Source organism: Yersinia proxima, from assembly GCF_902170785.1.
Classification (GTDB): Bacteria; Pseudomonadota; Gammaproteobacteria; order Enterobacterales; family Enterobacteriaceae; genus Yersinia; species Yersinia proxima.
Genome location: NZ_CABHYG010000016.1, coordinates 346,029 through 403,699, shown reverse-complemented (window position 1 = coordinate 403,699; position 57,671 = coordinate 346,029). Strand labels below are relative to the sequence as shown.

Genomic DNA, 57,671 nt, shown 5'->3' with positions numbered 1-57,671 from the left:
CAATACCGTCTCGGGCCAACCTATCACTTGGATGGATGCCTTCCTTGGTAATATTCCTGGTTCGATTGGCGAAGTATCCACGCTGATGATCCTTATCGGTGGGGCCATTATCCTCTTTGGTCGCGTGGCGTCCTGGCGGATCGTTGCTGGGGTCATGATTGGCATGATGGCAACCGCCTATTTGTTTAACTGGGTCGGCTCTGCAACTAACCCATTATTTGCCATGCCCTGGTATTGGCATCTGGTGCTCGGTGGCTTTGCTTTTGGCATGATCTTTATGGCGACGGATCCGGTATCCGCTTCTTTTACCAATAAAGGTAAGTGGTGGTATGGCGGCTTGATTGGCGCGATGTGTGTATTAATCCGCGTCGCCAATCCCGCTTACCCGGAGGGAATGATGCTGGCGATTTTGTTCGCTAACCTGTTTGCGCCATTGTTCGACTATGTGGTTGTTCAGGCCAATATCAAGCGGAGGAAAGCCCGTGGCGAATGATAAACCAAGAAATAATGACAGCATCGGTAAAACACTGCTGGTGGTCATAGTGCTCTGTCTGGTGTGTTCTGTCATCGTCGCCGGTGCCGCGGTAGGTTTGAAAGCTAAGCAACAAGAACAGCGCTTGCTTGATAAGCAACGCAATATTCTGGCAGTGGCTGGATTACTACAACCGAGAATGCCGGCGGAAGAAGTACAGCGTGAGTTTGTGCAGCGGATTGAACCACGCCTGCTGGATTTGCAGAGCGGTGAGTTTATTCAACAAGATCCAACAACCTTTGATCGCACGCAGGCACTGCGTGATAACCAAATGAGTATTGCGCTGACACCTGCACAGGATATTGCAGGTATTCGCCGCCGGGCTAATGTGGTTGAAATTTATCTGGTGCGCAGTGAAAGCGGGCAGATCGACAAAATTGTGTTACCGATTTACGGTTCTGGTTTGTGGTCAATGATGTATGCCTTTGTTGCTATCGACACTGACGGCAAAACCGTACGTGGTATCACCTATTATGATCAAGGTGAAACCCCCGGGCTGGGTGGTGAAATTGAAAACCCGATTTGGCGTAACCAATGGATTGGCAAGCGGTTATTTGACGATCAAGGGCAACCGGCTATTCGTATTGTTAAGGGGCGAGCACCCGCTAACGATCCTCATGCAATAGATGGTTTGTCCGGTGCGACGCTGACATCCAATGGGGTACAAAATAGTTTTGATTTTTGGCTCGGTGAAAACGGCTTTGGCCCGTTCCTGAAAAAAGTGCGCGAAGGGGCGTTAAAAAATGGCTGATAGCAAAGAGATTAAACGGGTGTTATTGGGGCCGTTATTTGATAACAACCCGATTGCACTACAAATTCTGGGTGTGTGTTCCGCTCTGGCGGTCACCACCAAATTGGAAACGGCTTTAGTGATGACTTTGGCGGTAACCCTGGTTACAGCGTTCTCCAGCTTCTTCATTTCATTGATTCGCCATCATATTCCAAACAGTGTGCGCATTATTGTCCAGATGGTAATTATTGCTTCGTTGGTCATCGTGGTAGATCAAATTTTGCGCGCTTATGCCTATGAGATATCCAAGCAACTATCAGTATTTGTCGGTCTGATCATCACTAACTGTATTGTTATGGGGCGCGCTGAGGCTTATGCGATGAAATCTCCGCCTATCGAAAGTTTTATGGATGGCATCGGTAATGGTTTGGGTTATGGGGTGGTGTTAGTGCTGGTGGGGTTTGTCCGTGAGTTGATTGGTTCGGGTAAATTGTTTGGTGTAACGGTGCTGGAAACTGTTCAGAATGGCGGTTGGTATCAACCTAATGGATTGTTCCTTCTGGCACCTAGCGCATTCTTTATTATTGGTTTGCTGATTTGGGGGTTACGAACCCTGAAACCTGCGCAGATTGAGAAGGAGTAATTGACGATGGAACATTACATCAGTCTGTTTGTCCGCGCAGTGTTTGTTGAGAATATGGCATTAGCGTTCTTTCTGGGGATGTGTACTTTCCTCGCCGTCTCCAAGAAAGTCTCGACTGCCTTTGGCCTTGGTATTGCCGTGACCGTCGTCTTAGGCATATCTGTGCCTGCTAACAATTTGGTTTATAACCTGGTTCTGCGGGATGGTGCATTAGTTGAGGGCGTTGACCTCAGTTTTCTGAATTTTATTACCTTTATTGGTGTTATCGCCGCTATCGTGCAGGTGCTGGAAATGATCCTCGATCGGTATTTCCCCGCACTGTACAACGCACTGGGTATTTTCCTGCCATTGATTACAGTGAATTGCGCCATCTTCGGTGGTGTGTCATTTATGGCGCAGCGTGATTATAACTTCTCTGAATCCATCGTTTATGGGTTTGGTTCCGGTATCGGTTGGATGTTAGCCATTGTCGCGTTAGCGGGCATCCGGGAAAAAATGAAATATGCCAATGTGCCTGCGGGCTTACAGGGGTTAGGGATCACCTTTATCACTACCGGATTGATGGCCTTAGGGTTTATGTCTTTCTCCGGCGTGAACTTATAAAGGCAGGAATAATTCATGGAAATAATTCTAGGCGTAGTGATGTTCACCCTCATTGTCTTGGCATTGACGGTGATGATTTTATTTGCCAAGTCAAAGCTGGTGAATACAGGTGATATTACAATTGATATAAATGAAGATGCAGATAAGAGTTTCACTGCTCCTGCAGGGGATAAGCTGCTCAATATGCTTTCCAGCCATGGCATATTTGTCTCTTCCGCGTGTGGCGGTGGCGGCTCTTGTGGGCAGTGCCGCGTGACGATTAAAGAAGGCGGTGGGGATATTTTGCCCACGGAGCTTTCCCATATTTCAAAGCGGGAAGCCAAAGAAGGTTGTCGGCTGGCATGTCAGGTAAGTGTGAAACAAAATCTGAAAATTGAATTGCCGGAAGAGATCTTTGGGGTGAAAAAGTGGACGTGTGAGGTTATCTCTAATGATAACAAAGCCACATTTATCAAAGAACTAAAGCTGAAAATTCCTGATGGGGAAGTGGTGCCATTCCGTGCGGGGGGCTTTATCCAAATTGAGGCTGAACCCCATACGGTAAAATACGCTGATTTTGATGTGCCAGAGGAATATCGTGGTGACTGGGATAAATTCAATTTATTCCGATTTGAATCAGTGGTGACGGAGCCAACAGTGCGCGCTTACTCCATGGCAAACTACCCCGAAGAGCGTGGCATTATCATGCTAAACGTCCGTATTGCCACGCCACCACCGTCAGTACCAGATGCCCCGCCAGGAATTATGTCTTCCTATATATGGTCGCTGAAACCGGGCGACAAAGTGGTAATTTCCGGGCCGTTTGGCGAGTTTTTTGCCAAAGATACTGATGCAGAAATGATCTTTATTGGCGGCGGCGCGGGTATGGCGCCAATGCGTTCGCATATTTTTGATCAGCTTAAACGGCTGCATTCAAAGCGTAAAATCAGCTTCTGGTATGGTGCGCGTTCACGGCGCGAGATGTTTTATGAAGAAGATTTTGATCAGTTACAGGCTGAGAATGATAATTTCCGTTGGCATGTGGCTTTGTCTGACCCGCAGCCAGAGGATAATTGGACGGGTTATACCGGCTTCATTCATAACGTGTTATTAGAAAACTATCTTAAAAATCATCCTGCACCTGAAGATTGTGAGTTTTATATGTGTGGCCCACCGATGATGAATGCGGCAGTGATCAAGATGCTGAAAGATCTTGGTGTGGAAGATGAAAACATTATGCTCGATGACTTTGGTGGCTGATTTGCCACTACTCGGGTTTTTACAGCAATTGGGGATATTGTGCAAAAACATATAATGCATTGGCTGATGGCCACTGTGGGGGTTTTGCTACTAACAGGCTGTGGCCCTCAGCAAATCAACCTCGAAGGTAAAACTATGGGCACCTCATATTCAATCAAGTATGTGAGTGACTCATCAACTCCCAGTCCAGAAAAGTTACAACTAGAAATTGATCGCGAGTTGGAACAGGTCAATGACCAGATGTCGACTTATCGGCCAAATTCCGAATTGAGCCGTTTCAACAAAAGCCAGCAAGTAAATACGCCATTTGCTGTTTCAGCGGCCACTGCTAAAGTGGTGCGTGAGGCTATTCGTATTAACCGCCTGACTGATGGGGCGTTGGATGTAACTGTCGGGCCGTTGGTTAATCTATGGGGCTTTGGCCCAGAAGGACGACCAAATGTGGTGCCTACTGATGCTGAGATCACCAAACGCCGGGAATGGACTGGTATTGATAAACTTGCCGTAGAAAATGGTGCTTTAATCAAACGTATTCCTGAACTGTATGTTGATCTTTCTGCCATAGCTAAAGGTTATGGGGTAGATGTGATTGCTGAATATTTAGAATCGCAGAATATCGATAACTATATGGTAGATATTGGCGGTGAAGTGCGAACTCATGGTCATAATGGAGAGGATAAACCTTGGCGTATAGCGATTGAAAAACCCGTTGCGGGTTCTGAGCAAAGTGCGCAGGAGATTATCGAGCCAGGTAGTATGGCAATCGCTACCTCTGGTGATTATCGTAACTATTTTGAGCAGAATGGTGTGCGCTACTCACATACCATTGATCCTGAAACCGGGCGGCCAATTAACCATCGCTTAGTTTCCATTACTGTTTTAGACCCAAGCTGTATGACTGCTGACGGACTTTCGACTGGATTGGGTGTTCTTGGGCCGGAGCGAGGAATGGCATTGGCTAATTTATTGGGTATTCCAGTATTTATGATAGTAAAAACTGATGATGGTTTTGAGGAGCGTTCTTCAGAGTCGTTCAAACCTTATCTGCAAAAACGGCTGTGACAGGAGAGGGATATGTTAACTGTTTTTATCGCGTCCTTTGTCTTTTTCCTCTTGGTCATTGCCGGGATGTCGCTGGGTTATATCGTAAAACGTAAAACCTTACAGGGCAGTTGCGGAGGTATCGGGGCTTTGGGAATGGAAAAAGTGTGTGATTGCCCCGAGCCTTGTGATTCGCGCAAGAAACGGTTAGCCAAAGAGGCCGCTCGTCAGAAAGCTCTGGATCAGTATCGTATTTTATAACTGGGATCTGAATCGCCTTACTGTATGTAAAAACCCTCATTCAATGAATACTTGAACGAGGGTTTTTATTTCTTATGTATCCTAAGCCATTCGCGTTGTAGGAAGTCAATGCACATGCAGCTTAAAATTAATTATTTATTCTCGTGGACTATCTTTTGAAATTGGCTTGGAGAGTCGACCATGACACCATTGGCGCCTAACTCTTTCGCTTTCTTATAATCTTCAGGAGTATTAATTCCGAAGAAAATAATATGTACATTTTTATTTTTTCGGAAACAATCAACGGCTTCTTTATCCCAACTTAATACAGCATTAGAACGCCCTTCACCCAATGTATATTTTTCCACAACCTCAACATTGCGGTGTAATTCCAGACCATACCAACGCTCTTTATTATCTGTTGGTAATTCACACTTATGATCCATCGTTATATTGGCTAACTGTGTTCGAGTAAAATCACGGCTTTCAAAACGCTGAATTTTATGAACATCATCAGTTTTTCCATTAACCGCATCCAATGCTTTCAGATAACTATCATTGGTTGAGTAAACTCGGGTTCTGTCTAGTCTATTTTTTTCGCCTTTGGTGGTTGCGTTCAGCGTTTTTTGTAGTGCTTCGGCAAAGGCCACGGGGTTTGCATCTGGTGATTTAATGTCGAGGTAAAATGTTGTTGTTGGGAATGCTTTCAATACTTCATCCAGCGTAGGAACGCCAGTGTGTGAGGCTGATTTAGGTTGAATATTATGTTTTTCATTATACTTAACACTGGCATCAACGCTGGAGAGTTGCTTAGCGGTATAGCCAGAAACCTTCCCTGATTCATTGGTTAATTCCTCGAGGAGAACGGGGCGATATAATACCGGAATATTATCCTTTGATAACTGTAGTGTTATCCAAATTGCATCAGCGCCATTAGCCAATGCTTTTTTAATGGCGGGGATTGTATTTTCAGGCGCATCTGCCGTTCCACCACGATGAGCAATAATTTGTGGTGTCTGGAAGGATGTCGATGAAGTCGCTGAATTCGCGTTTGTTACAAAAGTTGCAGAGAGTAATATAGTAGCCATTATATAATTTCGCATAATATTTAATTTCCATCCATTAACTAGTGACGGTTTTTTACAGGTTGACGTTAATCATACAATCAATATTTTTAGACTTTATAGAATTTAATGATTTTTTATTAAAAATAAATGACAAAAAAGATAAAAATATCAACAACAGAATTCAATTCTGTTTTTGATAAATTTAGTTGCCATATTGATTAGGATAATTATGAGTATAAGCAATGTTGAATTAGCGTCTTATGTTATTGAAAGACGTATCTGGAGTTTATCTTTCTTTAAAGCAAAAATGGCCCATTCACCTGAACCAGAAAATTCTGTAGTAATCTTAAAAAACATTAGTGAAGCATGCGAAGGTTGTATTAATGTTACCTGTAATTTTATTGGGTGGTCGCGCCCTAAGTATCAGGTCTTAAGAAGGAATGCAGTGTGTCGAAATTGCGAGTTGGTGTGATTTTTGGCGGTAAATCGGCTGAACATGAAGTGTCATTACAGTCAGCAAAAAATATCGTAGATGCGATTGATAAAGAAAAATTTGATGTGACGCTGTTAGGTATTGATAAACAAGGGAAATGGCATGTTAACGATGCATCCAGTTACTTATTAAATGCAGAAAACCCAGCATTGATTTCTCTGAATCATTCAAACCGAAATGTGGCTTTGATTCCCGGTCAGGATCATCAGCAACTTATCACCGCGGATAATGCCTCTGCATTAGCTCAATTAGATGTCATTTTCCCTATTGTTCACGGAACATTAGGAGAGGATGGCTCCTTACAGGGCCTGCTGCGCATGGCCAATATTCCTTTTGTCGGCTCAGGTGTTGTGGGTTCCGCAGTTAGCATGGATAAAGACATCACCAAGCGGTTACTCCGTGATGCCGGGCTGAATATCGCGCCATTTATTACCCTGACACGGGCGAATAAAAATAACTACCGTTTTGAGCAAGTTACGGAAAAACTCGGTTTACCTTTATTTATAAAACCCGCAAATCAAGGTTCATCGGTTGGTGTGAGTAAAGTGCGTAATGCCACCGAATATCAGCAAGCGGTGGAGTTAGCTTTTGATTTTGACCATAAAGTGTTGGTGGAATCGGCTATTGTTGGGCGCGAAATCGAATGTGCGGTCATGGGCAATGATAATCCGCAAGCCAGTTTGTGTGGTGAAGTTGTCATCAGCGACGAGTTTTATTCCTATGATACAAAATATATTAATGAAACCGGTGCTCAGGTCATTATTCCTGCACCAATAGACAGTGCCATCAGTGACAATATTCGTGCAGTCGCTTTAGCGGCATTTCGTGCACTTGAATGCTGCGGTATGGCTCGGGTCGATGTCTTTTTAACCCATGATAACACCATCATTATCAATGAAATAAATACCTTACCTGGATTTACCAATATCAGTATGTATCCTAAATTGTGGCGCGCCACCGGCGTTGGCTCGACGGAATTGATAACAACTCTGATCGAATTAGCTTTAGAGCGCCATCAGCAAGATAAATCACTGAAAAGTTCTATTGTTAAGTAACATGCCCCATCGTGATTTCAATTTAAAAGAGCTGCCATGCGCAGCTTTTTTAATCACTATTTAATTGATAATCTGAGGTGTTGCCCGCGCTACTGTCTATACCTATCACCTCAATAAAGGAAGCTGAAGATGGCCCCATTAGCAATCTGTTACGACGATATTATTCAGGCACATCAGCGAATTACGGGTTTTTCACTTAAAACACCAGTACTGACTTCCTCCACAGCCAATGAGCAGACCGGTGCGCAGCTATTTTTTAAATGCGAAAATTTCCAGCATATGGGGGCATTTAAATTCCGTGGAGCTTATAACGCGTTAGTAAAATTATCGCCGCAACAGCAAGCAAAAGGTGTTATTGCTTTCTCGTCAGGAAATCATGCACAAGCTATTGCTTTGTCAGCTCGTAAATTAGGGATTCGCGCTGTTATCGTTATGCCTAAGGATTCTCCTGCGGTCAAAATTGCGGCGACTCGTGGCTATGGTGGCGAAGTGGTGCTGTATGACCGCTATCTTGAAGATCGCGAAGCCATTAGCAATAAATTGGCACAAGAGCAGGGGCTAACGTTAATCCCACCTTATGATCATCCGGATGTGATGGCCGGTCAGGGAACCGCGGCGAAAGAGTTATTTGAAGAAGTGGGTGAGTTGGATGTACTGCTGGTGCCACTGGGCGGTGGTGGGCTGTTGTCCGGTTGTGCCACGGTTGCCAAAGCGCTCTACCCGAATTGTCAGGTGATTGGCGTGGAGCCCGCTGCCGGGAATGATGGGCAGCAGAGTTTCCGTAGCGGTAAAATTGTTAAAATTGATACACCTGTAACGATTGCTGATGGCGCACAAACACCGGCGTTGGGCCACTACACTTTCCCTGTCATTCAGGAGCGGGTGGATAATATTCTGACTGCGACTGATGATCAGTTAATTTCAGCGATGAAATTTTTCACCAGCCGCATGAAAATCGTGGTTGAACCCACCGGCTGCTTAGGTGCGGCAGTTGCGTTCGGTGATCAGTTAGATCTCCGGGGCAAACGTGTCGGGGTAATTATTTCGGGTGGTAATGTTGATTTAGAGCGTCTGGCTCACTTTATAAGTCAGCCTTAATAAGACCCGAATAATTGCATAGCGGAATTTACGCGATCAGGATCTAGGATAATCTTGAATTCCCCCTATTTAACTGTATTCTTATACAGTGGTTTGGTTGGGGGAATAAACATGCGAAAAATTATTCATGTCGATATGGATTGCTTCTTCGCGGCAGTCGAAATGCGTGACGATCCCAGTTTGCGTGATATTCCTATTGCGATAGGCGGTAGTCGTGACCGGCGCGGTGTTATTAGCACCGCCAATTATCCTGCCCGCCGTTATGGGGTTCGCAGTGCAATGCCGACCGCCATGGCACTGAAACTTTGCCCACAATTGAAAGTGATCCCCGGTCGAATGGCAGCGTATAAAGAAGCCTCGCAGCATATTCGGGAGATTTTTGCGCGCTATACCTCATTAATTGAGCCACTTTCGCTGGATGAAGCCTATCTGGATGTCTCTGATTGTCTGGCATGCAGTGGTTCCGCCACATTAATAGCACAAGAAATCCGCCAGGCCATTGCGATGGAGCTTAATTTAACGGCTTCTGCTGGCATTGCCCCTATCAAGTTTTTAGCCAAGATCGCGTCTGATTTAAATAAACCCAATGGTCAGTATGTGATAACCCCGGATCAGGTATTACCCTTCTTGCATGACTTGCCGCTGAGTAAAATCCCTGGGGTGGGCAAAGTGACGGCAAAACGTTTACAAGAGCTGGGGCTGATAACCTGTAGTGATGTACAAAACTATTCACAGGCAGAATTATTAAAGCGTTTTGGCAAGTTTGGTCATGTGTTGTGGGAGCGAAGCCACGGTATTGATGAACGTGAAGTTTCTCCTGATCGCTTGCGTAAGTCGGTAGGCGTCGAACGAACACTGGCTGAGGATATTCATGATTGGGAGAGCTGTGAGTCATTAATTGATACGCTTTATCTTGAACTGGAAACCCGTTTACGCAAAGTCAGGCCAGATCTGCATATTGCCCGGCAAGGGGTGAAACTCAAATTTCATGATTTTCAGCAAACGACACAAGAACATGTTTGGCCACAGCTGAATAAAGCCGATTTATTGCAAGTGGCACGGACAGCATGGAATGAGCGGCGCGCGGGGCGAGGGGTTCGGCTGGTCGGGTTGCACGTCACGTTGCTTGACCCACAACTTGAGCGGCAATTATTGCTGAGTTGGGAATAGCGCTGAAAATAGTATGAAAAAGGCGAACCATTAGGCCCGCCATTATTGGACTAAAAGTTATTAAAAGCAGCTTATGCGCGCTCAGGAATCGCTTTTAGCAGCGCCGTCAGTAATTGCCAATATTGACCCACGCTTTCGATATGAACTTGTTCATCCGGTGAATGTGGCCCAGTCATGGTTGGTCCAATCGACACCATATCCATATCCGGATAAGGTTTCTTGAACAAACCACATTCCAGACCCGCATGAATCACCATGATATTAGGTGTTTTGTTAAACAGCTTTTGGTAGGTTTCCCGCACCAGCGCCATCACCGGTGAGCTTGGATCTGGCTGCCAGCCAGGGTAGCCGCCTTTTGGTGAAGTTTCAGCGCCAGCCAACTGACCAATAGCCGTCAGCATGCCGACGACGTAATCTTTACCGCTGTCGATCAGGGAACGAATCAGGCAAATGATTTCTGCTTCGTTTTCATTCATGGTCACTACACCCACATTCAGTGAGGTCTCAACCACGCCTTTCACCGCATCACTCATACGAATGACACCGTTTGGTGTGGCATTCAATAAAGCGATCAGGCGCTGCTGCGTCTCTTTGGTCAGCGCTTTTGCATCAGTAGATGTTGGCTCAAGTAGTACAGTCAGATTTTTTTCAACTGCGGCCAGCTCATTTTTCAAGGTGGCCAGATACTCTTGGCTCAGGCTTTTCAGCTGATCGACTTTGTCTGCGGCAATTGCCAGAGTCACAGAACCTTCACGTGGGATGGCATTACGCAGGGTGCCGCCATTCAAATCCAGTACCCGCAGGTCTAACTCTTTGGCATGATCGAACAGGAAACGAGCCAGCAGCTTATTGGCATTACCTAGTCCTAAATGGATATCAGCCCCTGAGTGACCGCCCTTCAAGCCCTTAATCGTCAGTTTTAGCGTCTGATAACCGGCGGGGATGGCTTCGCGCTTTAGGGCTAAAGTAGTAATAAAATCAATACCACCGGCGCAACCCATATAGATTTCGCCTTCTTGCTCGGAGTCGGTATTAATTAAGATATCGGCTTGTAACCAGTTAGGTTGCAGACCAAATGCGCCATCCATACCGGCTTCTTCGGTCATGGTCAGCAGCACTTCCAACGGGCCATGCTCGACGCTATTGTCAGACAGCACCGCCAGCGCGGAGGCCATACCAATGCCATTATCTGCACCTAATGTGGTGCCACGGGCTTTAACCCATTCACCGTCGATATAAGGCTGAATAGGATCTTTGGTAAAGTCATGTACCGTATCATTATTCTTCTGCGGAACCATATCCAGATGGGCTTGCAGGGCAACGGGCTTACGGTTCTCCATCCCTTTGGTAGCAGGCTTGCGCAGCAGGATATTACCGACCTTATCACGCTCGGCATGCAGACCTTTTTCTTTGGCCCAGGTCATAATATGTTGTGCCAGCGCTTCTTCATGGTAAGACGGATGAGGGATAGAGCAGATTTTTGCGAAAATATCCCACAACGGCTGAGGCGAAAGTTGAGACAGTTCAGACACTGTAAGTCTCCTGTAACAGCATTCTCATATCGGCAATCTCGTAGTCGAGATGTCAGAGATGCTATTGGGTTGATGACTAAAGATTTTAAGGGTGGTGACAAACCGCCATCAAGATGGCGAGATAGTTTGAGAATATCACTTTCATTGGTATTACGCGCGTATCGCCGCACAATAACTGAAACTGATCTGATTAATTAGCCGGATAATTGCTGGTTTTTATCCGGCTGGCTCTCTATAATCTCGCGCAACCTTTTTTCCCCTTCTGAACCATGGCAAGCCACTCCTCTACTGGCTGGGATTACACTTTATGAGCGAAAAATACGTTGTTACCTGGGATATGTTGCAAATTCACGCCCGCAAATTGGCAAGTCGTTTATTGCCTGCTGAACAATGGAAAGGCATCATCGCGGTTAGCCGTGGTGGCTTAGTACCGGCGGGTATTCTGGCGCGTGAGCTGGGTATTCGTTATGTAGACACCGTTTGCATCGCCAGCTATAACCATGATAACCAAGGTGAGCTTAAAGTCCTGAAACGTGCTGAAGGCGATGGTGAAGGCTTTATCGTGATTGATGACCTGGTTGATACTGGCGGCACAGCAAAGGCTATCCGCGAAATGTATCCGAAAGCACATTTTGTTACCATTTTTGCCAAACCTGCTGGTCGTCCATTGGTTGATGATTATGAGGTTGATATTGAACAAGGCACCTGGATTGAACAACCTTGGGATATGGCGGTAACCTTCGTTGCCCCATTAAGCGGTAAGTAATTTAGTTCGCTTTCAATGCCCGGTGCCGACCGGGCGTTTCATTTTCCCCGCAGTATGAGTACACTGACCCCATCTGACCAGCCCTAACGGGCTTGAATCACGGCTTATGGAGGCTATTGTTATCATGGCACAAGCCAACCTTTCTGAAATTCTGTTCAAACCAAAATTTAAGCATCCTGAAACCTCAACGTTAGTGCGGCACGCCCACTGCAATCAGGCAACGAATGTTCATTCGGCGCTGGATGGTGACACTACCAGCCATTGGTATCGCATGATCAACCGCCTAATCTGGACCTGGCGTGGTGTCGATCCGCTTGAAATCGAAGAGGTATTGTCACGCATTGCTTGCTCTAAAGCGGAACACAGCGATAACGAACTGCTCGATACCGTTGTAGGTTATCGCAATGGCAACTGGATTTATGAATGGGCCCATCAGGGGATGCAGTGGCAACAAAAAGCCATGGAAGAAGCTGACCCAATGAATGCCGGCCAGTATTGGTTGAATGCTGCTAACTTATACAGCATTGCTGGTTATCCGCATCTGAAAGGGGATGAGTTGGCCGAGCAAGTGGAGGTGCTGTCTAATCGCGCATATGAAGAAGCGGCTAAACATTTACCTTACACCTTGAAAGAACTCAGTTTTGATATTTCTGATGGCGGTACGCTTACCGGGTTCCTGCATATGCCGACTATCGGCAGTGCGCCATTTCCAACTGTACTGATGTGCGGTGGTCTGGATACTTTGCAGAGTGATTATCATCGCCTGTTCCGCGACTATCTGGCTCCCAAAGGGATCGCGATGCTGACCATCGATCTGCCATCCGTTGGGGCTTCATCAAAGTGGAAACTCACTCAGGACACCAGCTTCCTGCATCAACAAGTGTTGCAGGCATTGCCCAATATTCCGTGGGTTGATCACCAACGTGTCAGTGTTTTTGGTTTTCGTTTCGGTGCCAATGTGGCGGTACGCTTGGGATATCTGGAGCCGCAACGTGTGCGCGCTGTGGCATGCCTGGGGCCAATTGTGCATCATCTTTTATGTAATGCGGATAGCCAGCGCAAAATGCCTGATATGTATATGGATGTGATGGCCAGCCGCTTGGGCATGGCGGATGCTGCAGACGAAATACTTAGAGCAGAAATGAATCGCTACTCTTTGAAAACACAAGGTTTATTAGGCCGTCGCTGCCAAACCCCGATGTTAGCCGGTTTCTGGGAAAACGACCCTTTTAGCCCAAAAGAGGAAGCCAAACTTATTTGTTCCTCTTCTGCCGATGGCAAATTATTACCCATATCATCAACACCCCTGTATGACAATTTCCATCGCGCATTATTGCAAACCAGTCAGTGGTTAGAAGATAAAATGCGTTAATGAGTTGCTAATTTTTAACAGTTTGCTAAAAAGGTGAGTCCACATAAGGAGATTTAAGAATGACGTCAACCAGTGCTCATCCTAAAAGCAAACTTATGAAACGTTTTGCAGCTTTAGGGCCATACCTGCGTGAAGGGCAGTGCCAGAACGACCGATTTTTCTTTGATTGCTTGGCTGTATGCGTCAATGTAAAACTTGCTCCAGAGAAGCGTGAGTTCTGGGGGTGGTGGATAGAGCTGGAACCCGCGGCTGATCATTTCACCTATGTTTACCAGTTCGGCCTGTTTAATAAAGATGGCAACTGGAAAGCGGAAAAGATTAAAGATCCTGAAGTACAAGAGAAACTGGAGACTACATTACGTGGTTTTCATAAACGTCTCGCCGAGATGCTGACTTCCATTGAAATGAGATTGGAGCCAGCGCAAGATTTTAGCGAACAACCCGTTAAGCTGTCCGCCTAGAAATAGACTTGTTTAACTGGCATTGCAGGCTTATACCTAACCTGCAATGCCATGATCCGCAAAGTGCTTGGCATAACGTCTCCCACCTGTTAAAAAGGCTCCTATACCCTTTCTTTTATTCTTACATCCCAACGGCAGAAAAATTATGAGTGGCAGCCAGACATTGGTTGTGAAATTGGGGACGAGTGTCCTGACTGGCGGTTCCCGTCGTCTTAATCGTGCCCATATTGTTGAACTGGTGCGTCAGTGCGCCCAGCAACACGCAAAAGGTCATCGTATTGTTATTGTCACCTCTGGTGCCATTGCAGCAGGGCGTGAACACTTGGGTTATCCAGAATTACCCGCCACTATTGCTTCAAAGCAATTACTCGCCGCTGTCGGGCAGAGCCGGCTCATTCAGCTTTGGGAACAACTGTTCTCAATCTATGGCATTCACATCGGCCAGATGTTGCTGACCCGTGCTGATTTAGAAGATCGTGAGCGGTTTTTAAACGCCCGCGACACCATGAATGCTTTGCTGGATAACCGCATAGTGCCGGTTATCAATGAGAATGATGCTGTTGCCACTGCTGAAATCAAAGTTGGCGATAACGATAATCTCTCTGCATTGGCGGCGATTCTGGCTGGTGCCGATAAGTTGCTGCTACTGACAGACCAGGCTGGGTTATACACCGCCGATCCACGTAATAATCCAGAGGCTGAATTAATCCGCGAAGTGCATGGTATTGATGATGCCTTGCGCGGGATTGCGGGCGACAGTGTCTCAGGTCTTGGCACCGGGGGCATGGCGACAAAATTGCAGGCTGCTGATGTCGCTTGTCGTGCCGGTATTGATGTGGTGATTGCTGCGGGCAGCCAGATGGGGGTCATTGCTGATGTAATAGAGGGAACGCCAGTTGGCACCCGATTCCACGCGCTGGAAACACCACTGGAAAACCGCAAACGCTGGATCTTTGGTGCACCACCAGCCGGTGAAATTACCGTCGATGATGGCGCGGTAACCGCGATAATGGAGCGCGGCAGCTCGTTGCTACCAAAAGGCATTCGCAGTGTGGTGGGGAACTTCTCTCGCGGCGAAGTTATTCGTATTCGTAATCTCAGTGGGCGCGATTTGGCTCACGGCGTGTCACGCTATAACAGTGATGCCTTGCGCATGCTGGCGGGGCACCATTCGCAACAAATCAGTGAAATCCTCGGGTATGAGTATGGCCCGGTGGCTGTTCATCGTGACGATATGATTGTCAGCTAAGGAGCAAGCATGAGCATGCTGGAACAGATGGGGAAAGCCGCTAAACAGGCTTCCTGGCAATTGGCAATGTTGAGTACGGCAAAGAAAAATCAGGCTTTGGCCGTGATTGCCAATTTGTTGGAATCTGAAAGTCAGGCCATTTTACAGGCCAACGAACAAGATATGGCGGCTGCCCGTGACAGTGGCATGAGTGAGGCACTGCTGGACAGATTGCTGCTAAGTCCTGCACGTTTAGCCGCCATTGCCAATGATGTACGTCAGGTATGTCGCCTGAATGACCCTGTTGGCCGGGTTATTGACGGTAGCTTACTCGACAGTGGTTTGAAACTTGAGCGCCGCCGCGTCCCGCTGGGAGTGATTGGTGTCATTTATGAAGCACGCCCTAATGTGACGATTGATGTGGCCAGCTTATGCTTGAAAACGGGCAACGCGGTTATTTTGCGCGGCGGTAAAGAGACGCACCACACCAATCAGGCAACAGTAAAAGTTATCCAGCAAGCGCTGGAGCAATGTGGTTTACCACCCGCTGCGGTGCAGGCGATTGAAAGCCCGGATCGTGAGTTAGTGACTCAATTACTGCGGATGGACAACTATATCGACATGTTGATCCCACGCGGCGGAGCGGGCTTACATAAATTGTGTCGTGAGCAATCGACGATTCCGGTTATCACCGGAGGCATCGGTGTTTGCCATACTTTTGTCGATGAAAGCGCTGATTTTGAAAAGGCCTTGTTAGTGATTGAAAACGCTAAAATTCAGCGGCCAAGTGCATGTAACTCATTGGAAACCTTGCTTGTCCACCAAGAAATTGCCGCGCGTTTCCTACCGGTATTGAGTGACAGAATGCATGCGTTTGGTGTCACACTGCATGCCAGCCCGCAAGCGATGCCGTTTTTGGCAGAAGGTAAAGCCAGGGTCGTGGCAGTAGAAGCCGCTGATTATGATGATGAATGGTTATCTCTGGATCTCAATGTGGAGATTGTGGCTGACATTAATGCAGCCATCGACCATATCCGTGAACATGGCACCAGTCATTCTGATGCTATTTTGACACGCTCACTCGGCAATGCTGAACATTTTGTTCGCGCGGTTGATTCATCAGCCGTTTATGTCAATGCCAGCACGCGTTTCACTGATGGTGGGCAGTTTGGCTTGGGCGCAGAAGTGGCAGTCAGTACACAAAAACTCCATGCTCGTGGCCCAATGGGGTTGGATGCATTGACAACTTATAAGTGGATTGGTTACGGCGATGATTTAGTTCGTAGCTAATTTATTACGAATCGGCGCTATTCAGTAAAGCGATATTTGGCATCCGCCAATGTCGCTTTATTTTTAAGTTTAATCCAGTGGATGGCGTTTAAGATAATAACTGATTTTATAATCAACCGGGTTAAAGGTAATGACTGAGAAATCTACAATCACCCCATCCGTGGTATTCGATACCGCCAATAGTTGCAGCAATAACGTACGCGGATCACAATGAAGCTGTAAAGCGAATTCCTGACTGGCAACAATCGGTAAAAAGGTTTGCCGACAACCTTCAATTTGGTAATTAGCCTGTTTTTCAATAAAGTCATACTTTGATGATTCAAGATGGTGGTAGGTTAAATCCGGCATCAGAGTCACAGGTAAGTAACTTTCTTCTATCTGAATGATCTGTTTATCGGCATAGCGTAATCGCTTGATATAATATGTTTTGTCATCTTGTTGGATATTTAATTGGCTGGCAATAGCCTGCGGAGCTCTGATGATTTTGAATTCAGATACTTCCGTATGGGGTGTTTTGCCAAGCATTTTCATGTGTTCAGTAAAGCTGTTCAGATGATTATTATCGTGTTTAAGGTCTTTCCCGATAATAAAGGTGCCCCGACCTTGCTGACGTTCTAATAAGCCATCCTGAATTAAAACATCTAATGCCTTTCTGACCGTCATTCGTGACGCGCCGAAACGTTCAGCTAATTGAATTTCAGAGGGTAAGCAATCACCCACGGAAACATCCTGATGATTTATTAGCTTTCGAATATTAGTGACTAGATTTTTATATACCATTTTCATACCTATTTTGGTGGAGATGCTCATCACGAATGTATTTTCAACTAATTGATAAATAGCCGATAAAATTTTGTCGGTATAAAAAATGGCTTAAATGTCTAACTTTGAAGGAAATAATATACAAGTGTGACTGACGATTTAATGCAATCGTGATCACATATTTTTATCAATCGCCAAATCATAACCTGCCGATTCCATAGAGTGATGACTGTTTATACTCGAGAGGGAAGCGGTCATGTTAAGTTCGTTTAATCGGTTTGGCGGGGCAATGCTTGGTGCGGTGCTACTCTTCCCTTTTGCCGGGATGATAGTCGGTCTATCTTTGGTACTACAAAATCCAACCTTTGCCAGCCCAGATGGTCTATTTTTCCAACTATTGAAAATTATTGAATCCGGTGGCTGGACGGTATTCAACAATATGGGATTGTTATTTGCTGTTGGCTTACCTATTAAATTAGCAAATAAAGCACCAGCCTCTGCCTGTTTAGTCTCATTAATTACTTATCTGACCTTTAATGCTTTCCTTGGGGCAATGTGTGAAGTCTGGGGAGCACATTGGGGGGTTAATTTCGCACAAGAGACCGGCGGCACCAGTGGTCTGGCGATGATTGGTGGAATTAAAACGCTGGATACCAGTGTGATTGGTGCAATTCTGTGTGGCAGCCTGGTGACCTGGATACATAACCGCTATTACTCAACTGAATTACCTGACTATATCAGCATCTTCCAGGGCGCAGCCTTCGTTAATATTCTTGGTTTTATTGTCATGCTACCGCTGGCCTTTATAACATTAATGCTGTGGCCAAAAGTGCAGTTAGGCATGATTTCATTGCAAGGTTTCATTTTACATGCCGGTAATTTTGGTATCTGGTGTTATATCTTCCTGGAAAAAATCTTATTGCCTACGGGCCTGCATCACTTTGTTTATAGTCCTTTCCAATATACTGATGTCGCTGTACCTGGTGGTACTACACTGTATTGGCTAACCCATTTGCAAGAATTTAGCCAATCGACTGAACCTTTAAAACAGCTATTCCCAGCTGGCGGTTTTGCCATGCAGGGCAATGGGGCGGTATTTGGTGGTTTGGGAATGGCGTTGGCAATATACAGTACGGCAAAACCAGAAAATAAAGCCAAGGTAGCGGGGTTACTGATCCCAGCAACCATTACCAGTATGTTTATCGGCATTACTGAGCCGCTGGACTTTACCTTCCTGTTTATTGCTCCGGCGTTATTTGTAGTCCATGCCATGCTTTCTGCCACCATGACCGTGGTGATGTATAGCCTGGGTGTGGTGGGGAACTTTGGTTCTGGAATACTTGAGTGGGCAACACAAAACTGGATACCGATGTTCAGTAACCACGCCAATGTCATGATTACGCAAATTATTGTTGGCCTTATTTTCAGTGGTATCTATTTCCTGATATTCCGTATTTTGATTCTAAAATTTAATTTCAAAACCTTAGGGCGTGAAGATAGCGATCTCAAACTTTATTCAAAACAAGATTATAAACAGAAAGGCGAAAATCAGGGTAATGAGTTCCAACAGCGTGCCAGTGCTTATTTAGAAGCCGCAGGTGGGAAAGATAATATTGCGAGTTATACCCACTGCTTTACTCGTTTGAGATTAGTGGTAAAGGACATTAGCCGGGTTCAGCCCAGCACTGCATTCAAAGCCTATTCCGCGATTGAGGTTTATAAAAATGGCAATGATGTGCAGGTGATTGTTGGCAACAATGTGACGCATATTTATGAACAGTTTGCTGAGTTGATGAATTAAGGAGTTTTTAGATGAAAAAGTCATCCATTTTGATTGCTGGTGGTGGTTCAACGTATACACATGGCATTATTCTTATGCTGCTGGATAATTTACATCGTTTTCCTATTTCGGAAATAAAACTGTATGACAATGATGGCCCACGGCAGGAGATTATCGCCAAAGCCTGTGAAATTATTCTGCGTGAGCAATCAAGCGAAATAAAGTTTTCCTATACCACCGACCCCAAATCAGCTTTTAGCGGAGTTGATTTCGTGATGGCACATATTCGGCAAGGCAAACTTCCGATGCGTGAAAAAGACGAAAAAATTCCAATGAAATATGGCTGTGTTGGGCAGGAGACTTGTGGCGCGGGGGGAATAGCCTATGGTATGCGTTCTATTAGTGGGGTGCTGGAGATTCTTGATTATATGACAGAATATTCTCCAAATGCCTGGATGTTAAATTACTCTAATCCGGCCGCTATTGTTGCTGAGGCGACGCGCCGTTTACGGCCCAAGGCTCGCATTTATCATATTTGCGATATGCCTATCAGTATTGAAGAGGCAATGGCTAAAATACTGCACTATCCTTCTGCGGCAGATTTAGAAACTCGCTATTACGGACTCAACCATTTTGGCTGGTGGAGCTCGGTACGTGATAAAGCCACTGGCGAAGACTTAATGCCGAAATTGGCCGAACACGTAAGACAATATGGTTATGCTGATGAGCAAGGTGAGGGTAAAGAAGAGATCAGCTGGAATGAAACTTTTGCAAAAGCTCGGGATAGTTTTGCACTAGACCCCAGCAGCTTCCCAAATACCTATTTGCAATATTATTTGTACGGCGACGATATGGTAGCGCATACCTCACCTGATCATTCCCGAGCTAATGAAGTGATGGAAGGCCGGGAAAAGTTCGTGTTTGATGAGTGCCGCAAAATTATTGCAGAGGGGAGCGCTGTCAATACCCAACTCAAAATTGATGAACATGCGTCTTATATCGTCGATCTGGCACAAGCTATTGCGTTTAATACTAAACGTCGCATGTTATTGATTGTGCCTAATAAAGGCGCTATCAGTAATTTTGATAATGATGCGATGGTGGAAGTGCCTTGTCTGGTTGGGGCTGAGGGGGTAGAGCCATTGGCTATTGGTGATATTCCGACTTTCCAGCGCGGCCTTTTATATCAGCAACATGCGGTAGAAAAATTGGTGGTAGATGCGTGGATTGAAAAGTCCTACCAAAAATTGTGGCAAGCACTGACATTGTCCAAAACTATTCCCAGTGCGAAAGTCGCGAAGCTGATTTTAGATGATTTAATTGAAGCGAATAAATCCTACTGGACCTTGAATTAGCTCTGACAAAATACCGTTACGGTCTATTTAGGCTGTAACGGTGTGGCCAACACCAGAGACTTACGTTTTACTTTGTAAGATAATAACTAAAGTTTCGCCAAAATATGCCGATAACGATGTCTGATATTTATATGCTTATTAATAATAATCTGGGTAGCCAGAGCAATAAATTAAAGATGGGGATGGCTGGTGAGCGAAACGTCTAAAGAGAATTTTGTAAAAACCAATAAATTAGCGATCTGTGCAATTCTTCGTGACTTAAAGAAGAATGATACCGCAGTGATGATAGTTCATGCTCGTGGGCAATTTATTAGCCGTATTCTGGATGTCGTTCCTGAGACGAATCAATTTATTTTTGATTTTGGCAGTGTAGCTCATGAGAACATTGCTGCACTTGCAGCCAGCCAACTGACAATCATTGCCGAGCCGACAGGCGCAAAAATTGAATTTACCTGCAGCCCGCTGAAAGAAATTCAATATTTATCTTTGCCTGCTTTCAGTACTTCCATTCCTGACAGTCTTTACTTTATTCAACGTCGGGAATATTTCCGGGTCAACATACCTCAATGGCCCGCCTATTATTGCACCGGGAAATTTGTCGACGGCAGTAAATTCTCATACACACTGGCTGATGTTTCGTTGGGCGGGATGGGGGTGTATGCCGTGAAAGGCAGTGAGTTCCCGGTCCAAAACTGTGGCATTCTGCGTGACGTGTCAGTTGATTTATGTGGTTTTGGTATTTTTAAATTGGACTTACAGTTTATCCGAGCCATCGATAAACAAGTGGTGAATAACAAAGGTGAAACCCTTACCGTGCAGCGCCTGAGTTTTAAATTCTCTCGTTTAAGCCCCATTCAGGAAAAGGGATTGCAACGGGCTATTTTTGAACTGGAAAAACAGCAAACGGCCAAGGCGCGAAAATTCCAGGATAGCATTTAATTTCTGAAATACCTGCTGCCTGTGTAATTGTATCCAGACAGCAGGTCTGACAATTTCCTCTCTGGTTATGTTTATAACAACTTGTTTTATTTAATTTATTTTATGCTCTGATCCGTATTTCTTTCTTTGGGCTATAGTTAATACTATTCAGCTTTACCGCTGCCGCATATTTATGCATAACGTCAGCCTTTACTCGCCTCTTTTTTGACTGTTTGTTTGTATGTATCAGTCTTTTGCTTTCTACCTTCACTCAGCATCTTTGACAGCATTCTGCCTGTAAGGGTTTTTTCTGTTCAAGACCATGCGGCTCGCCCCGATTTTTTATTGTACAGATTGCCATAAGACTGTATGAGCACCCGACCAGAAAGGTACCTATGAAATCATTTCTAAAGACTATTCTTGGGCAAAGATCCATTTTGGGATCACGAACTACAGTCACACCTTGGCATGATTTAGCGCCGGTCAGGGACGAGTTATTCAGTGTCGAACGGTTGGAGCAACATGCTGAAAGCCTTGCTAAAGCTCAGTCGATAACACTCCATCCACCCCGGGTGTCTACTTTGCATGCGCGGCTGGATGATAATGCCAATATCTTGCTGGCGGCATATCGGGCCAGTGCCGCAGAGTTAGAAAAAGGTCGTGCGGTAGTCCCTGCGGCTGAGTGGTTGCTGGATAATTATCATCTGGTTGAAGAACAGATCCGCGAGATTCGCGACGATTTACCGCCGGGCTATTACCGCCAATTGCCCAAACTGGCTGATGGGCCATTTGCTGGTTACCCGCGGGTATTGGGTATTACCTGGGCCTTTGTCGCACATACCGATAGCCATTTGGACCCCGAGGTATTGTGCCGTTTTATTATGGCCTATCAGCGTGTTCAACCGCTGACTATCGGTGAGCTATGGGCGGTCGCGATTACACTGCGTATTGTGCTGATAGAGAACTTACGCCGCCTTGCCGACCAGATTACGCAAGGGCGCAAAGCGCGTGCAGACGCCGAAGCATTGGCAAATCGGTTATTGGCAGCAGGGGATAGCCGCTTAGCGCTAGAGTCCGATATTGCGATGCGTTCAACGGAGCCATTATCTGAACAATTTGCATCTCAGCTGGCAAAACGGCTGCGCGATCAAGATCCGCGCACCACACCAGCACTGGGATGGCTGGAAGACCGCCTGAAGTTACAAGGAGTCACGATCAGCGAAGTGGTTCAGCATGCCCAATTACGTCAGGGGGCGTCTAATGTTTCAGTGCGAAATGTGATTACCAGTATGCGGATGATTTCGGATATTGATTGGGCTGATTTATTTGAGAGTGTCAGTCTGGTAGATGAATGTTTACGGCAAGGAAGCGCCTTTGCCAGTATGGATTTTCAAACCCGCAACCTGTATCGCAGCGCCATAGAACAATTATGCCGTGGCTCGACTTACACTGAACTGGAGATTGCCAACTTTGCCTTACAAGCGGCGCAGAATGCGGTAACCACCGCAGAACCGGAAAATGTCGATCGCTGCCGTGATCCCGGTTATCACTTAATTGGGGCAGGGCGTCGTGAATTAGAGAATCAGATCCGATTCAGCCCTTCAATGCGATTATGGTTCAGCCGCCTGAGTATCAGTCTGGGTGTCGGCGGTTACATAGGGGCGATTTTACTGGTTACGGTGGGATTGCTGGCATTGGCATTATGGGCGCTCTCTTTCCCAGGTTTGGCAGTCGGATGGTTGGTGATATTTGCCTTAGTCGGGTTTATTCCGGCGACTGAAGTGGCAACTGCGTTGGTTAACCGCATCATTACCTGGAGCTTTGGTGCCACGATTTTGCCAGGGCTGGAACTGACCAGTGGTGTCCCCGATGAGTTGCGAACCTTAGTGGCGGTGCCCACATTGTTGACCAGTAAAGCTGATTTACTGGAGCAAATTGAGCAACTGGAAGTCCATCATTTGTCGGGTACTACCGGCTCGCTGACTTTTGCTCTGCTGCTCGATGGGGTTGATGCTGATACGCAGGTATTGCCGAGTGATGGCCCACTATTGGCTTTGGCTGACGAAGCTATTGCCCGACTAAATCAACAATATGGCCCCGGTCCGGCTGGCCCGCGTTTCCTGTTGCTTTATCGTCAGCGCATATTTAATGAAAGTGAAAACCGCTGGATGGGCTGGGAGCGCAAGCGGGGCAAGTTGCATGAGCTTAACCGCCTGTTACGCGGAGCAACAGATACCTCATTTATTGCCACTGCGGCTGGTGAACCGCAGGTGCCCGCAGGGGTTCGTTATGTGATTACGCTGGATGCTGATACCCGCCTTCCGCGTGATGCGGCGCTGCGTTTAATCGGTAAAATGGCACATCCACTTAATCGGCCACGCTTTAGTGTTGATCAACAACGGGTTGTTGATGGCTATGGCATTCTTCAACCGCGAGTGACACTGGCATTACCAATGGGAAAGGGCGGTTCATTGTATCAATGGGCCTTTTCCGGCCCTGGCGGTATCGACCCTTATGCCGCTGCAGTTTCAGATGTTTATCAGGATATGTTTGGTGAAGGCTCTTACACCGGCAAAGGCATTTATGATGTTGATGCGTTTGAAGCCTCACTGGCAGGTAGGGTGCCGGACAATACCTTACTCAGCCATGATCTGTTTGAGGGGGTTTTTGCCCGTGCAGGCTTAGCTTCAGATATTGAAGTGGTTGAAGAGTCACCGGCACGCTATGACGTCGTTAGCAAGCGCCAACACCGCTGGACGCGGGGCGATTGGCAGTTACTGCCCTGGATTATCAAACCATCCATTATCAAACCATCAATTATAAAACAGAGTAAAAACAATCAAAGTATCCCGCTGCTGGGGCGTTGGAAGATGGTTGATAACCTGCGCCGTTCACTGGTTGCCCCTTTTACCCTGTTGTTGCTGGGTGGCAGTTGGATGCTCCCCATGCCAGCGGCATGGGTTGGCGTGCTAGTGGTGATAGTGTTGGCTGCCTTGCCCTCTTTATTGCCGATTTTGTTCTCATTATGGCCATCTCAAAATACTCGACTTAGTAACCATTTACGCTCTTTATTAGATGATGCCAAACGCGCCGGTAGCCAGATATTACTTTCGTTGGTCTTTTTGGCTGACCATGCCTGGCAAATGGCAGATGCTATTGGGCGCACACTGATTCGCCTGTTTATAACACATCGGAACTTATTGGAGTGGACGACGGCGGCCCAATCCGCAGGCAAGCCGCGCCCCGGTTTAGCCGGTTTTTATCGCCATATGGCTGGTGGTACATTATTCGGTTTGCTGATGGTCGCCATTGCACTGATTGTCTCTCCCGCCGCCTGGCCGTTGATTTTGCCTTTTGCGCTATTTTGGCTGTTTGCCCCTGCCATTGCATTGTGGTCCAGTCGCGCCCATCAGGTGGTATCGCATAAACCGATGACTGGGGAAGATATTCCCGAGCTGCGGCTGATCGCCCGCCGTACCTGGCGTTTCTTCGAAACTTTTGTCACGCCTGATGAGAATATGCTGCCGCCTGATAATTTTCAGGAGGACCCAAAACCGGTGGTGGCACACCGCACATCCCCGACGAATATGGGCCTGTATTTGCTCTCAACTGTGGTGGCCCGTGATTTTGGTTGGGCGGGGACGTATCGCACTTTGGTACGGCTGGAAACCACTTTTGAAACCTTTCATAAATTGGCGCGTTTCCGTGGGCATTTCTTTAACTGGTATGGGACGCAAGATCTGCGCGCACTGGAACCGGCTTATGTTTCCTCCGTTGACAGTGGAAATCTGGCCGGGCATTTGATTGTACTGGCCAATACCTGTGAAGAGTGGGCCGCAGAACCCTTAGCAGCCAACGGGGCCAAGGGGTTGATGGATAACCTGTTGCTGGCTGAAGCTTCGTTTAGGCAACTCCCGCCGGGTGATGTTGATTTTAAACGTAAACTCTGGGCTGTCCTGGAACAAATTCGCCTGGATTTAAAAGATGTTGGCGAAGCTGAAATGTTACCGCTGGCGTTGAAACCTTTGTTGGCGAAAGCCACTGCGATGGTGCACGGTGTCGCTCGCCCAATCGATGATCATGCCTTTATTGATTTGAGTTATTGGATTGAGGCGCTGATTGTTGCTGCCGCAGAACATGAATATGATCAACAATTGACCCAAGAGATGCAGGAACAGGTCAATGACCGATTGCTCAAATTAGCAGCCGAAGCTCGTCATATGGCGCTGGCGATGGATTTTGCTTTCCTACTCGATCCCGAACGCAAGTTACTGTCTATCGGCTATTCGCTGGTGGATAACAGCCTTGACCCGAGTTGCTATGACTTACTGGCTTCTGAAGCGCGACTTGCCAGTTTGTTCGCTATCGCCAAAGGGGATGTGCCGACGCGGCATTGGTTCCGTTTAGGGCGGGCTGCCACCCCAATCGGCAAAGGTGCGGCGCTGATTTCATGGTCAGGTTCGATGTTCGAATATTTGATGCCGTCATTAGTGATGCGGGCACCCGCAGGGAGCTTATTAGAACAAACCAATCAATTGGTGGTTGAACGGCAACAGGCTTATGGGCGTAGCTTGAATATCCCGTGGGGGATATCTGAGTCGGCATACAGTGCGCGCGATATCGAGTTTACCTATCAATATTCTAATTTTGGTGTGCCAGGGCTTGGGTTAAAACGCGGTTTATCAGAAAATACCGTTATCGCGCCTTATGCGACGGGGTTGGCTACCATGATTGACCCTCACGGCGCATTGCAAAACTATGAGCGGCTGGCCGATATGGGGGCACTGGGGCGTTATGGTTTTTATGAAGCGTTAGACTTTACGCGCTCCCGATTGCCGGAAAACCAGCCGGTGGCGATTGTGCGCAACTATATGGCGCACCATCAGGGGATGACCATTGTGGCTATCGCCAATACCTTGCAGCAGGGCCGGATGCGTAATCGCTTCCATCATGAACCGATGATTCAGGCCTGTGAGTTATTGCTACAAGAGCGCATGCCGCGCAATGTGGCCATTGCCTACCCACGTACCGAAGAAGTGTTGCTATCAGCGGTGGCGGACAGCGCGCTGCCCACAGTGCGCCGCCTGTCTTCACCGGTTATCGGGCCGCCGGTCACTCATCTATTATCCAACGGGCGTTATGCTGTGATGTTGACCACCGCGGGGGCCGGCTATAGCCGCTGGTTGGATGTTGCCGTCACCCGCTGGCGAGAAGATGCTACCTGTGATGATTACGGTTCCTTCATTTTCCTGCGCGATTTACGCAGTGGTCGCAGTTGGTCGGCTGGGGCACAGTTGGCTGCTAGTGATAATGCGCATCGCGAGGTGATTTTTGCTGAGGATCATGCTGAGTTTATCTGTCGTGATGGCACACTCACCAGCAGCATGAATGTACTGATTTCCAGCGAAGATGATGGTGAAGTTCGTCGCGTTTCGTTGCTGAACACCGGTCGCCGTGCTCGCGAGATTGAACTGACCTCTTATGCTGAAGTCGTGCTTGCGGCAGCCTCGGCCGACAATGCTCATCCGGCATTCGCCAAAATGTTTGTCGTGACCGAGTTCTTACCGGAGCTGGGGGCCTTAATTGCCACTCGTCGGCCTCGGACGGCGCAAGAGCCTCAGGTCTGGGCGGCGCATTTTGCGGTGGCTGATGGCTTGCCGATGTCTGCATTGCAATATGAATCGGACCGGGCAAAATTTATTGGCCGTGGTAATCGGGTTGCCACCTCAACAGCACTACAAGCAGGGGGGGCGCTGTCAAATACGGTTGGGACAGTGCTCGATCCGATATTCTCGTTGCGCCAAAGCTTACTGATTCCGGCCGGTAAGACTATCACGGTCTCTTTCTGGACACTGATCGCCTCTTCAAAAGAAGATTTGCTGGATATGGTGGATAAACACCGTGACCGTAGCGCGTATGATCGTGCTAAAACGCTGGCCTGGACTCAGGCTCAGGTGCAATTGCGCCATCTGGAAATTAAAGCGGAAGAAGCTGCTGATTTTCAGCAACTGGCTGCGCCGATTTTGTATGCCGATGCTCGCTTCCGCTCGCCGTCCACAACTATCATGCGGGGCGCGGGAATCCAGTCAATGTTGTGGTCGCAATCAATCTCTGGCGATTTACCGATAGTCTTACTGCGTATTGAAGATATCGAAGACATTGAGCAAGTGCGACAATTATTGCGCGCTCATGAATACTGGCGCATGAAACGTCTGGCTGTTGATCTGGTTATCATCAACGAGCGAGCCTCTTCGTATGTACAGGATCTGCAAATCGCCATTGAAACTGCGGTGCGCAGTAGCCAATCGCGCCCTCGTTTTGGCGATGAACTTCGCCAGGGTTCTGCATATGCTTTGCGAGCTGATCTGATGAGTGCCGAAACACGCGCATTATTGCGCTCTGTCGCGCGAGTGGTGCTCTCAGCCCGTTATGGCACATTGGGCAATCAACTGAATCATCTATTATTCACGCAGGATAAAAAGGGGGTTCCGTCCGCTAAAAAATCATTCACATCTGATAAACGATTGATTGATCAAGATAAAAAATCAGGTTTTTCTCTGGTTAAATCAGCCAATTCACCGATGACAGCACAATTGCCGCTAGCGAAAACATTATTACCGCAACCGGATAATTTAGAATTCTTTAATGGACTGGGCGGCTTTGCTCAACAGGGGCGTGAATATGTCACCTGCCTCAATGACGGGGAAAATACACCGGCACCCTGGATTAATGTTATTGCCAATCAGACATTTGGTTTCCAGGTTTCCGCGAGCGGCAGTGGTTATACCTGGGCTGAAAACAGTCGGGAAAACCAGATAACGCCTTGGTTAAATGATCCAATTATCGATTCATCTGGTGAATGCCTCTATCTACGCGATGAAGATTCCGGCCAACTGTGGAGCCCGACGGCACAGCCTATCCGTGATGGTGGCACTTACATTGCTCGACATGGCCGTGGTTATAGCCGATTTGAGCATCAGGCTAATGGTATTGGTATGGCGCTGCTGCAATATGTGCCGTTGGCTGACCCGATCAAAATATCTCGCCTGACCTTACATAATATGTCAGATACACCACGGCGTATCTCAGTAACGGCCTATGCCGAGTGGGTATTGGCGACATCGCGTGGTGCCACCGGGCCATTTATTATCACCGAAATAGATGAGACAACCGGCGCGATGTTGGCGCGTAATCCGTGGAGTACCGCTTTCCCCGGTAGAATTTCTTTTTCCGACCTTAATGGGCAGCAGAGTCGTTGGACCGCTGACCGCAGCGAGTTCCTCGGCCATTATGGCAATAGTGCTGCCCCATTTTCGCTGCTGGCAAAAATACCACTATCTGGTGTTACAGGGGCGGGATTCGATCCCTGTAGTGCGCTGCAGCAGACCATTGAACTGGCCGCCGGTGAGCAGGTTGAAGTGGTTTGGTTTATGGGGCAGTGCCCTTCTGTGAGTGACGCGCAGGCGTTAATTATGCGCTACCGCGCTGCCAATCTGGATGCCGTACTGACTGAAGTCATTGAATACTGGCGTACGGTGTTGGAGGCGGTTCAAGTGAAAACGCCGGACAGGCAAATGGATATCATGCTCAATGGTTGGCTGCTGTATCAAACACTGGCATGCCGAGTCTGGGCACGATCGGCGTTTTATCAAGCCAGTGGCGCTTATGGATTCCGTGACCAACTACAAGATGGTATGGCGCTTACCTTTGCTCTGCCGGAGACAACTCGTCACCATCTGCTACGTGCGGCCGGGCGACAATTTATTGAAGGCGATGTCCAGCACTGGTGGTTGCCACATTCAGGGCAGGGAGTGCGCACCCGAATCTCTGATGATCGGGTATGGCTCTCTTATGCGACAGCCACTTATATTCTTGCCAGTGGTGACGGCGCGGTACTGGATGAAATTGTACCCTTCCTCGAAGGGCCGATATTGCATCCGGGCGAACACGATGCCTTTTTCCAGCCATTGGTGGCGCAAGAAACCGCCTCACTGTTTGAACACTGCGCCAAAGGTTTGGATCAATGTATTGAACTGACGGGAGAGCTGGGTCTGCCATTGATGGGAACGGGTGACTGGAATGATGGGATGAACCGGGTTGGTGAGGAAGGAAAAGGCGAAAGTGTTTGGCTAGGTTGGTTGCTGGTGGCAACGCTGAAAATGTTTATTCCGCTGGTAAAAGAGCGTGATCCGCAGCGGGCCAGCCAATGGCAACACCATCTTACTGGCTTAATCTCGGCATTGGAGCGGGAAGCGTGGGATGGTGAGTGGTATAGACGCGCCACCTTTGATAACGGCAGTTGGTTGGGGGCCAAAGAGTGCGAAGAGTGCCGCATAGATTCTATCGCCCAATCATGGGCGGTGTTATCTGGAGCGGCAGATCCGCAGCGGGCAGTGCAGGCGATGGCCTCGCTCGAACATCATCTTATTCGTCCTAACGATGGCATGGCCTTGTTGTTCACCCCACCGTTCGATAAAACCTCTGACGACCCCGGTTACATTAAAGGTTATCCACCGGGGTTACGGGAAAATGGTGGCCAATATAGTCACGCTGCGATGTGGGTGATTTTTGCTTTTGCCGAGTTAGGGGAAGGGGATAAAGCCCGTGATTTGTTTGCATTACTTAATCCGATAAATCATGGGAATACCCCGGCGGGAATTGAGCGTTACAAAGTTGAACCTTATGTGGTCGCTGCCGATGTTTATTCTGTCGCACCTCACGTTGGGCGTGGTGGTTGGACGTGGTATACCGGCTCCGCAGGCTGGATGCATCGTGCCGGTATTGAAGGCATTCTGGGGATTCGGCGAGAAGGAAAAGAGTTAGTCATTAATCCTTGTATTCCAGCCAGTTGGCAGGGTTTTGAAGCGACTGTTAACCTTGCCAACACGCGCTATGCCATTCGTGTTGAAAGCCCGGCTCAGCGCTGTCAGGGGATCAGTTCTGCGATACTGAATGGCTCGCCTATCTCCTCTCAACCAGATGGATTACGGGTAGCGCTGGACGGTGGAGAGTACGAACTGATTATTATTTTGTAGCTAATATCAACCGAGTCGGGATAGTCAATCAGCGCTATCTCGACTTAATAAAATAAAAGCTAAAAAATATGTTGAATTATCATGCAACTGCCCCAATATTATAAGCTGGACAATAAGGAGGATTAAGTATGGGGATCAGTGAGGAAGAGAGTATCCGCCGTTTGACTGATGAGAAAAGCTCTATTGGTCATTCGGCTAAATGGGTAGCAATTATCTCTGCTGTCTATTTCGTTATTATGCTGTTTTATCAGCATGAGTTAGGTGTATTAACCTTGGCGGGTGGGATTTTTGTTGTATCATTCTCTATTTGGATGAAGAAACGCCAGAAAGTGAAGTCTTACAAGGATCAACTGCAACAGATGGGTGATGATAAAATGATTTAATCCAATACCCACCTACCGGTTAGACTGATTTATCAGAAAAACAGCAGGCTCAGTGCCTGATGAACTTTTCATTCTATTTCAATGATTTGGACATATTAAACCCCGTCACCAAAAAATCCATTTGCTCATATAGTCTCTTCGCCTGTGGGTTATCCGCGGCAACGCGTAGCTTTATCTCAAATATATCTTGAGCCACCAGCAATTTTTCCAATTCTTGTAAACAGGCCGAGCCATATCCTTTGCGCTGACACTGTGGCAGAACATAGAAATCTTTAATAAAAGCCGCGCTATCGTTTTTACCCAATCCGAACCATAAGTAGCCCACCAGTTGGTTATTTTGGCCGATATTGATTTTATTTTCGATGCAATACAAATGATCGTCAGGGCTATCAACACCGTCCGGTAGATAGCTATCAAAGCTATGTGTGGCATGAGCGACGGCCTGTTCATTGCTATAACCACTGTTGGACGATAAATCTTGCGCATATTCGGTAATAAATAAATTCCGATAGTCGCTGAGTTCCTCGGCACGCATCTCTCTGAGTACGATCATGATGTTTCCCTAATGTAAACGCGCTATTGTGATTGTTTAGTCTTGGGTAGAGTAGATTCAATTCGTAAAAACATTCTAACGCTTTTTAGGTAATAAGATAGATAAAGTAAATCAGATGGTTAAATCATAAAATGGGGATACAATGACAACAAAAAATAGCCACAAAGATGCCGTTGAAAGGCAGTTTGGTGATCAGGCAAATGCCTATTTAACCAGTGCAGTTCATGCTCAAGGTAAAGATTTACAGCGCCTGGCGACACTGCTCCAACCCCATGGTGATGCCTGTTTGCTTGATCTCGGTTGTGGCGCAGGGCACGCCAGTTTTACCGCGGCTGCGGCGGTAAAGTTGGTGGTCTCTTATGATCTTTCAGCTCAAATGCTGGATGTTGTCAGCCAGGCCGCTGCGGATAAAAAATTGACTAATATTGAAGTAAAGCAAGGGTTGGCTGAATCATTACCCTTTGATGATCAGAGTTTTGATATTGTCATTAGCCGCTATTCAGCCCATCACTGGCATGATGTGGGCCAGGCTTTGCGCGAAGTTAAGCGGGTATTGCGCCCCGGTGGCAAGGTGATATTTATGGATGTCGTTTCACCCGGTCACCCTGTGTTAGATATTTATCTGCAAACTGTGGAGGTTTTACGCGATACCTCACATGTTCGTAATTACGCTCCGGGCGAATGGTTGGCGCTATTTACCGAGGCAGGATTGATCATTAATGAAGTGATCTCTGATAGGTTATATTTAGAGTTTAGTAGCTGGATTGCCCGAATGCGCACACCGGCACATTTTGCTACCGCCATCCGTGAGTTACAAAAATCAGCATCCGATAGTGTAATTAATCATTATGAGATTCAAACTGATGGTTCTTTCACCAGTGATATAATGATGATTGTTGCAAAGCGTATCTAAATATATATAACTGGGCGACGGTATATTATATCGGCGTCCCATTTTTTATTCATTTTCTCCTGCGACATAGATTAATTTATTTCCTCCTTATTCTCCTCACAATGATTGACCTTCTTTACACAGCATTACGCCCCCTTGCATTGGTGGGTTCATAATTAACCTCACTAAGACATTACATATAACCCGTCAGTTGGAGCATATTATGAAACTATTACCTGTCATCGCAGCCGCACTTATTGCTACTGCATCATTTACCACCATGGCTGCGCAAGAAGTCAGTTCAGAACAAGCGACTAAATTGCAAAGTATCGGGGTTATTTCTCTTTCTAATGTCAGTGGCTCACCGACGGATGTCGAATCAGCACTGAATGCGAAAGCGGATGCTGATGGAGCCAGCCACTACCGAGTCATTGGTATTAGCAATCCTGGTGATTCCAGCAATTACAGTGCCAGTGCTGAAATTTACCGTTAATCTTTCACCGTCAATAAGTGTTAATGAAATAGTTAGACACAGTATTGGTATTGATTAAAAGCTCGATATGACAATTGCTAATTATTGTTATATCGGGCTTGATTGTTTTAGTGTTGTAAGTATTCATAAAGACAAATTTCTTCTATTTATAGACTAAAAATAGTTAACTCTTAGAGCAATCTTAATGAGAACTTAAGGAAAATAAGGTGTTATTGTAGTCCATCCGGGTTTCCGAGGAGCGGCTATGCTAAACACTGTCCGGCGTAATTTTAAAAGTCAGTTTTCTTATTTACAGCGTTTTATTGCCTCACCACGAACCGTTGGTACATTGGCCCCTTCCTCACCTTGGTTATGTCAGGCGATGTTGAATCAGGTCGATTGGAAGAAAAACCTTAATATTGCTGAGCTAGGGGCGGCAGATGGGGTGCTAACCAAGCGTATTTTGTCGCATATGTCAGAGAGCTCGCGTTTGCAGGCTTACGAAATCCAGCCACACTTTGTGCATTCATTGCATCAAATTAATGATCCGCGCTTGCAGGTCGCTTTCCGTTCTGCTGAACAGTTGGATCAAGATTACGATGTAGTATTTTGCTGTTTGCCACTGTTATCAATCCCAACCAAGATAAGTATCAGAATATTGCAGCAGGCTCAGCAACGTTTGCGAGCCAACAAGGGCGTTTTGGTGTTATTTCAGTACAGCCACCTTTCTGAGCCTCTATTATCCCGCTATTTCACCTGGAGAAAGATTCGGGTAGTTCGCAATTTCCCGCCAGCTTTAGTCTATATTTGTCAGCCTCGTTAGAGGCTTAACCTGGCTATACCCCTCATATCTTTGTGCTATAACCAATACGATTGAAAATATCAATGATAATGATTACCATGCGCACTTGTTTTTTTGGATTATGTGATGTACATGCGCTATTTTCAAATTCTATTGGTTTTTTGCTTGTTAAGTTTCACTCTCACCAGCCAGGCAAAAAGTGTTACCGATATTCTCGGTCGTCAGGTCATCGTACCGGATAATCCGCAGCGTATTATTCTGGGTGAAAGCCGGATGTTATATACATTGGCGTTATTAGAACCCGGCAATCCTGCGCAACGTGTTATTGGTTGGCCCGCAGATCTTGAGCGTTTTGATGCGCAAAGCTGGCAGCTTTACACCCAAAAATTCCCTGAAATCGCCAAGATTCCAATAATTGGCAGTGGAAATATTCGTCAGATAAATGTTGAGCGTTTAATCCAATTACAACCTGATCTGATTATTCTGCCGCGATTTGCCCGTGCTGAGGGGGATGATGGGACGCTTGCGGGCCTGACGAAAGCCGGTATTCCGGTTATCTATGTGGATCTGCGGGTCGATTTATTAAAACACACCGTTCCCAGTATTAAACTTTTAGGCGAGGTGCTTAATCGCCAAGCCCGTGCTGAGCAATTTATCAATTTTTATCAACAGCATATGCAGCTTATCCAGCAGCGTCTCGCCAATTATCAAGGGCGAAAGCCGACAGTTATGCTGCATTTGCATCTTGGGCGACGCGAAAGTTGTTGTACCACAGCCTCCAAAGGCAATCTTGGTGACCTGATTGCTTTCGCTGGGGGCGATAATATCGCCGTTTCTCGTATTAATACTGTTTATGGTGAGCTGAATCCAGAAAATGTGCTGCAAGCCAATCCCGATATTTATATTGCAACTGGCATGGCAGGCCCGACCGGAAAACGCTTCTCAAGTTTACAATTAGGGCCGTTGGTTAATGCTGAGCAGGCGCAACACAGTTTCCAAAAAGTGCTATCAGAGCAACCGATCCTCTCTCACCTTAATGCGGTAACACAGGGGCGAGCCTACAGTATCTGGCATAATTTTTACCTTAGCCCCTACCACGTCGTGGCAGTAGAAATGTTTGCTAAGGCCTTCTATCCAGACCTCTTTGCCGATATCAATCCGCAACAAACTTTCCAACAATTATATCAACAATTTTTGCCGTTACCTTTCTCAGGGATTTATTGGAGTCAGTTAGAAAATGAAAATAATTAAGCGCCAGCATCTGTACTGGTGCAGCCTACCCCTGCTTGTCATGGGGCCAGCCGTCCAAGCTGCTGATCCTCAAACAGCGACTAAAAATAGTGAAGAAAAAACCAAAATAGTGGTGATTGGTCAGCAACGTGAAACTGATACACAAAGCTATCAGCCAACCACTAGTGTTACCGGGACGCGCACTGAAACCAACCTGCTGAATGTGCCGCAGGCGGTTAACGTGGTTCCGCGGCAAGTATTACGTGACCAGGCAGCAAGAAACATTGATGAGGCACTGTATAACGTCAGCGGTATTACTCAATCGAATACATTGGGTGGAACGCAAGATGCACTTATCAAACGTGGGTTTGGTGATAACCGTGATGGCTCCATCTTGCGCGACGGCGTGCGTTCAGCGCAGGCACGTAATTTCACTCCCACCACTGAGCGAGTTGAAGTGCTGAAAGGCCCTGCCTCAATGTTATATGGCATGGGGGAGCCGGGTGGGGTGATCAATATGATTACCAAGAAACCACAGTTAGTGCAGCAAACACATATCGAAGGGTGGGGCAGCAGTTTTAAAGGCGGTGGTGGGCAGTTGGATGTCACCGGCCCATTGGGGCAATCTGGTTTTGCTTATCGGATGATTGTCGATCACGATGAAACAGATTATTGGCGCAACTTTGGCCGCAATCGTCAAACGGTCGTTGCACCATCAGTGATGTGGTTTGGTGAGACAACCACGGTGCGTGTGGCTTACGAACATATGGAGTATCTCACCCCCTTTGATCGCGGCACTATTATTGATAGCCGTACAGGGAAACCGGTAGATACTCCGCGTGACCGCCGTTTTGATGAAGCCTATAACGCCACTCGTGGAGATCAGGACAATATCACGCTGCAAATTGATCAGGTGCTGAATGATAATTGGAAAAGTTCTCTGACCTACGCCTATAACCGCAATCGTTATAGTGATAATCAGGCCCGGGCTTTATTACTTGACCCCATTACCGGCGTATTGAGTCGTCAGGCCGACGCCACTGCCAGTGCGGTTAGCCGCGCTCAGGCCGTGCAGATGACGCTCAATGGTGATCTTGATTTGGGCGGCATGGGTCATCAGATGCTGTTTGGTTTTGATTACGAAGATAACCGTACATATCGTGGCGATATGATTCGCGGTAAAAAGAACTCAAACTTTAATATCTATGATCCCGTATACGGTTTGATGCCACCTTCAACGGCTGTTAGCGCTAAAGACAGTGACCAGCGTGAAAACCTGAAAAGCTATGGCTGGTTTATGCAAGATTCCATTGAGTTAACCGATAAATGGATTGTACTGGCAGGTTTACGTTACGATCGCTTTGATGTTTTTGCGGGGAAAGGCCGGCCTTTCATTACTAATACTGATAGCTCTGACAGTAAGTTAGTTCCCCGTGCGGGAGTGGTTTATAAGCTGACGCCAGAAGTCTCTTTATATGGTAGTTACAGTGAGTCTTTCAAACCTAATTCATCTATCGCCACCCAGATTGATTCGCTGCCGCCGGAACAAGGAAAGTCTTGGGAGATCGGCAGCAAAGTAGAATTAGTCAATGGAGTGACGGGGACTTTGGCACTGTTTGATATTGCAAAACGTAATGTCATGGTCAATGAGTTAGTTAATGGAGAAACCGTGACTCGGACTGCGGGTCAGGTGCGTTCGCAGGGGGTTGAGTTAGATGTCGCAGGGCAATTGACCGATAATTTAAGTGCGATTGCCACTTATGCTTATACTGATGCCAGAGTTACAGAAGATCCTGATAATAAAGGAAATCAGATGACTAATGTGGCCCGTAATAGTGCCTCTGTATTTCTGACGCAAGCATTGGGATCGACTGGTTGGCAAGGCGGCGATGACTTACGAATTGGTGCGGGTGCACGCTATGTTGGGCGGCGAGCCGGTGATGCGGCCAACAGTTTTACCTTAGATGATTACACGGTGGCTGATGCCTTTATTTCCTATTCATTACCGATAAATAATTATCGGGTGAAATGGCAACTGAATGTGAAAAACTTCTTTGATAAAACCTATTACCCATCAAGTGGCGGTAATTTGCGCGTTGCTGTCGGTGAGCCTCGGCAGTTTGTTTTACGCGCCAGTGTTGATTTCTAATTCCGGTTATCACCCGATGTGCAAATTAATGTACATCGGGTGATAGTACAATAGGCTATCTATTAGCTGTATAGTTAGTTTTACAAAATTGTAAAGTTTGCACTACCCTCAATTATAGGTATTATTTGCACCTACAGCGTAGGGCTGAGTGTTAATCCAGTTTGACCGGCGAATAATCGTGGCCGGTTTTTTGATGTCGAGAATTTATCCTTAAAAGCGGATGCGAAAGGACTTTCAAGTAATGACACAGACTATCTTTATGGTCGGCGCGCGCGGTGCAGGTAAGACAACAATAGGGAAAGCGTTGGCACAGGCGTTGGGATATCGCTTTATTGATACAGATTTGTTTATGCAGCAAACTTTGCAGTCGAGTGTAGCCGAAATTGTTGCCCGCGAGGGGTGGGATGGTTTCCGTCTGCGAGAAAGTATGGCCCTACAGACCGTAACCGCGCCTAAAACAGTGGTAGCTACCGGTGGTGGTGCGGTGTTATCCCATGATAACCGTACATTTATGCGCCAGCACGGGGTGGTCATTTATTTACGCGCATCAGCGAATGTGTTGGCAGAACGATTGGCGGAAGATCCGGAAAATGCCCAGCGACCAAGTTTGACTGGCAAACCGATTGTTGAAGAAATGCTGGATGTGTTAGCCAGTCGGGAACCGCTCTATCAAGAGGTTGCTCATCATGTGCTGGATGCCACTCAACCACCAGAAGAGGTTGTTGAGCAGATTTTGCACATGCTGGCTGATGAGAAAGTGAAATAGCCAACCGGTCTAATTTGTAAGATATGTGCTTTATGAAATGAATCGCTCGCCTATCTGATTGCCTGTTAATTATACGAAGAGTACAATTATCACCTACGTAATCATTTTGACGTAAATTACTTGCGTCGATTAATGCCTCTTATGGCAAGGCCACCAAGGCGGGCCGATGAAAACCTTCAAATGCTTTATCCATCAACACACTAATTTTATGCCAGCATTTTGGTCAATATCAATTGTGGTGTTTGAAACTTCGCTGGCGCTGTACATTCTCCGCAATCTTTAATATCACCTCGTTTTCGTACTATGAACCTTCACCCTATGCTGTGAAGGTGTTTTCTGGTCGCTAAATCGTATGCTTTCTCCGCAACCACAGCAGTGAATCCGGTTATGATCCCATTTCGCCATAATAATCAGTGACAGACCATTTATAGTGACTCTAATATGAAAGCTCAATTTTGATTAAGACGCGGGTGCAAAACTATGCTGAAATTTAATGAGTATTTTACCGGGAAAGTGAAATCTATTGGTTTTGACAGTGACAGCATTGGACAGGCTAGCGTTGGGGTGATGGAAAAGGGCGAGTACACCTTTAGTACCGCTAAACCGGAAGAGATGACGGTAATCACCGGTAGCTTAAAAGTATTGATCCCTGGTTCATCCGGCTGGGAAGTTTTCAATCCCGGTGAAACTTTCTATGTCCCCGCAAACAGTGAATTTAACCTGCAAGTGGCTGAAGCATCTTCGTATCTGTGTAAATACTTGAGTTAATTTATTCTTTGAATTTGCCCTCTCAAATGTGGAGAGGGCTTATATATTTGGCGCTTAAAGCTACGGCGATATTAGTGTTGGGCTTCGCCACCCAAGGCTTCAATCAGATTTTTAATCAGAGCAGCCAACTCGCTGGTCATCAGAATAAAATCGGCATCAAAACGTTGAGCAAAATCTTCCCGATCAATATCTTCGTTTTGTTCACGTAGAGTGTCAGAGAATTTGAGGCGTTTTAGCGAGCCATCATCGGACAGAACGAGTTGAACACGCTCTTGCCAATCCAGCGCCAGCTTAGTCACCAATTTACCCGCTTCTATATGCACCGCGATTTCATCACTGAACAGATCCTGTTTCTTACAACGGATCACGCCACCATCTTCCAGAATAGCTTTCAATTCAGCTTCATCCATCAGTGCAAAGCCTGACGGTAATTCTTTGCTACGAACCCACTCAGTTAAAGTCAGTTCAATCGGATTTTCTAACGTCAGTGGAACGACCGGTAAAGAGCCCAGGCTTTTACGCAGTAATGCCAGGGTATCTTCAGCACGCTTGGCACTGGCCGCATCGACCATAATCAGGTCATTGACGGTATCAATCCATAAGAAAGTTTGGTTAAAACGGCTAAATGCACGTGGCAATAAACTGTGCAAAACCTCATCTTTTAATGAGTCTTTTTCAGTTTTCTTCAGCTTGCGATGTTGTTCACCTTCCAACCGTTCAATTTTGGCTTGCAACTCTTGCTTAATGACCGGAGATGGCAAGATTTTCTCTTCTTTGCGCGCACAAATGACGATTTGGCCATTAACCGTATGGGTTAAGGCATCGCTGTGTGAACCCATCGGTGATACCCAACCGGTTTTTGCCATATCCTGACTGCCACATGGTGTGAAACTGAAGGCACTTAACTGTTTCTCCATTTCATCCGCAGACAGCGAAACTTCCCGGCTCAAACGGTAAACCATTAAATTCTTAAACCACAGCATAGTGTTATCCCTGGCTCGGGCGCGCCTGGAGCGCGCGAGTTAATCAAACGCAGGGCGGCATGATAACGAATTGAGGCGTTGACCCCTAGTAAAAGAATAAGAAAAAAACAGTGCTGCGGGGTAACTCACTGAAGCTGATTCATATCTCACAGGATTCAAATACGACAAAACGCAAAATTGCGCGTGACAGAGATTGTGTCGTAGCAAGGTATTGTCCAAACTAAAAGGAGCTGTTTTTATTATCATTAAATAATCCTGTCGATGAGGTAAGGCGCTATGCGCATTGGTATAGATCTGGGTGGCACCAAAATAGAAGTTATTGCTTTAGCAAATGATGGGCTGGAGCTTTTTCGTAAAAGGGTCGACACCCCGCGTCATGATTATCAAAAAACCTTACAGGCGATTGCGGCATTAGTTGCCGATGCAGAAAAGGTTACTGGGGAGCAGGGCAGTGTTGGCGTGGGTATCCCAGGGACACTTTCTCCTTTCACCGGAAAGGTGAAAAATGCCAATTCAGTTTGGCTGAATGGACAAGCGCTGGATAAAGACCTGTCAACGCTACTCTCTCGCCCGGTGCGTCTGGCGAATGACGCAAATTGCCTTGCAGTATCGGAGGCAACGGATGGTGCAGGTGCTGGAAAGCATTTGGTATTTGCGGTCATTATTGGTACGGGTTGTGGTTCAGGTATTGCCATTGATGGGCGTGTACATGCTGGCGGCAATGGTATCGCCGGCGAGTGGGGGCATAACCCATTACCGTGGCAGGATGATGAGGAGCGCAAATATCAACAGGAAGTGGCTTGTTATTGCGGAAAATCAGGCTGTATTGAGACCTTTGTCTCTGGAACAGGTTTTGCTACGGATTATTTTCGCCTGAGTGGTCAGCCACTTAAGGGCCATGAGATTATGGCGTTAGTTGAACAAGGTGATGTGTTGGCTGAGCAGGTGATGGTCAATTACGAGCGCCGCTTGGCCAAGTCATTAGCCCATGTTATCAACCTGTTTGACCCTGATGTTGTGGTATTAGGTGGCGGGATGAGCAATGTTGATCGATTGTATAAAACATTACCTGCGTTAATTAGCCCTTGGGTATTTGGTGGTGAATGTGAAACTCCGATTCGCAAAGCTGTGCATGGGGACTCTAGTGGGGTGCGCGGGGCCGCTTGGTTGTGGCCTGCCCTTCGTCCTTAACGCCACAGCGTTGTTAGCTGTGCTCGCGCACCCGAATCACTTACTTATATTTGATCTTAGTTATAAATAAGTTCATCGGGATTTGCTCACTTGCTGTAACTCTAAATGCTTAGTCTTGATTGACTCGGAAGATGTTATCTAAGCGGCTAACACCCAATCCGTTGACTTTTTTCACTTTAATTTGCACTGGGATTCTGTCTTTCATCGCCTCGACATGGCTGATCACGCCAATGGTTTTACCCGATGCATTCAGGCTATCAAGGGCATCCAGTGCAATATCCAGAGTTTCCGCATCCAATGTGCCAAAGCCTTCATCGAGGAATAGTGAGTCAATACTGGTTTTATGGCTGACGAGATCTGATAGTGCCAAAGCCAGAGCTAAGCTGACCAGGAAACTTTCCCCCCCTGACAAAGTTCGGGTGTCACGGATAGCATCCGCTTGCCAGGTATCCACCACTTGCAGTTCCAGCGCATCACTGGTTTTACGCTGTAACTGATAGCGCCCATGTAGACGGCTGAGTTGCTTGTTGGCCAAATAGACTAAATGATCGAGTGTCAGACCTTGTGCAAATTTGCGGAATTTATCCCCTTCTTTCGAACCAATTAAGTGATTGAGATAGCTCCAGTCATCGTATTGTTGCTGACTATGTTCAATTTGCTCAAACAGTGCATGCTGGTTGCGACGGCGAACCCTGTCGTTTTCCAACTGATTGCGCAATTCACCTTGCCGTAAGGTATTGGCTTTCAGTTGTGCCAGTAATTGTTCTGATTGCCGCTGTAATACCGCCAATTCAGATGTTTGATCGACACCATCAGGGCAAGATTGTATCAGTTGAGCCAATGCTTCACTGGCTTGTTGGTGACGGATATTGGCTTGTTGCTGGCGCTCACTCAGCTGTTGTTGCAATCGCTGCAAACGCTGCCTTTCTTCTTCACTCAGCAGTGCGGCGGTTAATGCGGCTTCATCATCGAATTCACTGTTCACCAGTGCTTGTTGTAATTCAGCTTGGGCCGCGGTAGCTCGTTGTTGATTTTGGTTGCGCTGCTGTTCTAGCCCCGCCAGTTCGCCGGATAGCAAGTTGAGTTGCGATTGTGTCTGTTGCAGGGCTTGTGCTGCGTTTTGTTGAGTCAGTTCGTCTTGCTGCTGCTGTTGGCGTAATAACTGGCGGGCTTCAACCACACTGCGGTCACCAAATAGCGCCTCGCGTTGTTGCTTTTGTTGCTGCAACAGCGTTTCGGCCAGTTGATGTTGTTGCGTGAGTGCAGATAACTGATCAATGCATTCTTGCAAGTGGCGACGTTCATTTTCAATCTGCGTTTCCAGCGTTTTTTGCCCTAGAGCCAACTGTTGTTGTTCCTGCAGATACTGGTGCCAGCGCTGATTTTCCTCTTCTCGCAGTGCCAGCCAGCTCTGTTGTTGGTCTGCTTCAGGCATTGATAGCGATAATTCAGCCAGAGTATGGCTTAAGTCTTGGCGTGTTTTTGCCAATTCAACCAGTTGGTGTTGATACTGTACATGTAACTTTTGGTGCGCTTGTCCGGCATCTTGTTGTCGCTGACTAATTAGGGCTAATTGCTGCTGATGTTTTTGCTGCTGCTGTTCTGCTTGAGTCAGAATATCTTTGGCTTGTTGATATTGCTGATTAATTTTTTCATATTCAGCCAGTTTTAGCTGACAGGCTTGCTCTGATTGTTCTTGTTGTTCCAACCAGGTTATTAAGGCCTCAGGTTCATTCAACGCAAATGTTAGCGTTAGTGGTTGTGTCAGTGCATGCCATTGCTGGTGATAATCAGTCAGTTGCTGCTGGCTGTGCTGTAACTCTTGCTCCAGACGCAACTGTTGTTGCTGCATACTTGTAACCTGAGTACGTAATTCTGTTCCCGCCGTGAAAAGTTGCTCAACCTGAAGCCGCAGTTCTTCTACTCGCACCGCCGTTTCTGAGGGGTTTACGGCCTGATACTCGGTAATCGCCGGGTGATCCAATGCACCGCATAATGGGCATGCTTCTCCTGGTTGCAATTTGGCTCTTTCCGATTCTAATCGGACGATTTGTTTTTCGCGCTCATGCAAAGTTTCCAGATCAGTTAGATGCTGTTTTTGTTGTTTATATAACTGACGTTTTTCAGCTAATTGTTGCTCAAGCAGTTTTAGCTGTTGCTGCTGGCTAATAAACAGCTGTTGCTGTTTATCATGCAATGCCTGAACTTGCTGCACCAATGGTGATAATGCCGCTAATTGCTGACGCACAGGCCGTTGTTGCTGCAATTCGCTCAGTTGTTGACGTAACTGCGCAGAAGGTTGTTGTTGCTCAAGGGCTGACAATTGATGCTGAATATTATCGGTCTGCGAGTGAGCTTGTATTAAGGCCACTTGTTGCAGCTTATCTTGTTCATTCAGGGTGTCAATTTGCTGTTGTAAGGTCGCGAGTAACGTGACTTGTTGCTGCAACTGCAGCTCACTTTCAACGGATTGTTGCTGCTGCACTTGTAGTTGACGGAACTGTTCACGCCACAAAGGCAGGTTTTTTTCCCAGTGTTTATGGTGAGTATGCTGCTGGGTGTACTCAGTCAGTTGTTGCAGGCGCTGGTGAGTTTGTTTTAGCTGTTGTTCGTTCAGCTTAAGCTGTTGTTTACCTTGCTGTTCTTTGGCGCGCAATTGTTCCAGTTGTGTACCAATCAGCATTAATGAGTGCTGCTGTTGAGCAATAAGGTTATCCAGCGGAATGACTTTTTGCTCGATCAGTGTTTCTTGTTCATGCTGATTAGCCGCGTGTTGTTGGCGGGCAAGATTGGCTTGTTCCAGCGCCTGAGCCAATGGCGTCAGTTGTGTCTGAAGTTGTTGTTGCTGCTGTGTCAGCGTGGTAATGCGCAGTTGTATCTGCTGCAAGTCCTGTAGGCTACGGGAACAGTCGCGCAGTAAAGGTTGCAACTTTTCTGCCGGTTCACTACGGGCCAACCGTTGCAGTTCGGGTTGCGCTTGTTGATATTCTTGCTCAATTATTTTCTGTTTTTGTTGATATTCCAATACATTTTGTTGTTGTTGCTGCCAACCGATGAGCCAGTTTATTTGCTTTTGATTGACCTGTTGCTCAGAGGTAACTTGCTTTTCTTGTTCACTGAGTTCATCTAATTGTTGCGTCAGAACTGCACGCTGTTCTTCATTTAGTAACTCAATACCGCTGGCGCGTTGATGCAATGCATCCAGTGCGATCTTGGCTTGCTTATGTTGCTCAAATACATATTCAGATAGCCGACCATAGATGTCCGTGCCAGTTAATTCTTCCAATAATTCCGCGCGGTCATTGGCGTCTGCATTGAGAAAAGCAGCAAATTGCCCCTGCGACAGCATCATTGATTTGGTAAAACGGCCAAAATCCAGCCCGGTAATCGCCGCAACCATATCGAGTTTATCGCGTACTTTATCGGCCAGAATCTTGCCATTTTCGCACAATGCCAGCTCGACTTTAGGTGCCTGGAGATTCCCTTTCGGGCTGTTTTTAGCACGCCGCTGGCTCCAGAAAGCACGGTAACGCGTTCCTTTTACTTCAAACTCGACTTCAGCCAGTGACTCCGCCGTGTGGCGAGTCATCAGTTCGTTGTGGCTGGGGGTGACATTCAAACGCGGGGTTTGGTGGTATAACGCGAGACAAATAGCATCGAGCAGAGTGGTTTTCCCTGCCCCAGTCGGGCCGGTTATCGCGAATAAACCGTTGCTGGCAAAAGGTTCGGCGGTGAAATCTATCTTCCATTCACCCTGTAGAGAATTAATGTTTTTCAGCCGTAGACTTAAAATTCTCATGCAGATTGCTCCTCTGCGGCATCTTTACCTTGCGTGATATCTTCAACCACCAGATTAAACATCTGTCGCATGCGCTCTTGGCGTGGTTCGGCTAAATCCGCCTCTAGCGCCAGCCGGCGTTCAAATACATCAGTGACACTCAGTTCATTAAGTGTTTCCTTTTCCTGCCGCTCAATACTGTTATTACGCTGCTCTTTGCTACGGCGTAAGAGCACCACCTCAACGGGGAGTTCTGCGGCTAATGCCTGAATTCGCCTTTGAATATCAGTAAGATAATCTTGTGTGGCAACTTCGATATCCAGCCACACCGGTAACCCCTGGTGGTCGGCAAATTTAGCCAACTGTTGCTCTATTTGCGCTAAGTCGCCTTTGATTAATTGCATTGGCTGAAATTGTGGGATGAAGAGCGGGGTCACTGAGGCTAATGTCTGCTGGGTAAACTCCACCAGATAAACACTTTTCTCTTTGCTCAACTCATCAAAACTCAGTGCAATTGGCGAGCCGCTATAACGGATATGTTCGGTTTTTGCCACTTGCTGAGCACGGTGAATATGGCCCAGAGCAATATAATCTGCCGGAGGGAAAGCGTGAGCCGGAAAAGCATCCAATGTGCCGATGTAAATATCACGAACCGAGTCCGAGGTAGTGACACCCACCGTAGTTAAATGTCCGGTAGCAATAATCGGCAAGGGCAGGCCTAACTCGGTACGCAGCTCGACGGCTCGCTGATAGAGCGCCTGATAGTGGGCAGCAATCGCCTCCTGCAACGCCAGTTGCTTCTGACCACCGGATTCACCCGCCTGACTGGTGACTAGATCCCGTGGACGTAAAAAGGGAATCGCGCACAGCAGCGCCGCAGGGTGATTTTGGCGGTCTTTCAAAATAATAACCTGTTGATCCAGATTGCTGCTGGCACAGGAAATAACTGTGGTATTCAAATAAGAAAGCAAGCCGCGAGATTCATTCAGCGTTGATACTGAATCATGGTTGCCCCCCAAAACAACCAACTGGCAGTTTGTCGGTTGCAGTTCAACCACGAAACGGTTATATAGCTCACGTGCATAGCTGGGTGGGGAGCCGGTATCAAAAATATCACCGGCCACAATCAGCGCATCTACCTGATTTTCTTTGATCTGTTCTATAAGCCAGTGCAGGAATGCCTGATGTTCAGCCGCACGACTTTTGGTAAAGAAATGCTGGCCCAAATGCCAGTCAGAGGTATGAATAATGCGCATAAATCTCCCGCTAGGGCAGGTTGCCTTTAAAGATAATGGCGCTGATTATAAACGCTGCCTGCTGGATGTCGCGGCTAAAAAAAGGTTGTGAAGAAAATCTCCGAGACGCCTCGCAAACTTGAGTGCTGCATTTTGCATTTATCATGAAATTTATCACTATGCTTATTGCTTGCAAGAGGGGGATGTTTTTCATAAAAATGTCACAAAACTGACGCATAATGGCTTCCGAAATCAAATAGTGACCACTAACTTACTGGCAGGGTTGATGATGGCAAGACGCATACTGGTAGTTGAAGATGAAGCACCAATCCGTGAGATGGTGTGCTTTGTGTTGGAACAGAATGGCTACCAACCGTTAGAAGCCGAGGATTACGACAGTGCAGTAACTCGTTTGTCCGAGCCTTACCCTGATTTAGTGTTGTTGGACTGGATGTTACCTGGCGGCTCGGGTATTCAGTTTATTAAACATATGAAACGTGAAGCGCTGACCCGAGATATTCCGGTGATGATGCTGACAGCCCGTGGCGAAGAAGAAGACAGAGTGCGTGGTTTGGAAGTGGGTGCGGATGACTATATTACCAAGCCTTTTTCACCCAAAGAGCTAGTGGCGCGTATCAAAGCGGTTATGCGCCGGATATCACCAATGGCGGTTGAAGAAGTGATTGAAATGCAAGGGTTGAGTCTTGATCCCTCCTCGCATCGGGTTATGGCCAATGAGCAAGCGTTGGATATGGGGCCGACCGAATTCAAGTTATTGCACTTTTTCATGACTCATCCTGAGCGCGTTTACAGCCGTGAACAGTTGCTTAATTATGTTTGGGGCACTAACGTTTATGTAGAAGATCGCACCGTTGACGTGCATATCCGTCGGCTACGTAAGGCGCTGGAAATTGATGGCCATGACCGAATGGTACAAACTGTCCGGGGAACCGGATACCGTTTCTCAACGCGCTACTGAGTTTTCAGTGCCGGAGAATTCGTTGTGTTAGAACGATTATCATGGAAAACGCTGGCTTTAGAGCTGGCTCTTTTTTGTCTGCCCGCATTGCTGTTAGGTGCCTTTATTGGATACCTTCCATGGCTATTATTAGTCTCGGTTATTGCAGCGCTGGTGTGGAATTTCTATAACCAACTCAAATTATCTCACTGGCTGTGGTTAGACCGCAGCATGACGCCACCTTCAGGGCGTTGGAGTTGGGAGCCGTTATTTTACGGTTTGTACCAGATGCAATTGAGAAATCGCCGTCGGCGTCGTGAGTTGGCTTTACTTATCAAACGCTTCCGTAGTGGTGCTGAGTCTTTACCCGACGCGGTGGTTATGACAACCGTTGATGGTAATATTTTCTGGTGTAATGGTTTGGCTCAGCAATTACTCGGCTTCCGTTGGCCGGAGGATAATGGCCAACATATTCTCAACTTGCTGCGTTATCCCGAATTTAGTCAATATTTGCAGCAGCAAGAATTTTCCCGCCCACTGACTCTGCAACTCAATAATGGTTATTACGTTGAGTTCCGGGTGATGCCTTATTCAGAAGGGCAATTGCTTATGGTGGCTCGTGATGTCACCCAAATGCGTCAGTTGGAAGGGGCGCGGCGTAATTTCTTTGCCAATGTGAGCCACGAGCTGCGCACTCCCTTGACGGTGTTACAGGGATATCTGGAAATGATGCACGACCAAGAGTTGGTCGGGCCATTACGAGATAAAGCGCTAGGGACGATGCAAGAACAGACCAAGCGCATGGATGGGCTGGTAAAACAATTATTGACGTTATCGCGAATTGAAGCTGCACCTAATGTGGATATGAATGAGCAGGTCGATATTCCGCGCATGCTGAAAATGCTGCAACACGAAGTACAAGCACTGAGTAATGGGCGTCATGAGATTACTTTCCGCATTAATGATCAACTGAAGGTATTCGGCAACGAAGATCAATTGCGCAGCGCGGTTTCCAATCTGGTTTATAATGCAGTCAATCACACACCTGATGGCACCCAAATTGAGGTGTGTTGGCAGCGAACCCCACAAGGGGCGCAATTTCAGGTGAGTGACAATGGGCCAGGTATTGGCCCTGAACATGTGCCACGCCTGACCGAGCGCTTCTATCGGGTGGACAAAGCCCGCTCAAGGCAAACCGGTGGTAGTGGCTTGGGGTTGGCCATTGTGAAGCATGCTTTGAGCCATCACGATGCGCGTTTGGATGTGATGAGCGAAATCGGCCTGGGGACGAGATTTATCTTTACCTTACCGAATCGGTTGATTGTTCCGACGGTTTTAACCGAGAATGCAGTCAAATCCTAAGACTGTATGGATAGCAAACTGATGAGATGGGGAAAACTAGCGCTGTTGCATGCTCTGCTAGGATTTAGCTGCGGCGTCCTGGCACTCCCTGTCGCGGTATCGCCAGCCACAGTGGTCGATGCGCCAAAGCCAGATACTCTGTCTGGTAATCTTTCCAGTGTCGGTTCTGACACTTTAGCTAACTTGATGTCTTTATGGGCTGATGATTTCAATCATCATTACCCCGGCGTTAATTTGCAAATACAGGCGGCAGGTTCCTCAACTGCTCCCGCGGCACTGGCAGCAGGGACCGCTCAACTTGGCCCGATGAGCCGGCCAATGAAAGCGGCAGAAATCACGGCATTTACTGAGCGTTATGGCTATCCACCACTTGCTGTTCCTGTCGCAGTGGATGCATTGGTAGTTTTTGTCCATCAGGATAATCCACTGGATAAACTCACCTTATCTCAGCTTGATGCTGTATTTTCGCAAAATCGTCGTTGTGGGGAGTCCCATCGCGTCCAACGTTTTGGTGGACTTGGGCTAAAAGGGCGCTGGGCTGAGCGCTCGATACAACGCTATAGCCGAAATTCAGCCTCCGGCACTTATGGTTTTTTCAAACAACGGGTACTGTGTGGTGGTGATTTTTCAAATAATATCAATGAGTTGCCTGGTTCTGCTTCTGTTGTGCAAGCTGTCGCCGGTTCATTGAATGGCATGGGTTACGCCAGTATCGGTTTTCGTAATAGTGGTGTTAAGTCGTTGTCCTTGTCGACGAACGGGCAGGAGTATGTGATGCCAACGGCTGAGAATGTTAAAAATGGCCGCTATCCCCTAGCTCGCTACCTGTATATTTATATCAATAAAGCACCGGGCCAGCCGCTAGAGCCTTTGACGGCGGCATTTCTTGAGCGCGTTTTGTCACCAGAAGGGCAAAAGCGTGTGACTCATGACGGCTATTTGCCCTTGCCCCCAGAGATCCTGAATCACACTCGACAAGAGTTGGGTTTTGCCTATTAATATGGCTGGATTGTTAGAGAGTATTAGCCGTAAATTGTTAACGGTTGGATATAAATGATACAAATCATATGATGCGTATTTCTCAAAATCTGGCATGATTAACTGCTTTTTAAATATTGTATGGATGAAGACTCTGCTTTTGTGATCCCGACTTGCCTTTCTCCGCTATAAACGGTCTACTTACCGCCGTTGTTGGCCTATTCCACCTGCAAATAACTTCAAAAACACTGCATACTGACGAAATAGATTGCTTATTAACCGCCGGAGTTTGCGTTTATCAGAGCTTTGTATTGTTTCGATCACGTCGGAAAGACCACAACTTAGGACTTTTTCTTTTGATCATTTAACTAGGCAACACACATCACTATGAGTCATCGTTTATCGTCTAAAGATATTATGGCATTAGGTTTTATGACCTTTGCCTTATTCGTTGGGGCTGGCAATATCATCTTCCCGCCGATGGTTGGTTTGCAATCGGGTGAACATGTGTGGTGGGCTGCTTTGGGCTTCCTGATTACCGCCGTTGGATTACCGGTCATTACTGTTATCGCGCTGGCTCGAGTGGGCGGCGGTATTGATGCTCTGAGTACCCCAATTGGTCGCGGTGCTGGCCTGGTACTGGCAACTGTTTGTTATCTGGCCGTGGGTCCTCTATTTGCCACTCCACGCACTGCAACAGTTTCCTTTGAGGTTGGTATTGCGCCTTTAACGGGTGATGGCCCGCTGCCACTGTTTATTTACAGTGTGCTTTACTTTGCGCTGGTTATCGGGATTTCTCTGTATCCGGGGCGTTTGCTCGATACGGTCGGGCATATTCTCGCACCACTGAAAATTTTAGCGCTGGCTATTTTGGGTATCGCGGCTTTGATTTGGCCTGCTGGCCCCCTGATTCCGGCTACTGATGCATATCAGAATGCCGCATTTTCTTCTGGTTTCGTCAATGGCTATTTGACCATGGATACCTTGGGCGCTTTGGTGTTCGGTATCGTCATCGTCAATGCAGCACGTTCACGTGGTGTGGTTTCTGCTGGATTGCTGACGCGCTATACCATTTGGGCTGGCTTGATTGCCGGTATCGGTTTGACGCTGGTTTATCTGAGCTTGTTTAAGTTGGGTTCAAGCAGCGGTGGTTTGGTGCCCGATGCGCAAAATGGTGCCGTGGTATTGCATGCCTATGTTCAGCATACCTTCGGTGGTTTAGGTAGCGTATTCCTGGCTGCGTTGATTTTCATCGCCTGTATGGTGACTGCGGTGGGGCTGACCTGTGCCTGCGCTGAATTCTTTGCCCAGTATTTGCCGCTGTCATACCGTACACTGGTGTTTATCCTCGGTATCTTCTCAATGATGGTATCGAATTTAGGACTGAGCCATCTGATACAGATTTCCATTCCGGTGCTGACGGCAATTTACCCGCCATGCATTGTGCTGGTACTGATGAGTTTCACTTTGCGCTGGTGGCACCATGCCCCACGTATTGTGGCTCCGGTCATGTTGGTCAGTTTATTATTCGGTATCCTTGATGCGGTAAAGGCCTCGACCTTTGCACAATATCTGCCGGAATGGACTCAGCACCTGCCATTGGCTGAGCAAGGTCTGGCATGGTTATCACCATCCCTACTGGTATTCGTCGTCGTAGGGTTGTACGATCGCCTGTGCTGTCGTCAGGTCGTTGCCGCCAAGCAATAACTACACAGTCACCGAGTATTTTTAGCCACGGCTCATCCCCGTGGCTTTTTGCTGAAAAAAGACGGGATAAAGTTCATGGAATTACCAGTCAAAAATAAGCTGAAACGCGGCCTAACAACACGCCATATCCGCTTTATGGCATTGGGGTCAGCAATAGGTACAGGCTTATTCTATGGTTCGGCTGATGCAATAAGAATGGCGGGGCCAAGCGTATTATTGGCGTACCTGATTGGTGGTGTGGTGGCATTTATCATCATGCGCGCGCTGGGTGAAATGTCAGTCAATAACCCACAGGCCAGCTCTTTTTCTCGTTATGCGCAAGATTACCTTGGGCCAATGGCGGGCTATATCACCGGTTGGACTTATTGTTTTGAGATTCTGATTGTTGCTATTGCCGATGTAACTGCGTTCGGTATCTATATGGGGGTCTGGTTCCCGGACGTGCCGCATTGGATATGGGTACTGAGTGTTGTCCTCATCATTGGTGCCGTCAATATGATGAGCGTTAAGGTGTTCGGCGAACTGGAATTCTGGTTCTCATTCTTCAAAGTTGCCACCATCATCGTTATGATTTTGGCCGGTATTGGTATCATTGTCTGGGGTATTGGTAATGGTGGGCAACCGACTGGTATTCATAATTTATGGACTAACGGCGGCTTCTTCAGTAACGGTTTTGTTGGCATGATCCTGTCACTGCAACTGGTGATGTTTGCTTATGGTGGGATTGAGATTATCGGGATTACTGCCGGTGAAGCAGAAGATCCGAAAAAATCTATTCCGAAAGCTATCAATTCAGTGCCATGGCGCATCCTGATGTTCTACGTCGGTACTCTGTTTGTCATCATGTCTATTTACCCATGGAACCAAGTAGGCACTAACGGTAGCCCGTTTGTGCTGACCTTCCAGCATATGGGGATTACTGTTGCTGCGGGGATTCTGAACTTTGTGGTTATCACCGCATCATTATCAGCCATTAACAGTGATGTGTTCGGTGTCGGCCGTATGCTTAACGGGATGGCGGAGCAGGGCCATGCGCCAAAAGCCTTTGCTGCGATTTCTAAACGCGGTGTGCCATGGGTGACGGTGTTGGTGATGATGGGAGCCATGCTGACGGCGGTTTATCTGAACTACATTATGCCGGAAAATGTGTTCCTGGTTATCGCTTCACTCGCGACTTTTGCGACCGTCTGGGTGTGGATTATGATCCTATTCTCCCAAATTGGTTTCCGCCGCTCGTTAAGTAAAGATCAAGTGAAAGCGCTCGATTTCCCGCTGCGTGGCGGCACCTTTACTTCCGTGCTGGCTATCATTTTCCTGGTGTTTATCATTGGGCTGATTGGTTGGTTCCCAACGACTCGTGTCTCTCTGTATGTCGGGTTAGTGTGGATAGCTTTATTGCTGGTGGGATATTACTTCAAGGTAAATCATCAGAAGAAGAAAGCGAATGAGCTGAAAATCGCAGAGTAATTTTGAATATAAAGCCGGGAGATATCCCGGCTTGAGCATAATAACAAAGCTGTTGATAACTTAGTGAGTGAAGGGTTTACCGCACCTCGGGGCACTTCGGTCGCTTACGCGCTTGTATTTGAAACTAAGAGCGACCCCAACGGCACGCTTCCCCTTCATTTGGCTTTGTCAGCAGTCTGGCCGGGAGATATCCCGGCTTTTTTATCTCTTTATTTAGCCATTCAATAACTCTCTCCGCCCCCGACCTCATCCTCAATATTTACGCTGACAGATGAGGGGTATTCCTCCGCAACATGGCATTGTTTCTATCGACTTATTTATACAGGTGAATGTGTCGCGGCGTTAATGTCTGCACCAGATAGCCTTAACAGCAATCGTTTTGGTTAAAGCAGGAGAGTTTTATGCTGAGTGGTTGGCATCTACCGGTCGCGCCTTTTGTCCGTCAACGAGGCGATGCGTTACATATTACGCTGTGGTTACATGGAGAGTGGTTGCAGGGGGATAATTTACCTGCACAAGTTTTCTTACGCTGTGAGCCGGATAATGAAGAGTGGCTGCTCACCATGAAGGGTGAACTGCACGATGGTTTCTGGCGTTATCGCGCATCATTGCCATTACATGAAGGTCAGCCAGTACGGCGTTATTGCTTCAAGTTACTGTGGAATGATGATCAACTGTGGTTCGGGCCATTAGGTTTTTCGATAGTTCCTCCGGCGCAATTGGCTCAGTTTGCTATTGAGCTGCCAGACAGTGGCCCTGATTGGGTTGCCGATCAGATTTTTTATCAAATTTTCCCGGATCGTTTTGCCAGTAGCCAGAGTGAACACGGAGTGCAAAATGGCAGTTATCTCCATCACGCTACGGGTCATTCAGTATCGCGTCGTGAATGGCAACAACCATTGGATGATGTGAATGCTGCTTCGACATTCTATGGCGGCGATTTGGCCGGTATTTGCCAAAAACTCCCCTATCTACAAAAGTTGGGTGTGACTGCACTTTATCTCAACCCGATTTTCACTGCACCCAGTGTACATAAATACGATACACAAGATTATTATCAGGTTGATCCTTACCTTGGTGGTGAGAGTGCTTTCCTGCAATTACGCAGCGCTACCCGCGATGTTGGCATGAAATTGGTGCTCGATGGCGTGTTTAACCACACCGGTGATTCCCATCATTGGTTTGATCGTCATCAACAGGGCGAAAACGGTGCCTGTCACCACCCTGACTCACCCTATCGAGGATGGTTTAATTTCTTCCCCGATGGCCGGGCGCTGGATTGGAAGGGCAATGCCAGCTTACCGAAACTCAACTTCGCGAGTGAAGACGTGGTTAACCAAATTTATCGCGCCGAAGATAGCGTGGTGCGCCATTGGTTAAAACCACCTTACAGTATTGATGGCTGGCGGCTGGATGTGGTGCATATGCTGGGCGAAGAGGGCGGTGCAAAAGGGAATTTGCATCATCTGGCGGGTATTTATCAGGCGGCGAAAGACGAAAATCCTCAGGCCTATATTCTGGGTGAGCATTTTGGCGATGCGCGAAATTGGCTCCATGCCGGAGTAGAAGATGCAGCCATGAATTATATGGGGTTTGCCTTGCCGGTACGCAGCTTCCTGGCGGGTTGTGATGTCGCCTATCATCCAATAAAACTCAGCGCGGAGGATTGTGCCTATTGGATGGATGAATATCGTGCCGGATTACCTCATGGGCATCAATTGCGTTTATTTAATCAATTGGATAGCCATGATACTGCCCGTTTTATCACTTTGCTGAATGGCGATAAGACGCGGATGCAAATGGCGTTGATATGGCTATTTAGCTGGATTGGCGTGCCCTGCTTATTTTATGGCGATGAGATTGGCCTCGATGGCGGCAATGATCCCTTCTGCCGCAAACCTTTCCCGTGGGACGAAGCATTGTGGGATGGCGACTTGCTGAAATTGTGTCAACGGATGGCAGCTTTACGGCACAAAAGTTTGGCACTGCGGCGTGGTGGATGCCAGGTTATTCATGCCAATGGTGATTCTCTGGTCTTTATTCGCAGCTATCAGCGTGAGCGGGTGATGGTAGCCATCCAGCGCAATCGCACTAGTGATATCTTCTTACCTGTATCTCCTTTACTGAATGTTGCTCAGTGGCAGCGTTTAGAAGGGATATCAGAACTGGAGCTCACTGATGCAGGTGTCAATCTGCAATTGTCTGGTGAGAGTGTCACATTGTGGCGTGGTCAATCTTAGTGATTGGCCATAGTGAGCGCTAACTTAAGAGTTAGTGACGCAGCGCGAGATATTAAAAGCGGCTAAACGCCGCTTTTTCTTTGGTTGAAATACTATGTATATAACGGGTATAGATAGTTGTCAGGTAAATTCACCGAAGGGAAAATATGATGAGCACAGCTAAAAGACAGGCATTGATAATCGGCGCCTCTCGGGGATTGGGACTGGGATTGGTTGATGAGCTTAACCGCCGTGGCTGGTCAGTCACCGCGACTACGCGCGGTGTAGCAAAAGATACCGCTGCACATGCGGCCCATTGGCTAACATTGGATATTAACCAACCCGACAGTATCAAAACATTCTTACCACAGATACAGGGCCAAATGTTTGATCTGATTTTTATTAATGCCGGTATCTCCGGGCCGGAGCATCAATCGGCGGTTGATGCCAAACCGGAAGAGATTCTCGAATTATTCCAGACCAATGCGGTTTCCCCGATCCGTATTGCCCAGCTTTTGCTGGCACAGCGTAATCCTACTCACAGTGTATTAGCCTTTATGTCTTCACAACTGGGGAGTCTTGGACATAATGCTTCAGGCCATAAACCTCTGTATTCAGCCAGTAAAGCTGCATTGAATATGATGACGCGCAATTTGGTTGCTGAGGTAGCGGACCCCTCGTTGACGGTGTTATCTATTCACCCGGGTTGGGTAAAAACAGATATGGGCGGGGATGCCGCACCACTAACAATAGCGACCAGTGTGAAAGGGGTGGTTGACCAAATTGAGCACGCTTCCGGTAAGGGCGGTCACGGCTTTATTGATTATCAAGGACATACTCTACCCTGGTGATGTATACCCGTCATACTTCAAGCTGCATGTGCGTTGGCTGCTTTCGTTCACCCGAATCACTTACCTGAGTAAGCTCATCGGGATTTACTCAATTGCCGCCTTCCTGCAACTTGAATTATTTAGGGTATGAATAAAGTGGTAAATACCCCCATCGATATATTGATGGGGGATAAGTTACATTAGTAAGCCATTACTATCAGTAACCGATGGCGGCACCTGCTGGGCGGCGAACATCATTAGCCCCATACAGGTAACCCTCTCTCACTTTCCCTGAGACGGCAGAATCATTGCCCGAATTGGCAGGGCTGACACCCTCAACACCCGCTAATCCGACCAAAATTAACTCGGCTGCTCCCCAAGGATTCTGCTCAACCATTTTATATCCCATTGTTTTCAGGAGATTAAGGCTGTCTGCGGATACTCCACGTTGCTCGTAGTAAACTTCATCGGGCAGCCATTGATGATGGATGCGTGGTGCATCCACGGCCTCTTGTGGTGCCATACCGTGGTCAATCACATTCAATGCGGTTTGCAAGGTAATGGTGATGATTCGTGAACCGCCCGGTGAACCTAAAACCATAAATGTCTTACCATCTTTGGTCACCAGTGTAGGGCTCATAGATGATAGTGGGCGCTTACCGGGGGCGATAGAATTGGTTGATCCCTGCACTAAACCATACAGGTTTTGCTCACCGACTTTGACGGTAAAATCATCCATTTCATCATTCAGGAAAAAGCCGGTACCAGGCGCAATGACGACTGCACCAAAGCGACCATTCACCGTATAGGTAGTAGAAACGGCATTGCCATCATGATCGACGATAGAATAGTGAGTTGTTTCAGGTTTCTCATGTGGCTGCATGCCCGGCTGAACTTCTACCGACGGCGTGGCCTTATTGGCGACGATTTGCTTGCGAATATCAGCGGCATAACTTTTACTTAGCAGGCGGTCAATCGGGTTTTTAACAAATTCTGGGTCGCCGAGGAAAGTATTACGATCCATATAAGCATGGCGCATCGCTTCTGTCAGCGTATGAATATAAGCGGCAGAGTTAAAGCCCATACTCTTCAGGTCATATCCCTCAAGGACATTTAACGTCTCACATAAGGTTACGCCGCCGGAGCTAGGTGGTGGAGAAGAAACGAATTTATAGCCACGGTAGCTACAGGTAATAGGGGCGGTTTCGGTAATTTTATAATTGGCAAAATCAGCAGCGGTCAAAATACCTCCGCCTTTTTTAGCTGCTGCTTCAACTGCTTGCGGTATCTTCCCTTGATAGAAAGCATCCGGCCCTTTCTCTGAGATAGCAGTCAGAGTATCAGCCAGATCAGCTTGAATCAGACGGTCGCCCGGTTGCAGAGCTTCGCCATTTTTACGTAGGAAAATACGAGCTGATTCAGGATCTTGGCGGAAACGTTTAACCGTTGTATCAAGAATATCCGTATCAGCACGAGTTAACACAAAGCCTTCCTGTGCCAGTTTGATCGCCGGAGCCATGACTTGCTGGCGGGTTAATTTGCCGTATTTCTTTTGCGCGCTGTCCATTCCCAATACAGTACCTGGAACACCAGCAGCCAGATAACCATACAAACTGGCGTCTTTGGTAACTTTGCCCTCTTTATCCAGATACATATCGGCACTGGCAGCGGCAGGAGCGGTTTCACGGAAGTTTATAAATGTGTCCGTTCCATCCGCAAGGTGAATAGTCATAAAGCCACCACCACCAATATTGCCACAGCACGGGTTCACTACTGCTTGCGCATAACCCACAGCTACCGCGGCATCAACTGCGTTCCCCCCCATTTTTAGAATGTCAGTCCCAACCTGTGAAGCCAGATACTGGGATGTTACTACCATGCCATTTTTTGCTTCCACCGCAGGTGTTGAGGCCGCATGCAGCGTACCACTGATGAGCAAAGCCAATACAGCTAAGGGTTTGTTCCATTTTTGCAAATGCATTCTGACTCCTGTTATTTCCTGCCCGCCAGGGATGACCCGGTCATTTTTGTCTGGCAGCTGATAATCGCTGCTTATGGAGTGTGAAAAACACACGCCAGTAATAATTAATAGCAGAATTAATGTTTATGACTGCTAATTAATTAGCAGCGCAAGGAAAATGGGTCAGTAGTTGCCAGACAGGGAGGTATGTTTTGTTTGAGTGAAGTGAAGATAAATAGAAATAACTTATTGAAAATAAGTAAATATTCCTAAATTGCATAAGCTGGGAATCGAAAAGATTATTATATAGGCTCTGCGGCGGATGCTTGAAGCTGTCTGCTTTGGGCATTGTTTGAATCAGTGCTGTAAGTGCTTTGATAAAAACAGTTGTTGCCATAAAGCAGATAGGAAAAAGCCCCGTATTAAAATTAATCAATACGAGGCTCTCTGTAACGCCAGACAACATTACGGTAGCCTTATACCCGCCGAAAGGGAAGGCAGGAGGCTGAATATGCCACAAAATTATCCCCTTATTAATTGAGTTTACAGCGTTGTTATCTGCTCTCGTTCACCCGAAT

The 57,671-nt window shown here is 47.1% G+C and carries 43 protein-coding genes (1 of these 43 only partly in view); 35 read left to right on the top strand and 8 right to left on the bottom strand.

The window, feature by feature from the left end; all coding sequences use genetic code 11:
- The 7 genes in view from FTB31_RS15590 to nqrM are tightly spaced (at most 54 nt apart) and all read left to right on the top strand, a layout consistent with a single transcriptional unit that may run on beyond the window.
- Positions 1-493 carry the 3' portion of an NADH:ubiquinone reductase (Na(+)-transporting) subunit B gene (locus tag FTB31_RS15590; RefSeq protein WP_050077282.1) on the top strand. 749 nt of this gene lie to the left of the window's left edge, so the window shows 493 of its 1,242 coding nt (coding positions 750-1,242); the start codon falls outside the window, past its left edge; its stop codon occupies positions 491-493.
- The gene (locus FTB31_RS15585; protein WP_227720431.1) at positions 483-1,283 is read left to right on the top strand and encodes a Na(+)-translocating NADH-quinone reductase subunit C; all 801 of its coding nucleotides are present in this window, start codon (positions 483-485) and stop codon (positions 1,281-1,283) included. The genes FTB31_RS15590 and FTB31_RS15585 overlap by 11 nt, the downstream gene beginning before the upstream one ends.
- The gene (locus FTB31_RS15580) at positions 1,276-1,905 is read left to right on the top strand and encodes an NADH:ubiquinone reductase (Na(+)-transporting) subunit D (protein WP_050077284.1); all 630 of its coding nucleotides are present in this window, start codon (positions 1,276-1,278) and stop codon (positions 1,903-1,905) included. Before FTB31_RS15585 ends, FTB31_RS15580 begins: the two co-directional genes overlap by 8 nt.
- Before the next feature lie 6 nt (positions 1,906-1,911).
- On the top strand, positions 1,912-2,508 hold the full coding sequence (gene nqrE, locus FTB31_RS15575; RefSeq protein WP_050077285.1) for an NADH:ubiquinone reductase (Na(+)-transporting) subunit E: 597 nt from the start codon (positions 1,912-1,914) through the stop codon (positions 2,506-2,508).
- Positions 2,509-2,523: 15 nt separating this feature from the next.
- Entirely contained in the window at positions 2,524-3,747 is a 1,224-nt protein-coding gene (gene nqrF / locus FTB31_RS15570) for an NADH:ubiquinone reductase (Na(+)-transporting) subunit F (protein WP_050077286.1), read from the top strand.
- Positions 3,748-3,801: 54 nt separating this feature from the next.
- Positions 3,802-4,809: an FAD:protein FMN transferase gene (locus FTB31_RS15565; protein WP_407083943.1), complete on the top strand. Its 1,008-nt coding sequence runs from the start codon at positions 3,802-3,804 to the stop codon at positions 4,807-4,809.
- Positions 4,810-4,821: 12 nt separating this feature from the next.
- Positions 4,822-5,049: a (Na+)-NQR maturation NqrM gene (gene nqrM / locus FTB31_RS15560; protein ID WP_050077287.1), complete on the top strand. Its 228-nt coding sequence runs from the start codon at positions 4,822-4,824 to the stop codon at positions 5,047-5,049.
- A 131-nt stretch (positions 5,050-5,180) separates the two neighbouring features.
- Here the strand turns inward: nqrM and FTB31_RS15555 are convergent, their stop codons facing one another.
- On the bottom strand, positions 5,181-6,131 hold the full coding sequence (locus FTB31_RS15555) for a glycerophosphodiester phosphodiesterase family protein (RefSeq protein WP_050077288.1): 951 nt from the start codon (positions 6,129-6,131) through the stop codon (positions 5,181-5,183).
- Between the two features lie 411 nt (positions 6,132-6,542).
- Between FTB31_RS15555 and ddlA the strand changes: the two genes are divergently transcribed.
- The 3 genes from ddlA (at position 6,543) to dinB (ending at position 9,911) form a co-directional block, all read left to right on the top strand.
- Entirely contained in the window at positions 6,543-7,643 is a 1,101-nt protein-coding gene (gene ddlA, locus FTB31_RS15550) for a D-alanine--D-alanine ligase (protein WP_077174567.1), read from the top strand.
- A 129-nt stretch (positions 7,644-7,772) separates the two neighbouring features.
- A complete protein-coding gene (locus tag FTB31_RS15545) occupies positions 7,773-8,741 on the top strand; it encodes a threo-3-hydroxy-L-aspartate ammonia-lyase (protein WP_050077290.1) in 969 nt (322 codons plus the stop codon).
- A 111-nt stretch (positions 8,742-8,852) separates the two neighbouring features.
- Positions 8,853-9,911: a DNA polymerase IV gene (gene dinB, locus FTB31_RS15540; protein ID WP_227731531.1), complete on the top strand. Its 1,059-nt coding sequence runs from the start codon at positions 8,853-8,855 to the stop codon at positions 9,909-9,911.
- A 71-nt stretch (positions 9,912-9,982) separates the two neighbouring features.
- Here the strand turns inward: dinB and pepD are convergent, their stop codons facing one another.
- The gene (pepD, locus tag FTB31_RS15535) at positions 9,983-11,443 is read right to left on the bottom strand and encodes a beta-Ala-His dipeptidase (RefSeq protein WP_227720433.1); all 1,461 of its coding nucleotides are present in this window, start codon (positions 11,441-11,443) and stop codon (positions 9,983-9,985) included.
- Positions 11,444-11,750: 307 nt separating this feature from the next.
- Here pepD and gpt point away from each other — a divergent pair, with 307 nt between their 5' ends.
- From gpt to proA, 5 genes are all read left to right on the top strand, one after another.
- Positions 11,751-12,209: a xanthine phosphoribosyltransferase gene (gene gpt, locus FTB31_RS15530; RefSeq protein WP_050077293.1), complete on the top strand. Its 459-nt coding sequence runs from the start codon at positions 11,751-11,753 to the stop codon at positions 12,207-12,209.
- Positions 12,210-12,333: 124 nt separating this feature from the next.
- The gene (frsA, locus tag FTB31_RS15525; protein ID WP_077174562.1) at positions 12,334-13,581 is read left to right on the top strand and encodes an esterase FrsA; all 1,248 of its coding nucleotides are present in this window, start codon (positions 12,334-12,336) and stop codon (positions 13,579-13,581) included.
- Between the two features lie 59 nt (positions 13,582-13,640).
- Entirely contained in the window at positions 13,641-14,042 is a 402-nt protein-coding gene (gene crl / locus FTB31_RS15520; RefSeq protein ID WP_077174561.1) for a sigma factor-binding protein Crl, read from the top strand.
- Between the two features lie 145 nt (positions 14,043-14,187).
- Positions 14,188-15,291 carry a glutamate 5-kinase gene (gene proB, locus FTB31_RS15515; protein ID WP_050077296.1) on the top strand — a complete coding sequence of 368 codons (1,104 nt, stop codon included), beginning with the start codon at positions 14,188-14,190 and terminating at the stop codon, positions 15,289-15,291.
- Positions 15,292-15,306: 15 nt separating this feature from the next.
- Positions 15,307-16,560, top strand: coding sequence for a glutamate-5-semialdehyde dehydrogenase (proA, locus tag FTB31_RS15510; protein ID WP_032901182.1), 1,254 nt, complete (start codon positions 15,307-15,309; stop codon positions 16,558-16,560).
- A gap of 69 nt (positions 16,561-16,629) precedes the next feature.
- Here the strand turns inward: proA and FTB31_RS15505 are convergent, their stop codons facing one another.
- A complete protein-coding gene (locus tag FTB31_RS15505) occupies positions 16,630-17,340 on the bottom strand; it encodes a GntR family transcriptional regulator (RefSeq protein WP_019081347.1) in 711 nt (236 codons plus the stop codon).
- A gap of 238 nt (positions 17,341-17,578) precedes the next feature.
- Between FTB31_RS15505 and FTB31_RS15500 the strand changes: the two genes are divergently transcribed.
- From FTB31_RS15500 to FTB31_RS15480, 5 genes are all read left to right on the top strand, one after another.
- Positions 17,579-19,123, top strand: a complete 1,545-nt coding sequence (locus tag FTB31_RS15500) for an alpha-glucoside-specific PTS transporter subunit IIBC (protein WP_077174560.1) — start codon at positions 17,579-17,581, stop codon at positions 19,121-19,123.
- 11 nt (positions 19,124-19,134) lie between these two features.
- Positions 19,135-20,457, top strand: a complete 1,323-nt coding sequence (locus FTB31_RS15495) for a 6-phospho-alpha-glucosidase (RefSeq protein ID WP_050077298.1) — start codon at positions 19,135-19,137, stop codon at positions 20,455-20,457.
- 189 nt (positions 20,458-20,646) lie between these two features.
- Positions 20,647-21,396: a flagellar brake protein gene (locus tag FTB31_RS15490; protein ID WP_050077299.1), complete on the top strand. Its 750-nt coding sequence runs from the start codon at positions 20,647-20,649 to the stop codon at positions 21,394-21,396.
- A 374-nt stretch (positions 21,397-21,770) separates the two neighbouring features.
- Positions 21,771-30,410 carry a GH36-type glycosyl hydrolase domain-containing protein gene (locus FTB31_RS15485; RefSeq protein WP_227731530.1) on the top strand — a complete coding sequence of 2,880 codons (8,640 nt, stop codon included), beginning with the start codon at positions 21,771-21,773 and terminating at the stop codon, positions 30,408-30,410.
- Positions 30,411-30,538: 128 nt separating this feature from the next.
- A complete protein-coding gene (locus FTB31_RS15480; protein ID WP_050077301.1) occupies positions 30,539-30,793 on the top strand; it encodes a hypothetical protein in 255 nt (84 codons plus the stop codon).
- Between the two features lie 73 nt (positions 30,794-30,866).
- Here FTB31_RS15480 and FTB31_RS15475 read toward each other — a convergent pair whose 3' ends face one another.
- On the bottom strand, positions 30,867-31,346 hold the full coding sequence (locus FTB31_RS15475) for a GNAT family N-acetyltransferase (protein ID WP_050077302.1): 480 nt from the start codon (positions 31,344-31,346) through the stop codon (positions 30,867-30,869).
- Between the two features lie 142 nt (positions 31,347-31,488).
- On the opposite strand from FTB31_RS15475, the gene FTB31_RS15470 reads away from it, so the two are divergent.
- The 7 genes from FTB31_RS15470 (at position 31,489) to ppnP (ending at position 38,425) form a co-directional block, all read left to right on the top strand.
- On the top strand, positions 31,489-32,259 hold the full coding sequence (locus tag FTB31_RS15470) for a class I SAM-dependent methyltransferase (protein ID WP_050077303.1): 771 nt from the start codon (positions 31,489-31,491) through the stop codon (positions 32,257-32,259).
- 202 nt (positions 32,260-32,461) lie between these two features.
- Positions 32,462-32,731, top strand: a complete 270-nt coding sequence (locus FTB31_RS15465) for a YdgH/BhsA/McbA family protein (RefSeq protein ID WP_050077304.1) — start codon at positions 32,462-32,464, stop codon at positions 32,729-32,731.
- A gap of 244 nt (positions 32,732-32,975) precedes the next feature.
- Entirely contained in the window at positions 32,976-33,533 is a 558-nt protein-coding gene (locus tag FTB31_RS15460) for a class I SAM-dependent methyltransferase (RefSeq protein ID WP_050077305.1), read from the top strand.
- Between the two features lie 111 nt (positions 33,534-33,644).
- Complete coding sequence (locus FTB31_RS15455) at positions 33,645-34,763, top strand: ABC transporter substrate-binding protein (protein WP_077174613.1); 1,119 nt, start codon at positions 33,645-33,647, stop codon at positions 34,761-34,763.
- The gene (locus FTB31_RS15450; protein WP_227731529.1) at positions 34,750-36,891 is read left to right on the top strand and encodes a TonB-dependent siderophore receptor; all 2,142 of its coding nucleotides are present in this window, start codon (positions 34,750-34,752) and stop codon (positions 36,889-36,891) included. Before FTB31_RS15455 ends, FTB31_RS15450 begins: the two co-directional genes overlap by 14 nt.
- A gap of 241 nt (positions 36,892-37,132) precedes the next feature.
- Positions 37,133-37,657, top strand: a complete 525-nt coding sequence (gene aroL, locus FTB31_RS15445) for a shikimate kinase AroL (protein WP_227731528.1) — start codon at positions 37,133-37,135, stop codon at positions 37,655-37,657.
- Between the two features lie 480 nt (positions 37,658-38,137).
- A complete protein-coding gene (gene ppnP, locus FTB31_RS15440; RefSeq protein WP_005160560.1) occupies positions 38,138-38,425 on the top strand; it encodes a pyrimidine/purine nucleoside phosphorylase in 288 nt (95 codons plus the stop codon).
- Positions 38,426-38,496: 71 nt separating this feature from the next.
- Here ppnP and rdgC read toward each other — a convergent pair whose 3' ends face one another.
- Positions 38,497-39,408: a recombination-associated protein RdgC gene (rdgC, locus tag FTB31_RS15435; protein ID WP_019081335.1), complete on the bottom strand. Its 912-nt coding sequence runs from the start codon at positions 39,406-39,408 to the stop codon at positions 38,497-38,499.
- Positions 39,409-39,684: 276 nt separating this feature from the next.
- Here rdgC and mak point away from each other — a divergent pair, with 276 nt between their 5' ends.
- Positions 39,685-40,599 (top strand): fructokinase, encoded by a 915-nt coding sequence (mak, locus tag FTB31_RS15430; protein WP_227731527.1) that lies wholly within the window; start codon positions 39,685-39,687, stop codon positions 40,597-40,599.
- 109 nt (positions 40,600-40,708) lie between these two features.
- Here mak and FTB31_RS15425 read toward each other — a convergent pair whose 3' ends face one another.
- Complete coding sequence (locus FTB31_RS15425) at positions 40,709-44,398, bottom strand: AAA family ATPase (protein ID WP_227731526.1); 3,690 nt, start codon at positions 44,396-44,398, stop codon at positions 40,709-40,711.
- On the bottom strand, positions 44,395-45,633 hold the full coding sequence (sbcD, locus tag FTB31_RS15420) for an exonuclease subunit SbcD (RefSeq protein ID WP_077174553.1): 1,239 nt from the start codon (positions 45,631-45,633) through the stop codon (positions 44,395-44,397). Before sbcD ends, FTB31_RS15425 begins: the two co-directional genes overlap by 4 nt.
- 268 nt (positions 45,634-45,901) lie before the next feature.
- Here sbcD and phoB point away from each other — a divergent pair, with 268 nt between their 5' ends.
- From phoB to FTB31_RS15385, 7 genes are all read left to right on the top strand, one after another.
- The gene (gene phoB / locus FTB31_RS15415; RefSeq protein ID WP_026018045.1) at positions 45,902-46,591 is read left to right on the top strand and encodes a phosphate response regulator transcription factor PhoB; all 690 of its coding nucleotides are present in this window, start codon (positions 45,902-45,904) and stop codon (positions 46,589-46,591) included.
- A gap of 24 nt (positions 46,592-46,615) precedes the next feature.
- Positions 46,616-47,932 carry a phosphate regulon sensor histidine kinase PhoR gene (gene phoR, locus FTB31_RS15410; protein ID WP_077293600.1) on the top strand — a complete coding sequence of 439 codons (1,317 nt, stop codon included), beginning with the start codon at positions 46,616-46,618 and terminating at the stop codon, positions 47,930-47,932.
- Positions 47,933-47,953: 21 nt separating this feature from the next.
- Complete coding sequence (locus tag FTB31_RS15405; RefSeq protein WP_227731525.1) at positions 47,954-48,931, top strand: PstS family phosphate ABC transporter substrate-binding protein; 978 nt, start codon at positions 47,954-47,956, stop codon at positions 48,929-48,931.
- A gap of 366 nt (positions 48,932-49,297) precedes the next feature.
- A complete protein-coding gene (gene brnQ / locus FTB31_RS15400) occupies positions 49,298-50,617 on the top strand; it encodes a branched-chain amino acid transport system II carrier protein (protein ID WP_050077313.1) in 1,320 nt (439 codons plus the stop codon).
- 75 nt (positions 50,618-50,692) lie between these two features.
- The gene (gene proY / locus FTB31_RS15395; RefSeq protein ID WP_050077314.1) at positions 50,693-52,084 is read left to right on the top strand and encodes a proline-specific permease ProY; all 1,392 of its coding nucleotides are present in this window, start codon (positions 50,693-50,695) and stop codon (positions 52,082-52,084) included.
- A 401-nt stretch (positions 52,085-52,485) separates the two neighbouring features.
- Positions 52,486-54,324 carry a maltodextrin glucosidase gene (gene malZ / locus FTB31_RS15390; protein WP_227724127.1) on the top strand — a complete coding sequence of 613 codons (1,839 nt, stop codon included), beginning with the start codon at positions 52,486-52,488 and terminating at the stop codon, positions 54,322-54,324.
- Between the two features lie 149 nt (positions 54,325-54,473).
- Positions 54,474-55,154, top strand: a complete 681-nt coding sequence (locus tag FTB31_RS15385) for an SDR family oxidoreductase (protein WP_077174549.1) — start codon at positions 54,474-54,476, stop codon at positions 55,152-55,154.
- A 196-nt stretch (positions 55,155-55,350) separates the two neighbouring features.
- Here the strand turns inward: FTB31_RS15385 and ggt are convergent, their stop codons facing one another.
- A complete protein-coding gene (gene ggt / locus FTB31_RS15380) occupies positions 55,351-57,114 on the bottom strand; it encodes a gamma-glutamyltransferase (protein WP_227731524.1) in 1,764 nt (587 codons plus the stop codon).
- Between the last annotated feature and the right edge of the window lie 557 nt (positions 57,115-57,671).

What these genes read in the sequence shown, in the direction of transcription:
- brnQ (WP_050077313.1), top strand. Translation starts at nt 49,298, where the DNA reads ATGAGTCATCGTTTATCGTCTAAAGATATTATGGCATTAGGTTTTATG.
- nqrE (WP_050077285.1), top strand. Translation starts at nt 1,912, where the DNA reads ATGGAACATTACATCAGTCTGTTTGTCCGCGCAGTGTTTGTTGAGAAT.
- FTB31_RS15455 (WP_077174613.1), top strand. Translation starts at nt 33,645, where the DNA reads ATGCGCTATTTTCAAATTCTATTGGTTTTTTGCTTGTTAAGTTTCACT.
- aroL (WP_227731528.1), top strand. Translation starts at nt 37,133, where the DNA reads ATGACACAGACTATCTTTATGGTCGGCGCGCGCGGTGCAGGTAAGACA.
- FTB31_RS15565 (WP_407083943.1), top strand. Translation starts at nt 3,802, where the DNA reads ATGCATTGGCTGATGGCCACTGTGGGGGTTTTGCTACTAACAGGCTGT.
- rdgC (WP_019081335.1), bottom strand. Translation starts at nt 39,408, where the DNA reads ATGCTGTGGTTTAAGAATTTAATGGTTTACCGTTTGAGCCGGGAAGTT.
- proA (WP_032901182.1), top strand. Translation starts at nt 15,307, where the DNA reads ATGCTGGAACAGATGGGGAAAGCCGCTAAACAGGCTTCCTGGCAATTG.
- mak (WP_227731527.1), top strand. Translation starts at nt 39,685, where the DNA reads ATGCGCATTGGTATAGATCTGGGTGGCACCAAAATAGAAGTTATTGCT.
- phoB (WP_026018045.1), top strand. Translation starts at nt 45,902, where the DNA reads ATGGCAAGACGCATACTGGTAGTTGAAGATGAAGCACCAATCCGTGAG.
- nqrM (WP_050077287.1), top strand. Translation starts at nt 4,822, where the DNA reads ATGTTAACTGTTTTTATCGCGTCCTTTGTCTTTTTCCTCTTGGTCATT.
- FTB31_RS15505 (WP_019081347.1), bottom strand. Translation starts at nt 17,340, where the DNA reads ATGGTATATAAAAATCTAGTCACTAATATTCGAAAGCTAATAAATCAT.
- ppnP (WP_005160560.1), top strand. Translation starts at nt 38,138, where the DNA reads ATGCTGAAATTTAATGAGTATTTTACCGGGAAAGTGAAATCTATTGGT.
- FTB31_RS15555 (WP_050077288.1), bottom strand. Translation starts at nt 6,131, where the DNA reads ATGCGAAATTATATAATGGCTACTATATTACTCTCTGCAACTTTTGTA.
- malZ (WP_227724127.1), top strand. Translation starts at nt 52,486, where the DNA reads ATGCTGAGTGGTTGGCATCTACCGGTCGCGCCTTTTGTCCGTCAACGA.
- nqrF (WP_050077286.1), top strand. Translation starts at nt 2,524, where the DNA reads ATGGAAATAATTCTAGGCGTAGTGATGTTCACCCTCATTGTCTTGGCA.
- FTB31_RS15495 (WP_050077298.1), top strand. Translation starts at nt 19,135, where the DNA reads ATGAAAAAGTCATCCATTTTGATTGCTGGTGGTGGTTCAACGTATACA.
- FTB31_RS15580 (WP_050077284.1), top strand. Translation starts at nt 1,276, where the DNA reads ATGGCTGATAGCAAAGAGATTAAACGGGTGTTATTGGGGCCGTTATTT.
- FTB31_RS15465 (WP_050077304.1), top strand. Translation starts at nt 32,462, where the DNA reads ATGAAACTATTACCTGTCATCGCAGCCGCACTTATTGCTACTGCATCA.
- proY (WP_050077314.1), top strand. Translation starts at nt 50,693, where the DNA reads ATGGAATTACCAGTCAAAAATAAGCTGAAACGCGGCCTAACAACACGC.
- FTB31_RS15485 (WP_227731530.1), top strand. Translation starts at nt 21,771, where the DNA reads ATGAAATCATTTCTAAAGACTATTCTTGGGCAAAGATCCATTTTGGGA.
- frsA (WP_077174562.1), top strand. Translation starts at nt 12,334, where the DNA reads ATGGCACAAGCCAACCTTTCTGAAATTCTGTTCAAACCAAAATTTAAG.
- FTB31_RS15475 (WP_050077302.1), bottom strand. Translation starts at nt 31,346, where the DNA reads ATGATCGTACTCAGAGAGATGCGTGCCGAGGAACTCAGCGACTATCGG.
- FTB31_RS15545 (WP_050077290.1), top strand. Translation starts at nt 7,773, where the DNA reads ATGGCCCCATTAGCAATCTGTTACGACGATATTATTCAGGCACATCAG.
- FTB31_RS15385 (WP_077174549.1), top strand. Translation starts at nt 54,474, where the DNA reads ATGAGCACAGCTAAAAGACAGGCATTGATAATCGGCGCCTCTCGGGGA.
- FTB31_RS15470 (WP_050077303.1), top strand. Translation starts at nt 31,489, where the DNA reads ATGACAACAAAAAATAGCCACAAAGATGCCGTTGAAAGGCAGTTTGGT.
- crl (WP_077174561.1), top strand. Translation starts at nt 13,641, where the DNA reads ATGACGTCAACCAGTGCTCATCCTAAAAGCAAACTTATGAAACGTTTT.
- FTB31_RS15500 (WP_077174560.1), top strand. Translation starts at nt 17,579, where the DNA reads ATGTTAAGTTCGTTTAATCGGTTTGGCGGGGCAATGCTTGGTGCGGTG.
- sbcD (WP_077174553.1), bottom strand. Translation starts at nt 45,633, where the DNA reads ATGCGCATTATTCATACCTCTGACTGGCATTTGGGCCAGCATTTCTTT.
- FTB31_RS15460 (WP_050077305.1), top strand. Translation starts at nt 32,976, where the DNA reads ATGCTAAACACTGTCCGGCGTAATTTTAAAAGTCAGTTTTCTTATTTA.
- FTB31_RS15425 (WP_227731526.1), bottom strand. Translation starts at nt 44,398, where the DNA reads ATGAGAATTTTAAGTCTACGGCTGAAAAACATTAATTCTCTACAGGGT.
- proB (WP_050077296.1), top strand. Translation starts at nt 14,188, where the DNA reads ATGAGTGGCAGCCAGACATTGGTTGTGAAATTGGGGACGAGTGTCCTG.
- FTB31_RS15450 (WP_227731529.1), top strand. Translation starts at nt 34,750, where the DNA reads ATGAAAATAATTAAGCGCCAGCATCTGTACTGGTGCAGCCTACCCCTG.
- FTB31_RS15480 (WP_050077301.1), top strand. Translation starts at nt 30,539, where the DNA reads ATGGGGATCAGTGAGGAAGAGAGTATCCGCCGTTTGACTGATGAGAAA.
- ggt (WP_227731524.1), bottom strand. Translation starts at nt 57,114, where the DNA reads ATGCATTTGCAAAAATGGAACAAACCCTTAGCTGTATTGGCTTTGCTC.
- FTB31_RS15405 (WP_227731525.1), top strand. Translation starts at nt 47,954, where the DNA reads ATGAGATGGGGAAAACTAGCGCTGTTGCATGCTCTGCTAGGATTTAGC.
- dinB (WP_227731531.1), top strand. Translation starts at nt 8,853, where the DNA reads ATGCGAAAAATTATTCATGTCGATATGGATTGCTTCTTCGCGGCAGTC.
- gpt (WP_050077293.1), top strand. Translation starts at nt 11,751, where the DNA reads ATGAGCGAAAAATACGTTGTTACCTGGGATATGTTGCAAATTCACGCC.